This is a genomic window from Gordonia caeni, from assembly GCF_039537105.1.
GTDB lineage: Bacteria > Actinomycetota > Actinomycetes > Mycobacteriales > Mycobacteriaceae > Gordonia > Gordonia caeni.
The window spans coordinates 172,328-229,548 of sequence record NZ_BAAAZW010000007.1 but is presented as its reverse complement, the minus strand read 5'-3'; the positions used below and the strand labels follow the sequence as shown (position 1 = coordinate 229,548).

Here is a 57,221-nt window from a genome sequence, read left to right as displayed (position 1 = left end):
GCGCAGTCGGCCACCGACAGCGCCGTGACCTCGGCGATCGAGTAGTCCCCGCGCTCGGGGTTGTGCAGGGTCACCGCGAGGATCTCCGGGCGCAGGCGGGTGCCGCCGCAAGCCGGGCAGGGCACGTCCCGCATGTACCCCTCGTAGCGCTCCTTCATCTGTTCGGACTCGGTGGCGTCGGCACGGCGACTCAGGAACGCCATCACGCCCTCGAACTCGGTGTAGTACGAGCGGGTGCGGCCGTACCGGTTGCGGAACTTCACGTGCACCTGATGGTCGGAGCCGTCGAGCAGTGCCTTGCGCGCATTGCGCGGCAGCTTGTTCCACGGGGTGTCCAGGTCGAAACCCATCTGGTCGGCGAGGCCGCCGATGAGCCGCTGGAAGTAGTCGGCGTTGTGTCCGGTCGACCACGGTGCGATGGCGCCCTCGCGCAGCGTGGTCTCCGGATCGGGCACCACCAGGGACTCGTCGACCTCCTTGCGGACGCCGAGGCCGTCGCACTCGGGGCAGGCGCCGTACGGCGAGTTGAACGAGAAGCTCCGCGGCTCCAGATCGTCGATGGCGATCGGGTGGTGATTCGGGCAGGCCATCTTCTCGGAGAAGCGGCGCTGGCGGGCCGGGTCGTCCTCGTCGACGTCGACGAAGTCGAGCACGACGATGCCGTCTGCCAGGCGCAGCGCCGTCTCCACCGAATCGGTGAGCCGCTGCCGGGCGGTCGGCTTGACCACCAGCCGGTCGACCACGACGTCGATGTCGTGCTTCTCCTGCTTCTTGAGCGTCGGCGGGTCGGACAGTTGATGCACGACGCCGTCGACGCGGGCCCGCGCGAAACCCTGGGTCTGCAGGTCGGCGAACAGGTCCACGAACTCGCCCTTGCGGGTGCGGACCACCGGGGCGAGGACCTGGAACCGGGTGCCGTCGTCCATGTCCAGGACCTGGTCGACGATCTGCTGCGGCGTCTGCCGCTCGATCTTCTCCCCACAGGTCGGGCAGTGCGGGGTGCCGGCGCGCGCGTAGAGCAGACGCAGGTAGTCGTAGACCTCGGTGATGGTGCCGACCGTGGACCGCGGGTTGCGGTTGGTGGACTTCTGGTCGATGGACACCGCGGGCGAGAGCCCCTCGATGAAGTCGACGTCGGGCTTGTCCATCTGCCCCAGGAACTGGCGCGCATAGGCCGACAGCGACTCGACGTAGCGGCGCTGCCCCTCGGCGAAGATCGTGTCGAAGGCCAGCGACGACTTCCCGGACCCGGACAGCCCGGTGAACACGATCAGCGAGTCACGCGGCAGGTCGACGTCGATGCCGCGCAGATTGTGCTCACGCGCACCCCGAACGATCAGGCGATCAACCACTGCACACTCCCATCATGGACTGGCCGAGGGGCTGACCAGCCCGTGTCCGCCGCGGCCTGCGGCAAACAGATTCCCCACCGATTCAGGGTACGCGGGGGTACCGACAAGAACGCGCCGAGAACCTTCGCTGTGAGCGGACAGCGGCCGTGCGCCCGTGAGCTGGGCCACTAAGCTGGCGACCATGAGCATTCAGGTGACCATCTCCGACGACTACACCGGCGACACCACCCCCGCGGCCGATCATCACGGCGCCGCCGCACAGCGCCGCAGCACGGGCGGCGCCGCCATCGTGAAGATGTCCGTGGGACCGATGGACAACAACGTGTACGTGGTGACCGACACCGCGTCCGGGGACAGTCTGCTGATCGACGCCGCCAACGACCCCGAATCGATCCTCGCCCTGCTCGACGCGCTGGACGGGAAGCTCACCCAGATCGTCACCACCCACGGTCACTTCGATCACTGGCAGGGGCTCGAAGAGGTCGTCCGGGTGACGCAGGTGCCCACCGCCGCCGGGGCCGCGGATGCGCCCGAGCTGCCGCTGGCACCGGACCGCCTGCTGCACGACGGCGACACGCTGACCGTCGGCGGCCTCACGTTCTCGGTGATCCATCTGGTCGGACACACCCCCGGCTCGGTGGCACTGGCGCTGACCGAACCGGAGGGCCGCGTGCACCTGTTCACCGGCGACTCGCTGTTCCCCGGCGGTGTCGGGAAGACTTGGCAGCCCGGGGATTTCGAGATTCTGCTGGGCGATGTGGAGACCAAGCTGTTCGACCGCTTCGGCGACGACACCGTCGTCTACCCCGGACACGGCAAGGACACCACCCTCGGTACCGAGCGGCCGCACCTGAGCGAGTGGCGCGAACGCGGCTGGTGAAGCGCCTGCCGGCACCGGAAAGCCCGCCGGCGCGGGACCTGCCGCATCGGGTGTTCGCACGCACTGCCGTTCCCTATTGCATAGCCTGGGAGGTGGAGACGTCGTCTCGCCGTCCGCGGCGCGGGTCGTCCCACGCACTCGTCCGCCGAACCGGAAGGTCTGACCACCCGTGATTCTCCGCAAGATCGCCCGTCCCCTGCTCGCCTCCGCGTTCATCGCCGCCGGCGTCGACGCCCTGCGCGCGCCCCGCTCCACCGCACGCTCGGCGCAGCCGCTGGTCGACGCCGGACGGGACGCGCTGCCCGTGGAAGTGGCCGACAAGCTCCCCGAGAACGCCGCCACGGTCCTGCGGATCAACGGTGCCGCCCAGATCGGCGGCGGTCTGCTGCTGGCCACCGGCCGCGCACCCCGCTTCGCCGCGGCCGCCCTCGCCGGCACCCTGGTCCCGACCACCGTCTACGACAGCGCCTTCTGGACCGAGACCGATCCCGCGCTGCGCGATGCCCGGCGGATCTCGTTCATCAAGAACGTGGGCCTGCTCGGCGGCGTGCTGATCGCCAGCGCCGACACCGAGGGCAAGCCCTCCCTCGCCTGGCGCGGCCGCCAGAAGGCGCACGACACCCGGCTGGCTGTGGCCGCCGCGCTCCCGATCGGCGCGCAGGCCGGTGGTTCGGCGTGGTCGCACCTGGTCGACCGCGCCTCCGACGACGCACACGACCTGGGCGAGCGCACCGCAGAACTGACCGAGAAGGGCCGCGAGCGCGCCGGCGAACTGGCCGAGAAGGTGGCCGAGCGGGCGCCCATCGTGGCCGATCAGGCACGCAACCGCGCCGAGGAGCTGGCCCATAAGGTGGCCGACCGCGCCCCCGTGGTGGCCGAGGAGGCGCGTGAGCGCGCCACCGGGCTCGCCGAGAAGATCGCCGACCGGGCTCCCGTCGTCGCCGAGGAGGCCCGCGACCGCGCCACCGGATTCGCCGAGAAGATCGCCGACCGCGCCCCCGGCCTCGCCGAGGACGCCCGTGCGCGCGCCGAAGAAGCCCGCGACCGCGCCGAGCAGGCGGGCCGACGGGCCGAGAAGGCCGGCCGCCGCGCCGCGCGCCGCGCGCGCCGGCACAGCGCCTGACCCGCGTCCGGCACAGCCGGCACCGACGGCCGGTGAGATCCGCAACGCGGGTCTCACCGGCCGTCGTCGTCCGTCGCGATCGCGCCGCGATCGGTACACTGGATCGACTGTGACCCCCGATCCCCGCCTCGCCGAAGAACAGGTACATCTGGACGCCGTCTACCGGCGGCTCGACCGGATGCGCGCCACCGCGAACAGGCGGCTGTCGGAGACCCTGCTCGAGTCGGCCGGCACGCCGCAGGCACTGTCCGAACGCGAGTCCTACGAGCGGCATTACACGCAGATGCTCAGCCGTATCGACGCCGCTGAACACAACCTGTACTTCGGCCGTCTGGACATGTCCGACGCCGATTCCGAGGACGGCAGTGTCCAGCGCATCGGCCGCATGGGCATTCTCGACGACGACCAGGTGACCACCCTCCTGCTGGACTGGCGCGCACCGCTGTCGCGGCCGTTCTATCTGGCGACGCCGGCGTCTCCCGAGGGCGTCGAGCGGCGCAGGCACCTGCGCACCCGCACCCGTGCGGTGCGCAGCGTCTCCGACGAACTGCTGCTGTCCGGGGAGATCGACGCCGCCGACCCCCACGATGTGAGCGTGGTCAACGAGACCGCCCTGGTCGCCGCGCTGAACGCCGCCCGGACCGGCGAGATGACCGACATCGTCGAGACCATCCAGCGCGAGCAGGACGAGATCATCCGGTACCCGCATCGGGGGGTGCTGGTGGTGCAGGGCGGTCCGGGCACCGGCAAGACCGCCGTCGCGCTGCACCGCGCGGCCTACCTGCTGTACACCCACCGCGAGATCCTCTCGCGCAGCGGCGTTCTCATCATCGGGCCGAACGAGACCTTCCTCGACTACATCGCCCAGGTGCTGCCCTCCCTGGGCGAAACCGGGGTGCTGCTGTCCACCATCGGCGGCTTGTTCCCCGGTATCAGCGCGCACGGCCGGGACAGCCGGGCGGCGGCCGAGATCAAGGGCGACGCCGAACGGATGCTCCCGGTCCTGCGCGCCGCCGTCCGGGCCCGCGAACCGCTGCCGCCGCGCGGACTCACCGTCGACTTCGACGGATACCGGCTGCCGCTCGACGCGGAGACCGTCAAGAAGGCCCGCACCGCGGCGCGCTCGACCCGACGCCCGCACAACCTGGCCCAGCGCACCTTTCTGCGTGCGGCACTGGACGAGTTGGCCGCTCACCACGCGGCGCATCTGGGATCGTCGCCGCTGGACGGTTCCCAGCTGCTGACGGCGGGCGACCTGGCCGACATCCGCACCGAATTGGAATCCGACGACGCGGTGGTGCGGTCGGTACTGGAGTTCTGGCCCAGCCTGACCCCGCAGGACCTGCTGCGGGACTTGTACTCCGACAGCACTTTCCGCCGGAAGGTGACGCGCGGCTGGACCGATGAGGACCGAGCGCGACTGCAGCGGGAGGCCCGCCCGCTGCACGAGGACGCGGACATGTCCCCGGCCGACGTGCCGCTGCTCGACGAGCTGGCCGAGCTGATCGGTTACCGGACGGACGAGGCGCAACGCGAGCAGCAGGTGCAGTGGCGGCGCCGGATCGCCGAGGCACAGGACGCCCTCGACATCCTCACCGGCTCGGCACCGCAGGACCTCGAGGACGAGATGGATCCCGAGCTGCTCATGGCCTACGACCTGATCGACGCCGAGCAGCTGGCCGAGCGCCAAGAAGTGACCGAGTATCGGACCACGGCCGAACGGGCGTACTCCGACCGCAGCTGGACCTTCGGACACGTGATCGTCGACGAGGCCCAGGAGCTGTCGACCATGGCGTGGCGGATGATCATGCGGCGCATCCCCAATCGGTGGATGACCATCATCGGGGACACCGCGCAGACCGGCGACCCGGCCGGCACCACGTCGTGGGAGCGCGTCCTCGCCCCGCACGTGGCCGACCGCTGGCGCCTGCGCGAGTTGACGGTCAATTATCGCACCCCGGCCGAGATCACCCAATACGCCAATCGTCTGCTGACACAGATCGATCCGCAGCAGACCCCGCCGGAGTCATTGCGCAGCAACGGAATCGAGCCCATCGCGGTGCACGCACCGGCCGGCGAGGCTCTGGCGACCGCACTGGCGGTGGCCGGCGACGGCCACTGGCCCGGGCTCACCGCGGTACTGGTGGCCGATACCGCGGCGGAAGAGGCACGGGCGGCCGACGACCCGGAGGGCATCCGGGTACTGCCGCTGACCGCGGCGAAGGGGCTGGAGTTCGACAACGTGGTGGTGGTGGAACCGGCGGAGCTGATCGACAGCTCATCGCGCGGAGTCAGCGACTTGTACGTCGCGATGACCCGCGCGACCCAGCGGCTGGCCGTGGTGCATGCAGAAGCGCTGCCGGCCGATCTGGAAGATCTGCCGACAGCGCACTGAGGCGCGGCGTCCCCGCACGGGGACGCCGCCGGGAGACTACGTGGTGTGAACGATCAGGACGTCGCACGCGGCCTTGCGGGCGACGTCGGCCGGGACCGAGCCGAGGAGGCGGCCGGCGATCGAGTTGAGACCCTTGTTGCCGACCACCAGCAGGTCGGCCTGGACGTCGTTGACCAACTGCAGCAGCGCATCCACCGGCGCCCCCTTGACCGAGCGGGTCTGGACCGAGGTGGCACCGGCGGCGGTGGCGCGTTCCTTGGCGGTCCGGAGGATCTCCTCGGTGGGCGAGCTGCCCATCACCTGGTAGGCCTCGTCGCCCAGCACGTCGCTCGCGGCGCTGGCCGAGCGGCCGTCGTTCGGGAAGTAGGCACAGGCGATCACCAGAGTGGCGTTGGCGCCGGCGATCGCACCGGCACGTGCGACGGCGTGGAGCGAGGACTCGGAGCCGTCGGTTCCGACGACGACGGTCTTGTATTCGGCCATACTTGCTTCTACCTCCGGCGTGTGCCCGTTCGGCGGCTCCGAACCGGGTCCGTATCTGAGAACATACCCTGCGGCGGGTCGCTGAACGCCTACTTGATACCGGCGGCGTCCATCCCGCGCAGTTCCTTCTTCAGGTCGGCGATCTCGTCGCGCAGGCGCGCGGCCAACTCGAACTGCAGATCACGGGCCGCGTTCATCATCTGATCGGTCAGCTCCTGCACCAGATCCGCCAGTTCGGCCCGCGGCATCGACGACGTGTCCCGCTGCTCGATGACGCCCGCGCTCACCGACGTGGAAACCTCGCCCTGGGCGCGGCGGCCGCGGCTGGCGTTGCGTCCCGAGCCTCCGATCTCCACCGTGTCCTCGGCTTCGGCGTAGACCTGATCGAGGATGTCGGCGATCTTCTTCCGCAGCGGCTGCGGGTCCACCCCCTTCTCGGTGTTGTAGGCGACCTGTTTGGCGCGCCGCCGGTCGGTCTCGTCGATCGCGTTCTGCATCGAGTCGGTGATCTTGTCGGCGTACATGTGCACTTCGCCCGAGACGTTGCGGGCGGCACGCCCGATGGTCTGGATGAGCGAGGTGGTGCTGCGCAGGAAGCCCTCCTTGTCGGCGTCGAGGATCGCCACCAGCGAGACCTCGGGCAGGTCGAGGCCCTCGCGGAGCAGGTTGATGCCCACCAGGACGTCGTATTCGCCGCTGCGGAGCTGCCGCAGCAGTTCCACGCGGCGCAGGGTGTCGACCTCCGAATGCAGATAGCGCACCCGCACCCCCAGCTCCAGGAGGTAGTCGGTCAGATCCTCGGACATCTTCTTGGTCAGCGTGGTCACCAGCACGCGCTCGTCGCGGGCGGTACGTTCGCGGATCTCGTGGACCAGGTCGTCGATCTGTCCCTTGGTGGGTTTGACGACGATCTTCGGGTCCAGCAGGCCGGTCGGACGGATCACCTGCTCCACGAACTCGCCGCCGGACTGTCCCAGCTCGTACGGGCCTGGGGTGGCCGACAGGTACACCGTCTGACCGGTCCGGCCGACGAACTCGTCCCAGGTCAGCGGACGGTTGTCGACGGCCGACGGCAACCGGAAACCGAACTCGACCAGGTTGCGTTTGCGCGACATGTCGCCCTCGTACATGGCGCCGATCTGCGGCACTGTCACGTGCGACTCGTCGATCACCAGCAGGAAGTCCTCCGGGAAATAGTCGATCAGCGTCGCCGGCGCGCTGCCCGACCCGCGGCCGTCGATGTGTCGCGAGTAGTTCTCGATCCCCGAGCAGAAGCCGACCTGGCGCATCATCTCGATGTCGTAGTTGGTGCGCATGCGCAGGCGCTGCGCCTCCAGGTGTTTGCCCTGCCTCTCGAACTCGGCGAGCCGCTCCTCCAGTTCGCGCTCGATCCCGTCGATCGCCTTGGCCATGCGCTCGGGACCGGCCACGTAGTGGGTGGCCGGGAAGATCCGTAGGCTGTCGACCTGGCGGATCACGTCGCCGGTGAGCGGGTGCAGGTAGTAGAGCGCCTCCACCTCGTCACCGAAGAACTCGATGCGGATGGCCAGTTCCTCGTAGGACGGGATGATCTCGACGGTGTCGCCACGCACCCGGAATCCGCCTCGGGTGAAAGCCACGTCGTTGCGGTTGTACTGGATGTCCACCAGCAGCCGCAGCAGCGCGTCGCGGTCGATGTTCTCACCCACCGAGAGCTCCACCGAACGGTCCAGGTACGACTGCGGGGTGCCCAGACCGTAGATGCACGACACCGAGGCCACCACCACCACGTCCCGACGCGACAGCAGGCTCGACGTGGCCGAGTGCCGCAGCCGCTCGACGTCGTCGTTGATCGAGCTGTCCTTCTCGATGTAGGTGTCGGTCTGCGCGATGTACGCCTCGGGCTGGTAGTAGTCGTAGTACGAGACGAAGTACTCGACCGCGTTGTTCGGCAGCATCTCCCGCAGCTCGTTGGCCAGCTGCGCGGCCAGCGTCTTGTTCGGCGCCATCACCAGGGTGGGGCGCTGCATCTTCTCGATCAGCCACGCCGTGGTGGCCGACTTGCCGGTACCGGTGGCACCCAGCAGCACCACGTCCCGCTCCCCCTCGGTGAGCCGCTGCTCCAGATCGGCGATGGCGGTGGGCTGATCCCCGGCCGGCTCGAGATCGCTGATCACCTCGAAAGACGCGGCCGACCGCTCGACCTCACCGATCGGCCGGTATTCGGAGTGGGCGACCACCGGCTGTTCTGCTGCGAATGCCATGGCATCCAGAGTAATCACAGGTACCGACAGACTCGGCCCCGCACAATGGGAGGTGGCCCGTCCCTCCGACCGGAAGGATCACGATCATGGACCAGCCCTCCACCGTGACCCCGCCCGCCCCCGAGATCCCGCCGTCGTCAAGCCCCGGCCGGCGCACAGTGCTCGCCGGCGCCGGCCTCGCGGCCGCCGCGCTGGCGGCCACCGCGTGCAGCAGCACCTCGCCGACGCCTGCGCCGGCCGAGACCACCGTCGACGACGGCGCCGCCGGCGACTCGCCCGACGGCGCCGAAGTGCTGACCACCACGAGCGAAGTGCCCGTCGACGGCGGCGTGGTGGTCGGCGATGTGGTGGTGACCCAGCCCGAAGCCGGCACCTACCTGGCTTTCTCCACCACCTGCCCGCACCAGGGGTGCGCGGTCGCCGTGCAGACCGACACGCTGGACTGCCCCTGCCACGGAAGCGAGTTCAGCCTGGACGGCGCCGTCCGGCAGGGCCCCGCGACCACCGGCCTGACGCCGGTGGCCGTCGAGGTCCGCGGCTCGGACATCGTCCGGGCCTGACCACCCGCCGACTCAGCCGTCGACGCCGGTCATCTCCAGGTTGGGATGGCCGGTCGGCGCCTCGGCGAGCACCTTGCCGTCGTGCAGGCTCACCGCCAGCACGCGCGAGGTGGCCGGATCGGTCACGTAGGCGGTCGAGCCGATCACGTGCAGGTCGGGCATGGCGTCCTGCCACTCGTCCGGTTCGGTCCAGGCGCCGATCACCGGGTAGTGCGCCTTACGCTCCCCGGTCTCCGGGTCGAACACGTGCAGCGCTCCATCGGCCCCGAGAATGATGGCCTCGCCCGCGGGGCCGCGGCCCAGTGAGCGGAAGCTGTAGGTGGTGTCGATGTCGACCACCTTGATGGTGCCGCTGCGGGTGTCGGTCAGCGAGAAGCGCCGGGGCCGCTCGAGGTCGGCGCCCTTGTCGGTCTTGTAATCGCCCAGCACCACCGGCGACTGGTCGCTGCCGGCCTGATTGCCGATCCGGGCGTACGGCTCGGCCGCGGCGACCTTGGTGATCTCGTCGCCGCGCACCGCGAGTACGCCGTCCTCACAGCCGAAGGTCACCGCACCGCCCTGGGCCGCGGCCTCCCCGTGCAGGCCGGGGCACTCGTCGTTGGAGGCCACCGTCTTCCCCTGCGCATCCCGGATGACGACGCCGCTGCGGGTCTCGGTGTCGCCCTGCGAGACGATCACCGAGCCGTCCGACCGCGGCACGGCGACCCCGTGGTGGGCCGGCACCGTGAACTCCTCGAGCAGCGGGTCCCCGGTTCCCAGCTTCGCCGGGTCGAGGATCTCCACCTGGCCGGTGCCGTCGCTGAACAGTGCGGTGCGATCGTCGTGGACCACCACGTGGCCGGGCTTGTTCCCACCGAAGCGCTGGTCGGTCAGTTCCGGCTCGGCGGTGTAGTGGTGCGAATGATCGCCGTGCGGCTCGCTCCAGGTGCCGGTGTCGAGCAGCTGGAAGCCGTCGGAGGTGGAGACGAAGACATAACGACCGTCCCCGGCGGAATTGACGCGGGTGAAGCCGTCGACGGGCAGGTCGGCGACCTTCTCCAAGTTCAGGGCGTCGAGGACGGTCACTCCGCCGTCGTAGGTGAGGACCAGGCGCGGCTGCGCACTCCGCTGTTCGGTCGGCTGCGACGGGGATTCGCTTGCGGCGGCGTCGTTCTCACCGTCGCCGGAGGGGTCGCCGTCGCCGGAGGAACAGCCGGCCAGTCCCAGCACGGCCGCAGACGACAGGATCAGAAGTTTCGGGGTTTTTCGCATGCGGCACAGTGAACACTCTAATGAAAATTATTGTCAACAGTGCATGAGTCACTCCGCTGACGCCGCGACGGTGCGCGGTTACAGTCGACCCATGGCCGGCAACACCGTTCCGCACGTCACCGCGATCACCCTCGGCGTCCGGAACGTCGAGGTCGCCGCCCGCTTCTACAACATCGGACTGGGCTTCACTCCGATCAGCCGAGTGGGCGACGAGATCGCCTTTGTACAGGCAGGCCCCGGCCTGATGCTCGCGCTGTGGAATGTGGCGTCGATGCCCGGCGAGTACGGCGACGTCGGCCACGGCCCGCTGGCACCGCCGATGTCCCTGGGGCACAACGTTTCCGAGGCCGGGCAGGTAGAAGAGCTCTACGACCGGGCCCTGGCGTCCGGGGCGACGTCGATCAGCGCACCGGTCGCGCGGGACTGGGGCGGCGTGAGCGCATGTGTGGCCGACCCGGACGGGTTCCGGTGGGATTTCGTCTTCAACCCCGCCTTCGACGTGGCCGCCGACGGGACGGTCACCGGTGTCTGACCTGCTGCACCCGCCCAAACGCGAGGTCTTCGACGTCCGCGCCATGACCAACACCGACAACAAGGGCTTCGTCCGGACCGTCGCCGAGTACCGCCCGACGCCGTACGGGCTCTACATGTCGCGTCCGGCCGTCGACCATCCCCGGTTCGACTGGTTGGAGACCTGGTTGCTGCCGTCACTCGGACTGCGCGCCAACATCTTTCACTTCACCGAAGGCTACCGCTCGGGGCAGCGCCTGTACCTCGACGTGGGCCGCTTCTCCGGACCGGACCACGACGGCTGCTGGCACGCCGTCGACTGGTACCTGGACCTGGTCGACGTCCCCGGGCGGCCACTCGACCTGATCGACGTCGACGAACTCTTCGAGGCGCATGCAGCGGGCCTGGTGACCACCGCCGAAGCGACCGAAGCCACCGAGATCGCCGTCCGCGCACTGACCGGAGCGGCCGCCGCCGGCGACGTCCAGACGTGGCTGGACTCGCAGGTCGGCGACCGCCTGACGTGGAGCGACCGCTCCTGAGCGGTCACTCCACGGTTTTACGTCAGGGCATTTCCTCGGCGATCAGCGCGTCGACCGGGGCCTCGTCCTTCATCACCTTGTCTTTGGTCTCCACGATCAGGTAGGTGCACAGCACGCTGACCGAGGACAGGACGGCGAGCATGACGCCCACCCAGATCGACCCCGGTCCGGCGATCAGCGGCGCGGCGATCAGCGGCGGGATCGCACCACCGAGGATGCCGCCGAGGTTGTAGCCCATTCCGGCGCCGGTGTAGCGGTACCGCGACTGGAACAGCTCGGGCAGCAGCGCACCGGCCGGGCCGTAGGCGATACCGAAGATCAGCAGCGTCCCGATCAGGCCGACCAGGAAGGCCAGTTCACCGCCGGTCTCCAGGATCGGGAACAGCACGAGGACCCACGGCACGGCGGCGATCACCGACACCATGATCACCCGCCGACGCCCGATCCGGTCGGAATAGACGGCCGAGACCGCCGTGGAAAGACCGAAGAAGATCGCCGCGATCATTCCCGAGGTGAGCACGAAGTTCCGCGACAGCCCCATGTGATCGGCGTTGGTGGCGTAGCTGGTCAGGAACGCCGTGCCCATGTAGAAGAGGGAGAACAGGCTGGCCAGCGCACCGCCGGCGATCAGGATCTCCTTCCACTGGTACTTCACGGCGTCGAGGAAGGGCAGCTTGGCGGTACTGGCGACCGGTGCAGCGGCCCGCTTCGCCTGCGCCTCACGGAAGACCGGGGTCTCGGCGACCGCCAGGCGGACCCAGAGACCGACGAGCACCAGGACCATCGACAGGATGAACGGGATCCGCCATCCGTAGTTGATGAAGGCATCGCTGGCCGTGCCGACGGTGACGCTGGCTATCAGGAAGGTGAGGCTCGACAGGAAGAAGGCGAAGGCCGGTCCCAACTGCGGGAACATGGCGTACATACCGCGTTTGCCCGGCGGCGCGTACTCCGCGGTGAGCAGAGTGGCGCCGGCCCATTCACCGCCCACGGCGAACCCCTGCAAGAAGCGCAGGATCACCAGGAGGATCGGGGCCCAGATGCCGATACCCCCGTCGAACATCCCGAAGGCTCCCGATTCGTATCCGGGCAGCAATCCGATGAGCACGGTGGCGACGCCCATGATGAGCAGGGTCCACACCAGGGTGCGCTTGCGGCCGATGACGTCACCGAAGTGCCCGAAGAGGATCGCACCGACGGGCCGGGCGAAGAATGCCACGGCGAAGGTGGCGAAGGAGGCGATGGTCCCGGTGACCTCGTCCACGTCGGGGAAGAACACGGTCGGGAAGACCAGTGCTGCGGCCGTTCCGTAGATGAAGAAGTCGTAGAACTCGATGGTGGTGCCGATCGAGCTGGCCGCCGCGACCCTTCGCATGCTGGTTTGCTTGGCGGCGGGTTCGTCGGGTGGGCTGGTGGGCGGGATTGCGGGCGGGGCCGTTGTCACGTTCGGGTCCTCGTCTCGGACTTGATGGATGTGCGTGCCGCCGAGGATGACGAGTGTCTGGTGACACATCGATGATCCTTCGTAAGCTAGCTCACAGTAAGTGCGAGTCGGACAAAGGTGACACCCCCCGAAGGGGGGTGCACCGGACAAACGCCTCAGCCGGGCAAGACTCCCGCACGGCGCGCCAACACCACAGCCTCCAGCCGGGTGCCGGCCCCGAGTTTGCGCATCGCCGCCTTCATGTAGCCCTTGGCGGTCTCCACCGTGACCCCGAGCTCACCGGCGATCCGGGCGTTCGGATATCCGAGCGCCGCCAGCGACAGCACGTCCTGCTCGCGGCCGGTGAAGCTGATCAGCGGTTCGCGCCCGCGACCGGGCTGCTCGAGCAGCCCCTCGGTGATGCGGGCTATCTCGTCGGAGAGCTGATCGTCGTCGACGGTGCGGGCCAGCAGCCGGAGCCTGGTGTAGGCCAGCGCCATCGCATCGCGCATCCCGTCGACGTCTGGGGAGACGCAGGCCTCGGATTCCAGAACCGCGCGGGAGGCCGCGATCTCCTGCTCCAGCACCCGCGCCTCCGTCGTCAACGTGTCGAGTGCGCGCCCGCCGAGGGGGTTGTCCGAGTGCAGGGCGCCGTAGAGAACCGCCACCACCCGACGCTCGACGATCACCGGTGCCGCAGCGACGGCCCGCAACCCCTCGGTCGCGATGGCCTCGTTGTATCGGTGCGTGATCTGTGGAGTCTCCAGGTAGTCGTTGACCACCATCGGGCGGGTGACGGTCAGGACCTTGCCGCCCAGGCCGTGGCCGGTATCGACCGACAGCCCGCTCAGCGCCCCTTTGGTGGTGCCGACGAAATGCTTCAGCAGCAGGCGCGCCTGTCCCGTGACGACCCCGCCGAAGGCGAGCGAGACGCCGCTGGACCGCCTGATCCGTCGCAGCGCATCGGTCACCGGCACCTCGAGTGGAGTCTCGCTCATGTGCCACCTCCCTGTCCGCCACTGGCTCGCCCGAATTGTGACCTATCGTACCGAACACTCCGCAATGTCATCCCCGGCACAGCACGTCCGTGGCGCGAATAGGGGTTCACCGTGTCCGACCACCTCGACACACCTCTTCGTACGGCGTACGATAATACCGTGGTCGCCGAGTCTCAGCCCCCTGGAACGCAGGTCACCTATCTGCCCGACCGGCACGCCTTCGCGGTGTGGAATCCCGACCGGCCGGCGACGGCCGGGGAGCCGTCCGTGCGTGTCCCGCACCTCGTCGGGTATGGACGAGATGCGCATCTCGAGCCCGGCCGGTTCGCCTGCCGGGTGGTCGCGGCCGACCGGCTGCCCGACGGCCCGACACCGTCGATCCGGGCGTGGCGTGCACTACGCGACGCCTCCGGCTCCGACGGCTCCGACGTCGAGGACTTCCCCGCCACCGCCCACGCCCTGTGCAACAACATCGGGGATGCCGTGGTCTCGGCCCAATACGCACGACAGACCTTCACCGCCACCCGGGCGGCCGGTGAGAGGCTGCGCGGTCTGGTGACCGCGGACCTGCGCGACTACCAACTGCGGGGCGTCACTTGGCTCGACGAGGTCACCGCGGACGGCGGCGGGATCCTGGCAGACGAGATGGGCCTGGGCAAGACCCTGCAGACCATCGCCCACCTGGCACACAGCGGCCACGGCCCCGCCCTCGTCGTGTGCCCCACCGGATTGCTGAGCAACTGGCTCCGGGAACTGCACCGCTGGGCCCCGGCCGCGCTGACCGGCATCGACTATCGCGGCGGGTCGATGCCGGAGGTCGGGGACACGACGGTGGTCGTCACCGGCTATCCGACGTTGCGCCGGCACGGCGCGGCTCTCGCGGCGCAGCCGTGGGCGACCGTCGTCTTCGACGAGGCGCAAGCGCTGAAGAACTCCCGGACCCAGGTGGCGCGCGCCGCCCGGACCCTCGACGCCCGGGCCCGGATCGCCCTCACCGGCACCCCGGTCGAGAACGATCTCGACGAACTGTGGGCGCTGCTGAACCTGGTGGCACCGACGTCGTTCGGCAACCGTGCACTGTTCCGGCGCCGCTACACCCTCCCGATCGCCGGGGGCTCGGCCGCTGCCAAACTCCGCATGCGCGACGCCGTCTCCGGGCATCTGCTGCGCCGCACCAAGGCCGAGGTCGCCGCGAGCTTGGGGCCCAAGATCGGCGTAGACGTCGAATGCGACCTCACCGACGAACAGGCTCGCCTCTACGACGCCGTCCTCGACGCGGCCGAGACCGGCGGATTCGGCACCGGGATCGCGCGCCGGGGCGCCATCCTCGCCGCCCTCACCCGACTGAAGCAGGTCTGTAATCATCCGGACCTGGCAGGTGCCGCCGTCGGGCGCGCGCCGTTCGAGGGCCGCTCGGGCAAACTCGACGTCTGCACCGACATCGTCGCGGCGAACCTGGCCAACGGCTCCCCCACCGTCGTCTTCACCCAGTACCGGCAGACAGGCGAACTGCTGGCCGCGCACTTCGCCGAGGTCCTCGGCGCGCCCATTCCGTTTCTGCACGGTGGGCTCTCCCGATCCGAGCGAGACCGGATCGTCGACGACTATCAATCCGGCCGCGGCCACGGAGTGCTGGTGGCGAGCCTGAAGGCGGCGGGCACCGGCCTGAACCTGACCCGCGCCGCCGATGTGGTGCACTTCGATCGCTGGTGGAATCCCGCGGTCGAGGCGCAGGCCACCGACCGCGTCCACCGCATCGGGCAGGACCGCATCGTCACCGTCACCACCCTGACCACCGCAGGCACCCTGGAGGAGCACATCGCCGCCATGCATCACCGCAAGTCCGCGCTCGACCTGGACTCCGACGCCGGCGCCCTCGCCGTGCTGACCGGGCTCTCCGACGAGCGCCTCATCGAGGTGCTGCGCCGCCGGCGAGAGGAGTCGGCGTGACCACCGCGGAATTCGGCTACACCCGCTGGGGCCGCGACTTCCTCCGGCTGGCCGAACCCACCCGTATCTCCCGGCCCGAGCCGCTGCTCCCGCGGGCCCGGAGTCTGGCGCGCCATGCGGTCACCGACGTGCAGGTCGAAGACCGGCTGCTCCGCGGGACGCTGGTGCGCGGCGGCGAGGCGTCGGTGGCCTACCTCGAGTTCGCTCCGCTGCCCCGGGAGATCGCGTGTGGCGTCGCCGAGCGTACCGGGGTCCACCCCGCTCCGGCCGCGCTGACCGACGCCGTACACGACACGCTCGCCGCGCATCCCCCCGAGCTCGCCGTCGCCGACTGCTCGTGCCGCGCCCGGACCGAGCGGTGCGTGCACGTCCTGGCGTTGCTGTACGAGACCGCGCGCCGGGTCGACGAGGACCCACGCCTCGCGCTGAGTCTGCGCGGATTCGCCGCGGCCGTCGACCAGGACGCGCCCTCCACCGAGGTGCCCCGGTGGATCCCCCTGACGGCACTGGATCCGGCGGCCTTCCGTGCGTTTCCGGGCGCTCCGCCGCAGAGCACCGGCGGATGAACGTAGACCCGCGCTCGGTCAGCTGGCGGCGGCCTCCTGCGCCTCTTCCCGCTCGGCGACCAGGGTGAGGGCGATGTCGACGATCATGTCCTCCTGACCACCGACCAGGCGGCGTTCACCGCAGACGGTGAGGATGTCGCGGACGTCGAGGTCGTAGCGGGCGGCCGCGGCCTCGGCGTGACGAAGGAAGGACGAGTACACGCCGGCGTAACCGAGGGTCAGTGTCTCCCGGTCCACGCGGACCGGGCGGTCCTGCAGCGGGCGCACGATGTCGTCGGCGGCGTCTTCGAGGGCGTTCAGGTCGCAGCGATGATTGAACCCGAGCAGGTTCGCCACCGCGATGAACGGCTCGATCGGGCAGTTGCCCGCCCCGGCGCCGTGGCCGGCGAGCGAGGCGTCGACGCGGTAGACGCCGTTCTCCACGGCCACCACCGAATTGGCCACCGACAGCGACAGGTTCTCGTGCGCGTGGATACCGATCTCGGTCCCCTCGTCGAGGACGTCCCGGTAGGCACGGACGCGTTCGGCGACGTCGTTCATGGTGAGCCGGCCGCCCGAGTCGGTGATGTAGACGCAGTTCGCCCCGTAGGACTCCATCATCTTGGCCTGCTGTGCGAGCGACGCCGGGTCGCTCATGTGCGAGAGCATCAGGAAGCCGGAGACGTCCATGCCGATCTCGCGGGCCGCCCCGATGTGCTGCGCCGCCACATCGGCTTCGGTGCAGTGGGTGGCGATGCGCACCGAGCGCACGCCCAGGTCGTAGGCGCGCTTGAGTTCGGTGACGGTGCCGACGCCGGGCAGCATCAGGGTGGTCAGCCTGGCGTTGTGCATCACGTCGGCCGCCGCCTCGATCCACTCCCAGTCGGTGTGCGACCCGGGACCGTAGTTGACGGTGCCACCGGAGATGCCGTCGCCGTGCGCCACCTCGATGGCATCGACGCCTGCCGCATCCAGGGCGGAGACGATGCGCTGGACGTCGTCGGTGGAGATCTGGTGCCGGATGGCGTGCATGCCGTCTCGCAGGGTCACGTCCTGCACGAAGATGTCGATGCCGCCGTCGCTGGTCTGTCGCGAGGTCATGCGATTTCCTCCTGGTCGGCGGCGCGTGCCGCGATACGCTCGGCGACCTGCAGGCCGGCCGAGGTCATGATGTCGAGATTGCCCGCGTAGGCGGGAAGGTAATGGGCGGCGCCCTCCACTTCGAGGAAGACCGAGACCTGGTGGGTGGGCCGCCCCTCCTCACCGTCGGCGAGCAGGGTCTCCACGGGGCTCGAGTCCGGGATCTCGGTGATCTGCACCTTCTGCTTCAGCCGGTAGCCGGGCACGTAGGCCGAGACGTCGTCGACCATCTTCTCCACCGACAGCCGGATCTGTTCCTGCGTGTCCTCGTCGGGGGCTTCGACCAGCGTGTACACGGTGTCGCGCATCATCAGCGGCGGCTCGGCCGGGTTGAGGATGATCACCGCCTTGCCGCGCCGCGCGCCACCGACCTGCTCGATGGCGCCGGAGGTGGTCTCGGTGAACTCGTCGATGTTGGCACGGGTGCCCGGGCCCGCCGACTTGGAGGCGATGGAGGCGACGATCTCGGCGTAGGCCACCGGGACCACGCGGGAGACAGCGGCGACCACCGGGATGGTGGCCTGACCGCCGCAGGTCACCATGTTCACGTTGGGCGCATCGAGGTGGTCCTCGAGGTTCACCGACGGCACCACGTACGGGCCCACCGCGGCGGGTGTCAGGTCGATGAGCCGCTTGCCCAGCGGTTCCAGTATCGAGGCGTTGTGCTCGTGCGCCTTGGCCGAGGTCGCATCGAAGACGATGTCGATCTCGTCGAAGTTCGGCAGCTTCAGCAGGCCGTCGACCCCCTCGTGGGTGGTCGGGACGCCCAGCCGCGCAGCGCGCGCCAGGCCGTCGGAATCGGGATCGATGCCGACCATGGCACCCATCTCCAGGTACTTGGCGTTGCGCATCACCTTGATCATCAGGTCGGTGCCGATGTTGCCCGATCCGATGATGGCGACCTTGGACTTCTTACTCACGGGAGCCTTCTCACTCATTGGGGTTTCCTTCACTGAATCGGGCGCGGACGGTGCCGAGTCCGCTGATCTCGACGGTCACGTCGTCGCCGGAGGCGAGCGGACGCATCGGTCCGAGGGCCCCGGACAGGATCACCTGCCCGGCGCGCAGCGGCTCGCCGAAGTCGCGGGCGGCGCGGGCGAGCCAGGCGACGGCGTTGAGCGGGTCGCCCAGGCACGCCGCGCCGTCACCGGTGGACACCTCTTCGCCGTTGATCAGCATCCGCATGCCGACCTCGACCGGCGTGAACTCGTCGAGGGTCTTGCGGTCGTCGCCGAGGACGTAGACGCCGGACGAGGCGTTGTCGGCGACGGTGTCGGCGAAGGCGATGTCCCAGCCGGCGATCCGGCTGTCGCAGACCTCCAGCGCGGCGACGCCGTAGTCGATGGCCTCGCGGATCTGTTCGATGTCCAGGGGGCCGTCGGCGAGGTCTGCCTTGAGCACGAAGGCCACCTCGGCCTCGGCCTTGGGCTGCAGCAGCCGGTCGGTGGGGACCTGGTCGCCGTCGCTGTAGGCCATGTCGTCGAACAGCACCCCGAAGTCGGGCTGGTCGACACCCATCTGCTCCTGAACGGCTTTACTGGTCAGGCCGATCTTGCGGCCGACGATCCGGGCGCCGGCGGCCGTCCGGCCGGCGGTGAGCCGCTCCTGGACGCGGTACGCGGCGGCGAGGTCGGTGGGCCCGATCAGGTCGCGGACGGGGGTACAGGCGGCACGACTGTGCAAGGCATCGAGCAGCCGCTGGGCCGCGCGGGTCTCCGCGGCATCGCGGTCGAGTGACGTGGTCATGACTCGATCGTCGTCGGCGGCCGGGCGATCGGGAAGCACTTCGTCTCACTCAGCGATACGCCGCGGCCTAGACTGGCGTCGTGAGCGAATCCGGACACGGCGCACCGCCGGCTCAAGACACCGTTCTGGGCAAGGTGATGACGATCCTGCACGCCTTCGGCGTGGACGATCACGAGCTGTCCCTGGCCGAGCTCGTCCGCCGCACCGGGCTGCACAAGGCGACGACGCACCGTCTCTGCGGCGAGATGGTCGCCGCCCATCTTCTCGACCGCACCGCCGGCGGCTACCGGCTCTCCGGCGGATTGTTCGAACTCGGAATGCGCGCCTCGGTGGAACGGAGCCTGCTGGAGATCGCGATGCCCTTCCTGCAGGACCTGTACGAGCGGACCCGGGAGACCGTCCACCTCGGCGTGCTCGACGGCAACGAGGTGCTGTACGTGGCGAAGATCGGCGGCCATCGCCAGGCGAATGCGCCGTCACGCACCGGGGGGCGAATGCCGCTGTACTGCACGGGAATCGGCAAATCACTCCTGGCGCATGCGGATCCGACACTGCAGCAACGGATCCTGTCCGGCCCCCTGCCGCGGCGGACTCCGCGCACCGTGGTGGCGCCGGGCTTGCTGGCCCGGCAACTCGAGGCCATCCGCGAGACGGGAGTGGCCTTCGAGATCGAGGAGTCCGCGCCCGGGATCGCCTGCGTGGCCGCGCCCGTGCTCGACGTGGGCAGCAACGCCCCCATCGCCGCGATCAGCTCCACCGGGCCGGTGCACCGTTTCCGCCCCGAACAGCACGCCGATGCAGTGCGCGCCGCGGCCGGCGGCATCGCCGCGACCCTGCATCGCCGTCGGGCACAGCGCACCTGAGCAGGATCGGCCTGTCACACTGGATGCCGTGATCAGAGTGGGACTGACCGGCGGTATCGGAGCCGGCAAATCGACCGTGGCCAAGACGTTCATCGCGCAGGGGGCCCATCACGTGGACGCGGACGCGATCGCGCGCGAAGTGGTGGAGCCCGGCTCCCCCGGTCTGGCGGCGCTGGTCGACGCTTTCGGCCCGGAGATTCTGGACGCCGACGGCGCCCTCGACCGTCCCGCTCTGGCCGCCCGCGCTTTCGCCGACGAAGAGAGCACCGCCCGACTCAACGCGATCACCCATCCGCTGATCGGCCGGCGAACTCAGGAGCTCATCGCCGCCGTGCCCGCCGATGCCGTGCTCCTGCACGATGTTCCGCTACTCGTGGAGGGCAACATGGCGCCGTTCTACGACGCCGTGATCGTGGTGCACACCGACGCCGACATCCGTCTGGACCGGCTGGTGAATCTGCGCGGGATGGATCGAGAAGATGCCCGGCGGCGCATCGACGCCCAGGCCACCGATGAGCAGCGCCGCGCAGTCGCCGACATCTGGCTGGACAACTCAGGAGCCCCGGAGGAACTGGCCGAGCAGGCCCTGCGCGTATGGAACGAGCGGCTGATCCCCTTGCGGGACAACCACACCGCACGAACACCCGCCCCGCTGCCCACCGAGCCGGTGGAGGCCGATCCCGCCTGGAGCGTGCTCGGCCCCCGTCTGGTCAACCGGCTCTGGGCGCTGCTGGGCGACAAGGCCGTCCGCATCGCGCACGTCGGTCCCACCGCCGACCCGGGTGGCCCCGCAGTGCCGGTGATCGACCTGGAGGTGACCGTCGCCGACGACGCCGCGGCGCAGGCGGCGGCGCAGCTCCTGCACGAGGCGGGGTTTCCCAGCCTTTCCGGCGAGACCGGCCGCGTGCACGGCGCCGCCGATCCGGGCCGTCCGGCCCGCGTGTACTTGCGCGTCGACGAGTAGCTCGGCCGGGCCGGCACGGTCCTGGTCGATCAGTGACCCACATCGAAAGAACTCCCCCGCACCGGAATCGGCGTGGGGGAGTTCTTCTGATCGTGCGTGACCGCTAGGTCAGGAGTTGCCTCCGGTCAGCTTCTCGCGCAGGGCGGCGAGCTGCTCGTCGCTGGCCAGCGAACCGCCGGCCGGAGCCGAGCTGCCCGACGAGCCCGCGGACGCCGACGACGGCGCAGACGCCGAATCGGTCGACGAGGAGTACTCGCCGCCGTTCTCGGCCTCGGCGGCCGCCGCAGCGAACTTCTCGATCTGAGCGGTGTGCATCTTGTGGCGACGCTCCGCCTCGGCGTAACGGCCTTCCCACTCCTCGCGCTGGGCGTCGTAGCCCTCGAGCCATTCGTTGGTCTCGGCGTCGAAGCCCTCGGGGAAGATGTAGTTCCCCTGGTCGTCGTAGCTGTCGGCCATGCCGTACTTCGAGGGGTCGAACTCCTCGGTGTAATCCTCGTTGGCCTGCTTCAGCGACAGCGAGATACGGCGGCGGTCCAGGTCGATGTCGATGACCTTGACCATCGCATCGTCGCCCACGGACACGACCTGGTCGGGCACCTCGACGTGGCGCTCGGCCAGCTCCGAGATGTGCACCAGGCCCTCGATGCCCTCTTCGACGCGGACGAAGGCACCGAACGGCACCAGCTTGGTGACCTTGCCCGGCACGATCTGCCCGATCGCGTGGGTACGGGCGAACTGACGCCACGGGTCTTCCTGCGTCGCCTTGAGCGACAGCGAGACGCGCTCGCGGTCCATGTCGACGTCGAGGACCTCCACGGTGACCTCGTCGCCCACGGCCACGACCTCGGACGGGTGGTCGATGTGCTTCCAGGACAGCTCGGAGACGTGCACCAGGCCGTCGACGCCGCCGAGATCGACGAAGGCGCCGAAGTTGACGATCGAGGACACGACGCCCTTGCGGACCTGGCCCTTGGCGAGCTTGTTGAGGAACTCGCTGCGGACCTCGGACTGGGTCTGCTCCAGCCATGCGCGGCGCGACAGGACCACGTTGTTGCGGTTCTTGTCGAGCTCGATGATCTTGGCCTCGACCTCCTTGCCGATGTACGGCTGCAGGTCGCGGACGCGACGCATCTCCACCAGCGACGCCGGGAGGAAGCCACGCAGGCCGATGTCGAGGATCAGGCCGCCCTTGACGACCTCGATGACGGTGCCCTTGACGGCCTCGTCCTTCTCCTTGAGCTCCTCGATCGTGCCCCAGGCGCGCTCGTACTGAGCGCGCTTCTTCGACAGGATCAGACGGCCTTCCTTGTCCTCCTTGGTGAGAACGAGGGCTTCGACCTCGTCACCGACGGTGACGACTTCACTGGGGTCGACGTCGTGCTTGATCGACAGCTCACGCGAAGGGATGACACCTTCGGTCTTGTAGCCGATGTCAAGCAGAACCTCGTCGCGATCGACCTTGACGATGGTGCCTTCGACGATGTCGCCATCGTTGAAGTACTTGATCGTGGAGTCGATGGCAGCGAGGAAGTCCTCAGCCGAGCCGATGTCATTGACGGCTACTTGCGGCGAGGTGATCGTGGGGGACGACATATGTTGAGTTGCTCCGGACAGGTAGGTTGTAGTTGACGGATCGGCAGGCACATCCGTGCTGGTGAGCCCGCTTCTCCGAGGATTTCCCGGCCCCGGTTGACGCTCCGGTGTGGATCACGTCGTCGGCGCCGTTCGCGTGCGTGCGAAGACACGCACAGAACAGGCTACTCCACCGTGTCTGTGCTGCACAAATGGCCCCGCACCCGGCCCGGGACAACCGGCGCGCGGGCCTAGACTCGGCCGTATGACCCAGCACCCTCCACGGGCGCCGCGAGTGCTCGGCGACATCGACTCGGTGACGAGCGAATCGGCCAGCCGTTCCTGGTGGGACACCGAGGCCGACGCCTACCAGGCAGAACACGGCGCCTTCCTCGGCAACGCGATTCCCGGCGGCGACTTCGTGTGGGGGCCCGAGCGGTTGCGCGAGGAGGACGCCGGTCTGCTGGGCGACGTCGCCAGCCGCGACGTCCTGGAGATCGGCTGCGGCGCCGCGCCGTGCGCACGTTGGCTCCTCGCCCGCGGCGCCCGCCCAGTGGGGCTGGACGTGTCCGTGGGCATGCTGGCCCACGCGGTGTCGGCGATGGCCGCCGACGAGCGGCCGGTGCCCTTGATCCTGGCCGGCGCCGAGCACCTCCCCTTCGCCGACGCCTCGTTCGATCTGGCTTGCTCGGCCTTCGGCGCGGTCCCGTTCGTCGCCGATTCGGCCCGCCTGATGGCCGAGGTGTCCCGGGTCCTCCGCCCGGGCGGCCGCTGGGTGTTCGCCACCAACCACCCGATGCGCTGGATGTTCCTCGACGACCCGGGCCCCGAGGGGCTGCAGGTGGCGTTGTCGTACTTCGATCGCACGCCCTACTCCGAGGCCGATGCCGACGGCAACGTCACCTACGTCGAGCACCACCGCACGATGGGCGATCGCGTCCGCGAGATCGTCGCGGCCGGCCTGGTACTCGAAGACGTGGTGGAACCCGAATGGCCCGACGACCTCGACGCCGAATGGGGACAGTGGTCTCCCCTGCGCGGCGCCTTCTTCCCCGGCACTGCGATCTTCGTCTGCCGCAAGCCGGAATGACGCCGCCCGACCCGGCCGCCCCTCTGATCGTTCAGAACGGTGGCGGGTCTTCGCGGGCATCGCGCTCGCGTCGGCGGCGAAGGCGGTCGCGTTCGGCCCGGCGCCAAGCGTGTTTATGAGCGGTGGCGGCTTTGAGGCCGCCGCCGGCAGAGCTGGTGCTCTGAGGGGTGTGTGACTCCGGTGGCGGTTGGGGCCGGTGGAGGCAGGTGACGCCGTCGAGTTGCGGGAACACCCACTGTCCGGGTGCGGCGGTTTCCGCAGTGAATCCGTGCGGGGTGGTGATCGAGGTCCAGAGGGTGCCCTCGTCGTCGATCCACAGATCGTCGACGAAACCGGCGGCCGGGTCGGTGGCCCCGACCTGCGTTTTCTGAATGTGATGAAGCTTGCACTTGGGAGCGATATTGCACAGACAGGTGGGGCCGCCGGAAGCGGGCTGGAACTGGTCGTACTCTTCGACGTGATCGAGTTCGCAGTTCCAGGCGGGGCGTTCGCAGCCGGTGACGGTGCACATCGGAAACAGGCCCCGCACGACGGTGTCGAGGGCGGCTGTGGGCCGGTAGGGATCAGCCGGCTGAGCGGTGTTCTCCACCAGAATCGGCGACTCGCCGATCTCCTCGGCTGCGCCGAACTGATCGAGATCGAGTCCGCGGACGGTGGTGTCGGGACGCAGCGCCAGACCCCGGACGTGGTCGGCGCCGATCACGCCGTGCCCGTCGAGGAACGCCGGTTCCTCGTCGTCCCCGTCGAGGGTGGACTTCTGACATACCGCGTGGATCACGATGCGGGCCTGGCGGTCGCTGACGGCGTCCTCATCGAGGGAGGCGGTGCAGGTGACCTCGTCGTCGCAGCCGCACTCGAACGGCATGCGGCGCAGCCGCGCGGTCGCGGCCGCTGAGCGCCGCACCCGCAGGGGGCGCGGATCGTTGGGACAGCATCCTTCGACCAGGGCGTTGATCGCCGCCCACGCCAGCCGGGCTTCTTCGGCGTCGGTGGTGATGGTGAGCCCGGCCAGGCCGTCGTCGTAGTCGCGGGTGGTGACGTTCTTGCGCGCTTGCGCTTTGGCACGCCGACGGCGCACGGCGTCGGGGTCGTGCTTGGCCACGACACGGTCGGCGATGTGGGTGGTGATCTTCTCGGAGATGTGGCCGGCGTTCCCCAGCGATTCGGCGAGATCGGCGTCGACGGCCGCGATGACGGCCGCTTCGTCGACCACGGCCGTGCGGGACACGGAGACGGCGAACATCTCCGAGGTGATCGTGCCGTCGCGCAGCAGCTCACCGACGCGCGGCACGCGTTCGACGATCGCGACGGCCTGGTTCACCAGCGTGCGCGCCTGTGTCGCCCGGACACCGAAGACCACCTGGATCTCGGTCTGGGCGACCACATAGGCGTCGACCGGGTCATAGGCGGCACCGTCGTCGATCACGGCGTCGTGCAGGTTGGCCAGGGCGATGTCGAGGAACTGCCCGATGCCCCGCAGCTGCTCCCAATGCAGATACGACTGGCCGCGCCGGGCGTTGGAGGCGTACACCAGCCAGTCGCGACATTGAGTGCGGTCGGAGTCGCCGGCGTCGGGTTCGATCATCCCCACCGGAGCCAGATCGACCTTGGTCCAGGGCGAGCTGCGATCGACGTGGACCATGCCACTCACCCCCCTGGTGTTCGACTGTTCTGTAGTTTAGATTACACACACATTTTGGTGTGCGCAAGTGTTCGAACAAAGTTCTTCAGAAACAAGATAACACCAGGCTAAAGCAGGTTTTGAACCGAACCTTCCACCGGTTCGAGGCGAGCGTTCGCACTCCCCCGATCGCTCAGGAGCCCCGATCTCGCAGACGAGTGTTCGAATGAGACGGAGCCTCCGGACTGCCGCTCGTCAGAGGAGCTTGGAGAGGAATGCCTGCGTCCGCTCGTGCTGCGGACGTTCCAGCATCTCCCGCGGGTTCCCGCGCTCGACCACCTTGCCGTCGGCCATGAACACCAGTTGGTCGGCGACCTCCCGGGCGAAACCCATCTCGTGGGTGACGACCAGCATCGTCATGCCGGCCTGCGCGAGGTCCCGCATCACCGCGAGCACATCGCCGACCAGCTCCGGGTCCAGCGCCGAGGTGGGCTCGTCGAACAGCATGAGCTTGGGTTCCATGGCGAGCGCGCGGGCGATGGCCACCCGCTGCTGCTGCCCGCCGGACAGCTGCGCCGGATAGGCATCGGCCTTGCTCGCCAGCCCCACCTTCGACAGCAGGTCCTCGGCGCGCGCGACGGCCTCGTCGCGCGACTGCCCCTTCACCAGCATCGGCGCCTCGATGACGTTCGCGATGACCGTGCGGTGCGGAAACAGGTTGAAGTGCTGAAAGACCATGCCGATGTCCCGGCGCTGCTTGGCGGCATCCCGCGGACTCATCTCGTAGAGCTTGCCCCCGCGCTCGCGGTAGCCGATCAGCTCGCCGTCGACGCGCAGGCGGCCGGCGTTGACCTTCTCCAGGTGGTTGACGCACCGGAGGAACGTGGATTTGCCCGAGCCGCTCGGGCCGATCAGGCAGGCGACCGAGCCGTGCTGCACCTGGAGCGATATGCCTTTGAGGACCTGCAGCGCACCGAAGCTCTTGCAGACGTTCTCGGCCTGCACCATCGGTGAGCGCGGCGCATCGACGCTCATCTGCCGCCCTCCAGGGTCTCGGCCTGCGCGAGTTCGGCCAGCTGATCATCGCTCAGCATCCGGCTGGCCCCCTTCGAATAGTGCTTCTCCAGATAGTGCTGGCCGATCATCAGGATGCTGGTGACCGCCAGATACCAGGTGGACGCGACCAGCAGCATCGGGATGGGCTGGAAGTTGAGGCTGGAGATGTCGCGTTGTCGACCGTACAGCTCCAGAGAGAACGGTATCGCCGTCACCAGGCTGGTGGTCTTCAGCATGCTGATCAGCTCGTTGCCGGTGGGCGGGATGATCACCCGCATCGCCTGCGGGAGCACCACCCGGCGCATGGTCTGGATCCAGGTCATCCCCAGCGCCACCGACGCCTCCATCTGCCCCTCGTTGACCGACGAGATGCCCGCGCGCACGATCTCGGCCATGTAAGCGGCCTCGTTGAGACCCAGACCGATGATGGCGAACAGGAACGCCGCGTTGATCGTCTGCACGTCGATGTGGAAGAACTGCGGACCGAACGGGACACCGACGTCGATCCGGGAGTAGATGGAGCCGAACAGCCCCCACAGCACCAGCTGCACATACACCGGGGTCCCGCGGAAGATCCACAGGTAGACCCACGCCACCGTCCGGAGCACCGGGTTCGGCGAGAGCCGCATCACCGCCAGCAGCACACCCAGCACCACCCCGAGGATCATCGCGCAGACGGTCAGCGCCAGCGTCCAGCCGGCGGCCTCGATGATCCGGGTGTCGAAGAGGTAGTCGGCATAGGTGCGCCACTTGTAGGCGTCGTTGGTGGCCGCGCCGTAGACGAACAGACCGACCAGCACCAGGATGATCGCCGCGGCGATCCACTGCCCCGGGTGCCGCAGCGGCACCGCCTTGATGGCCTCGGGCGCGGTCCCGTCCGGGCCGGCCTCGTCCGGGGGCTTCGGGGCCGGGGGCGTCTGGGTCATGGGCTCGCTCCGTTGATCTGCGCGGTCTCGATCATTCCTGCTTCCACTCCCCAATGCTCGGCGATCGTCCGGTAGTAGCCGTTGTCGATCAGATACTGCATCGCCTGCTGCACCGCAGGCCCCAGGGCCGAGCCCTTCGGCAACGGAATCCCGTACGGCGCAGCGTCGTACATCGGTCCGACGAGCTCGAGGTCTTCGCCGATCTTGGCGGTCTTGGTGACGGCGTAGGCGCTCACCGGCGAGTCGGCGGAGAAGGCGTCGATCTTGCCCAGCAACAGCGCGGTGACCGCCTGGTCCTGGGCGTCGAACTTCTGCTTGTCGATCGGCGGCTTGCCGGCGGCGACGCATGCGGCACTCTTGGCCGGGATCTCTTCGGTGTCCTCGACCGTGGTCGACTGCACCCCGACGCGCTTGCCGCAGGCGTTGTCGGGATCGATCTCGTCGCCGGTCCGCTGCACCCACTGCACGCCTGCGCGATAGTAGGTGACGAAGTCGACCTGCTTCTCGCGCTCGGCGGTGTCGGTGAACGACGAGATCCCGGCGTCGTAGGTCCCGGCCTGGATGGACGGGATGATCTTGTCGAAGTCGGATTCGAAGAACTCCGGGCGTAGACCCAGCACCTGCGAGATCGCCTTCATGATGTCGATGTCGAAGCCGACGATCCGGCCGTCGCGGTCCTTGAACTCGTTCGGCTGATAGGGCGGATTGGTGCCGACCCGCAGGACCCCGCTCTGCGCGATCCTCGGCGGCACCAGCGCCGCGATCTCCGGCTGCTCGCTCACCTGCAGGGTGATGGGGGCGACGTCGAGCTCGGATTCGTCATTGGTGCAGGCCGTCGCCGCCAGCATCGTGACGGCAAGCAGGATCGCACCGAACCGCCTGAGTCGTTCGCCCCGCACCGTCACCATCCTCTTGTTCACCGGTGACCGGCGGTCACTCGCGTTCGTCAGATGAACCTACACCGACGGCGCGGGCGTGATCGGCGAACTCCGCGGTGGTGGCGGTGCCACCCAGGTCCGGTGTGCGCACCCCGGCGGCCACCGTCGCGGCGACCCGGACGCGCATGTCCTCGGCTGCGGCCAGGACCCCGGGATCGGAGTGCCGGGTGCCGTACCACTGCAGCGCCTGCGCCACCGAACCGATCATCGCGATGGGGTCGGCGATCCCGCGCCCGGCGATGTCCGGTGCCGCGCCGTGCACCGCCTGTGCCATCACCCGAGTGTCCGAGCAGTTGATCGACGCGGCCAGGCCCAACGAGCCCGACAGCTCTGCGGCCAGGTCGGAGAGGATGTCGCCGAACAGGTTCTCGGTCACCACGACGTCGAAGTCTGCGGGCCGACGCACCAGGAGGGCGGCCATCGCGTCGACGTGCTGCTGGTCCACCCGCACGTCCGGGAACCGTTCGGCCACCTCGAGGCACACGTCACGGAACAGCCCCGTGGTGAGACGCAGGACATTGGCCTTGTGCACCACGGTGACGTGGCCCCGCCGGGCGCGAGCGGCCTCGAAGGCGCGCTCGGCGATGCGTTCGGTGGCCTGCCTGGTGACCAGCCCGACGGACAGCGCGACGTCGGGCGTCGGCATGAACTCGCCGCTGCCCACCGTCATGTTGCGGTCGGCGTACAGGCCTTCGCTGTTCTCCCGCACGATCAGCAGATCGATGTCCGGCGCGGTGGCGCGAACGCCCGGAATCGCTTGTGCCGGACGAAGATTCGCATAGAGGCCGAAATGCTTGCGTAACAACGCTCCGGGTGGGGGCGCGTCCCGGTGCGGCGGCGGGTAGGCGGCCGAGTCGTGCGGCCCGACGATCATCAGCTCACGGTGTTCGAGCGCGTTCAGGGTGCTCTCGGGCAGCGCCGACCCGTGGCTGTCGATGGCGGATTCGCCGTAGGGCAACCGCTCCAGGACCATCCGCACCCCGTGGGCGGCGAGAGCCTGCTCGGCGAGCGCGACCGCGACCGGCACCACCTCGGGGCCGATCCCGTCGCCGTCGAGCACCGCCGCGCGCAGTACCTGGTGGTCGTTCATCGTCGTCGCGCTCAGTGTGCGGCGTCGTCCCACGAACGGCCGAACCCGACCGACACGTCGAGGGGAACCTTGAGCTCGATCGCCGACCCCATCTCCTCGCGTACCAGCGCCTCGATCGCCTCGCGTTCACCGTCGGCCACCTCGACGACGAGCTCGTCGTGCACCTGCAGCAGCATGCGTGAGCGCAGTCCTTCGGCGGCGATGCGCCGGGCGACGTTGATCATCGCCACCTTGATGATGTCGGCCGCCGTCCCCTGGATCGGCGCGTTCAGCGCCATGCGCTCGGCGCCCTGCCGCCGCTGGAAGTTGTCGGAGTTCAGGTCCGGCAGGTAGCGGCGGCGGCCGAACAGCGTCTCGGTGTACTCCTTGCGGCGCGCCTCGACGACCACCTCGTGCAGGTAGTCGCGTACGCCGCCGAAGCGCGCGAAGTACTGGTCCATCTGGTCGCGGGCCTCGTCGCGGCTGATCCCCAGCTGCGCGGCGAGCCCGTACGCGGACAGGCCGTACGCCAAGCCGTAACTCATCGCCTTGACCCGGGACCGCATCTGGGCGTCGACCTGGTCGACCGGCACCCCGAAGGCTCGGGAGCCGACGAAGTTGTGCAGGTCCTCGCCCGTGTTGAAGGCCTCGATCAGGCCTTCGTCGCCGGACAGGTGAGCCATGATCCGCATCTCGATCTGTGAGTAGTCGGCGGTCATCAGACACTCGTAGCCCTCGCCGACCACGAAACCGCCGCGGATCTGCCGGCCGGCGTCCGTGCGGACCGGGATGTTCTGCAGGTTGGGCTCGGTGGAGCTGAGCCGGCCGGTGGCGGCCACCGTCTGATTGAAGGTGGTGTGGATCCGGCGATCGTCCGCGACGGTCTTGAGCAGGCCGTCGACGGTCACCTTGAGGCGGGTCGCGTCCCGGTGCTCCAGCAGGAACTTGAGGAACGGGTGTTCGGTCTTCTCGTAGAGCGAGGCCAGCGCATCCGCATCGGTGGTGTAGCCGGTCTTGGTCTTCTTGGTCTTGGGCATGCCGAGCTTGTCGAACAGGACCACCTGCAGCTGTTTGGGCGAGCCGAGGTTCACCTGCTCGCCGATCACCTCGTAGGCGGACTCGGCGGCGTCCCGAACCCGTTGGGCGAAGCTGCGCTCGAGATCCTCCAGCTGTGCCACGTCGACGGCGATGCCTGCCGACTCCAGGTCGGCCAGGACGAAGGCCAGCGGCAGTTCCATGTCGCGCAGCAGCGGCACCGATTCGATCCGCTCCAGCTCGGTGTCGAGGGTGTCGGCCAGCTCGGCGACGGCCTGCGCCGACAGCATCAGCTGATTCGACACCGCCGACTCGTCGGTGTCGCCGTCGAGCAGCGACAGCTGTCCGTCGTCGGCGGCGCCGTCGGCGCGCAGCTCGCGCCGCAGATAGCGCAGCGCGAGATCGTCCAGGTTGAAGGTGCGCTGCCCGGGGCGGACCAGGTAGGCGGCCAGCGCGGTGTCGGAGGTGACCCCGGTCAGCGTCCAGCCGCGGCCGCGCAGTGCGTGGATCGCCCACTTGACCTCGTGCACGGCCTTGGGCCTGTCCGGGTCAGCGAGCCAGACGCCGAGAGCGGCCTCGTCGTCCGGGCTCATCGTCACCGGGTCCACGAAAGCCGCTTCGCCGTCGGCGGCGGCGATCGCGATGCCGGTGGCCTCGGAGCCGACCACTCGCCCGGCACCGGTCACGGCCAGACCGCTGCGTCCGGTCTGCGCGTGCGCCTCGAGCCATGCGGCCACCTCGCCGGTCTCCAGCCGGGTGCCCGACACCTCGAAGCCGGCGTCGGCCTCCGGCTCGGTCGAGGTGAGGGTGGAGAACAGCCGATCCCGCAGGACCTTGAACTCCAGGTCGTCGAAGAGACGGTGGATGCGGTCGCGATCCCAGCCGTGCAGCGCCAGATCGTCGGGCTCTGAGGGCAGGTCCATGTCGCGCACCAGCTCGGTGAGTCGGCGGTTCATGATGACCGCGGCCAGGTTCTCGCGCAGCGAATCGCCGACCTTGCCGCGCACCTCGTCGGCTCGGTTCACCAGTTCTTCGAACGAGCCGTACTCGCGGATCCACTTGGCCGCGGTCTTCTCCCCGACGCCCGGGATGCCGGGCAGATTGTCACTCGGGTCGCCGCGCAGCGCCGCATAGTCCGGGTACTGCTCGGGGGTGAGACCGTACTTGCGCTCCACCTCGTCCGGGGTGAACCGGGTCAGCTCGGAGACCCCCCGTTTCGGGTAGAGGACGGTGATGTTGTCGTTCACCAGTTGCAGAGCGTCCCGGTCCCCGGTGACCACCAGAACGCGGTAGCCCTGCTGGTCGGCGCGGGTCGCGAGGGTGCCGATGATGTCGTCGGCCTCGTAGTTCTCGATCGCCATAACCGGGATGCCCATCGCGTCGAGGACGTCCTTGGTCAGATCCACCTGCCCGCGGAACTCGTCCGGCGAGGACGAACGCTGCGCCTTGTAGTCGGGGAACATCTCCGACCGGAAGGTCTGGCGCGAGACGTCGAAGGCCGCCGCGATATGCGTGGGCTCTTCGTCGCGCAGCAGATTGATCAGCATCGCGGTGAAGCCGTACACGGCGTTGGTCGACTGACCGGTGTTGGTCTTGAAGTTCTCCGCCGGCAGCGCGAAGAAGGCCCGATAGGCCAGCGAATGACCGTCGAGCAGCATCAGCGTCGGTCGTGCGGCCTGTTTGCTGCGGGCTTGGGTACGGGACGGTGTCTGCGCGGGGCTCACGCTGTCCGAGTGTAGTGAGCCCCTCCGACGCGCCGACTCCGGATCAGGCGGGAGCGTCGTCGCCGAGGCTTTCCACGACCACCTGCGCGACGGCCTTCATGGTCACGCGACGATCCATCGCATTGGTCTGGATCCACCGGAACGCCTCCGGCTCGGTCAGCGCCTGCTTCTCCATCAGCAGTCCCTTGGCCCGCTCGATGAGCTTGCGGGCCTCGAAGCGCTCGTTCATGCCCGAGATCTCGTCCTCGAGCGCCTTGAGTTCGCGGAAGCGGCTGAGCGCCACCTCGATGGCGGGCACCAGGTCGGACTGGCTGAACGGTTTGACCAGGTAAGCCATCGCGCCGGCGTCGCGGGCGCGTTCGACGAAGTCGCGCTGACTGAACGCGGTGAGCATCACGACCGGCGCCAGTCGTTTGCGGGCGATCTCGCTGGCCGCGTCGATGCCGTCGCGGACGGGCATCTTGATGTCCATGATCACCAGATCGGGGTGCAGGGACTCGGTGAGATCGACGGCCACCTGACCGTTCGGCGCCTCACCGACCACGTCGTAGCCCTCGTCGCGCAGCATCTCGCACAGATCCATGCGGATCAGCGAGTCGTCTTCGGCGACCACCACGCGGCGGGCGCGCGGCTGTTCGGGCGCAGACCCGGTTAGGCTCATCGACTCCGTCTTCCGTTGGTTTCGGCGATTCCAGTGTCCCCGATGCTGCGTGCCCCGGGCCGGAATCGAACCGGCACCTCCGGAGAGACCGCATTTTGAGTGCGGCGCGTCTGCCAATTTCGCCACCGGGGCCGATGGTGTGCGTTGACGAGTGTACGTTTCGCTCTCCCCGGCCATTGCGGCAACCCGCCGTTTTCGCCCGCGCCGCCCCCGGGTGGACGACGATGGCAGCCATGGCACGCCTCACCACCCGGCCCCGCCTCGAGATCGCCGTCCAGGACGGCGCCGGCGCGGCCGTCGCCGCCGGGAACGGCGCCGACAGAGTGGAGTTGTGCACGGCGTTGGGGGCGACGGGCGGTCTGACGCCGTCGCCGGGCACGCTGGCGCAGGTGTGCGCCACCGGGATCGACGTGCACGTCCTGATCCGCAACCGGCCGGGCGGTTTCGTCTACGACGACGCCGAGCTCGACGCCCTTGCCGCCGACATCGCCCTGGCGGCCGATCGCGGAGCCGCCGGCGTGGTGATCGGCGCCCTCGACGCCGGCGGGAACGTGGACGTGCGCGCCTGCCGGCGCCTGATCGCGGCGGCCCGCACCGCCGGCCGGCCGCTGGAGATCACCTTCCACCGGGCCCTGGACACTCTCGAAGACCCGGTGACCGCGCTGAGGCTGCTCGCCGACCTTGGGGTGGATCGCGTCCTCACCTCGGGTGGGGCCGCCCGTGCCGGCGACGGGCTGGGCCGGCTGGCCCGCCTGGTCGGCGCGGGCACGGGCGTCGAGATCATGGCCGGCGGCGGCGTGCGCCTGGACGACCTGGCCGCCCTGGCCGCGCTGGGCGTCGATGCGATCCATCTGTCGGCGAAACGCCTGGTCCCCGACCCGGGCGTCACCGGCCCCGGCGGCGGCACCGGCGGCGAACTGGAGATGACCGACCCGACACTGGTCGCCGCCGCGCGCCGCGAACTGGACCGCATCTGTGACGGACCGTCATAGACATCACTCCCAGCGTCCGCTAAGTTACGTCTCAGTAACATCACATCTGCATCACATAGCGACTTCGGGGAGTTGTTCATCACATGCTGTCGACCACGCGTGCCCGGTTGCACCGGACACTGATTCTCTTACTGGTTCCGATCCTGGTGGCCGCCGGTTCGGCGCTGCTGCCGATGACGGCGGCACCATCGGATGCGGCCGTCTCCGGCGCACTGGGCGCCAAGTGGACCCGGACCGCGGAAGGACCGCAGAAGTATCCCGGATACTCGGTGACCCCGGATGTGCCGATCAAGATGAGCGACGGCACCGTCCTGCGCGGCAATCTGATCCGGCCCGCGGACAAATCCGGCCGGCCCGTCAGCGAGAAGATGCCGACCATCGTCAATCTGACGCCGTACACCAAGATGGTGAGCGCGCTCGCGGCCGAGGTGGTGAACTTCCCCGTCCTGGTGCCGCAGCTGATCGAGCTGCTGAACGCGATCAATCTGCAGGGCACCGTGCTCTCCGGCTACAACGACCTGGTCGGCTCACTGCGGAGCGGGTTCGCCGATTCGTTCTCCTACGACCCGAAGCTCGTCCGCTCCGGCTACAACATGCTGGTGGTGGACGTGCGCGGCACCGGCTTCTCCCAGGGCACCTGGCAGGTGTTCGGCGACCGCGAGCGCCGCGACACCGGCGAGGTGATCGACTGGGCCGCCGAGCAGCGCTGGTCCAACGGCAAGATCGGCATGGCCGGCGCCTCCTACTCGGCCATCAACCAGCTGCAGGCCGCCGCCGATCGGCCCGGCAAGCTCGACGCCATCTTCCCGGTGGTGCCCGGCGCCGACATCGTGCGCGACGTGGTCGCCCCCGGCGGCGGCGTCGGCACCGGCTTCCTGTCGATGTGGCTGGCGCTGGTCAACACCTCCAAGATGATCCCGAACGTCGCCTCCATGCTCAACGGCACCTTCGACTGGAAGTGGCTGGGCGACCGGGCGAAGGACCCGCTCACCTACATCGACGTGATGCTGCAGGCACTGACCCTGCAGCGTCCCGATCAGGCGACCGGCGAGACCCGCAAACTGCTCACCGAAGGCACCGATCGCCGCAAGTCGCTGTTCACCGACGTCGGCCGGATCACCACTCCGACGTTCAGCATCGGCGGGTGGAACGACCTGTTCACCAACAGCGAGGCGCGGATGCTGTCGGGCCTGAAGCAGCTTCCGGACAGCAAGAAGAAGCTGATCATGGACGACGGTTATCACATCACCGTCGGCGCCCAGTTCGGCACGCCCGGCAACCCGCCCAAGATGACGGCACTCTCGCGCGCCTGGTACGACAAGTGGCTCAAGGGCATCGACAACGGAATCGACCGGTACTCCCCCGCCACCCTCGCGTCGATGCCGCGCGACAACTATCTGCAGGGACCGAGTTTCCCGCTGCCCGGCTACACCCATCAGCGGCAGTACCTGAGCGGCAAGCCGTCGCCGTCCATCCACACCCCGGTGGCCGGTAACGGTTCCCTTTCCTCGGCGAAGCCGTCGGCGCGGGCGACCCGCGTGGTCCAGCCGGGACTGTCGAACGTGTGCGGCAAGGACGGCGCGCAGGGCGCTGCGGGTGTGACGGCGCTGTTCGACTTCTGCGGGCGCGACAACCGCCTGGCCGAGGTCGCCGCCCAGACCTTCACCACCGCGCCGGTCACCAAGACGACGCGGCTGTCGGGCTGGCCGGCGATCCACCTCAATCAGCGACTGCAGGCCACCGACGGCTACTGGCACGCGACGGTGAACGTGGTGTCCCCCGACGGTCGCTCACAGGTGGTGTCGATGGGCCAGCTGATGGTGTCACTGCGCGAGGTGGACCGCTCCCGCAGCCAGTTCGCCGCCAACGGCGACGTGATCGACCCGTTCCTGTATCTGTCGCTGGACCATTACAAGCCGGTGCGTCCCGGGCAGACCCTCGCGATCGACATCCCGATGACCCCGACTCAGGCCGCGCTGCGGCCCGGAGACCGGATCCGGATCGACGTCTACTCGCTGAACGCCCCGAAGGCGCTGCCCCTGGGACCGGCGATGTGGGCGTCGAAGTTCGGTCCGCAGTTCATCGAGATCGACCCGAAGGCACCGAGCTGGGTGAACCTTCCGGTCGACCGGCCGCTGCGTTGATCCCCACCGTCTGATCCCCACCGTCTGATCCACGCCGTCTGATCCACGCCGTCTGATCGTCCCGGCCCCGCGCCGGGACGGTCAGCGGCCGACCCACGCGCCGCGTTCGAGTTCGGTGCGGGACACGTATTCGTCCGGCGCGGAACCGATCCGCAGAAGGTAGATGTGGCCGTCGGCGTTCACCCCGTCGACACGGAAGGACAGGAAGCACACGCCACCGTCTTCGGCTCCGGTGAATCGATCGAGGCGGGTGTCGGCCACTCGCCGGCCGGACTCGGTGGAGAAGATCTGCACCCGCGCCCCCTGACCGATGGACTGGTCGGCGAGCGCGGTGCGCGTCGCGCAGTCGGTCGGTACCTTGCCCGACGCGGTGAATCGATACTGGTTCAACGCCCCCAGGATCAGCGCCGCCGCGGTCGCCGCCGCGATGATCAGCGCCGCAAGCACACTCACCGCCCAGACCCAGCCGTAGTCGTGCCGCCGCCACCGATTGGGCGGAAGGAATCGGCCCGGCGGCAGGAAGTACTGGACCTGCGGGGTACCCGGAGCCCCGGAGACCACCTCGGTCTCCACGATCTCGATCTGTTCGCCCGCCCCCGGGAAGGCGATGTCGGGGCCGCCGCTCTCGGTGGGCGGGCGGTCGTGCGCCGGCCCGGCCCGTCCCGGCACCCCGTCGGAGAATTCGTTCACCGTCGTACCACTTCCACTCCCCCGGCCGTGCTCAGTTCCGGGGCGGGAAGTACTTGATCAGCGCTTCCTGAACCACCGACGTCGCGAGGGTGCCGTCCCGGGTGAAGAATCGGCCCGAGCCGATGCCGCGGGAACCGGCGGCCACCGGCGACTCGGTGGCGTACAGCAGCCAGTCGTCGAACCGGAACTCCCGGTGGAACCACATGGAGTGGTTGACCGTCGCCGCGAACAGGCGGTCCATCCCCCACGACAGCCCGTGGGTGGTGATGATCGAATCGAGCACGGTGGTGTCCGAGGCGTAGGCCATGGCCGCGACGTGCAGCAGCGGATCGTCGGGCAGCACACCGTCGGTCTTCATCCAGACCCGGTTGTGCGTGAGGGTCTCCCCGGCGTCCTTGACCTTCCAGGTGGGGTCGTTGGCGAACCGGATGTCGATCGGATGCAGCGCGTTGACGAACAGCGCGATCTGCTCCTCGTAGCCCTTGAAATGCTCACCCAGCGGCGGCAGTTCCTCCGGATACGGCACCAAGGGGATCTCGACGGCGTGTTCGAGGCCCGCGTTGTTGTCTTGGAAGGCGACCAGCATGGTGAAGATCTCGTCGCCGTCCTGGATCGCCGTGACCTGTCGATTGGCGAAGGCCTTGCCGTCCCGGAATCGCTGGACGTGATACTCCATCGGCTTGTTCACGTCGCCGCCGCGGATGAAGTGGGCGTGCAGCGCGTGCACCGGTGGGGCGCCGCGCACCAGCGTGCGGCCGGCCGCGACCACTCCCTGACCGAGCAGCTGGCCGCCGAAGGTGCGCGCCGTCTTCTGTTCCGGGTGCTGACCGATGAACAGATCGTCACCTGCCTGCTCGAGATCGAGCAGGGCGATCAGCTTCTCCAGATCCCCGCCGTCGGAGACCGCCTTCATCTGATGGTTCGGGTCGTTCAGATTGCGGGTCATCCCCCAACCTTAAGCGACGGCCCCCGGCACACCGGAGACCGTCGCCGCCACGGACCGATCAGTGGTCTTGTTCGCCGATGCGGTGCAGGTGCAGCAGGTTCGTGGAGCCCGGCACCTGCGGGGGCGCCCCGGCGACCACCACGACCACCGAGCCGTGCTTCACCGCGCCGCTGCTCTCACAGAACTCGTCGAGCTGGTCGATCATCAGGTCGGTGCTCGCCGCCTTGGCCACCAGGAACGGCTCCACTCCCCAGCTCAGCGTCAGCTGATTGCGAGTCTGTTCCTCGGTGGTGAAGGCCATCAGCCGCAGCCGCGAGTGCAGGCGGGCGATTCGGCGTGCGGTGTCACCGGTCTCGGTGAAGACGGTGATCGCGGCGGCGTTGAGCCGTTCGCCGATGTCGCGGGCCGCATAGGTCAGGACCCCGCGCTGGGTGCGCGGCACATGCTTGAGCGGCGGTACTTCGCGCCGGCTCTCTTCGGCGGCGACCACGATCGAGCTCATGGTGCGAACGGTCTCGAACGGGAAGTTGCCCACCGAGGTCTCGCCGGACAGCATCACCGCGTCGGCGCCGTCGAGCACCGCGTTCGCCACGTCCGAGGCCTCCGCCCGAGTCGGGCGCGAGTTCTCGATCATCGAGTCGAGCATCTGCGTCGCCACGATCACCGGCCGGGCGTTCTCCCGGGCGATCTGGATCGCCCGCTTCTGCACCAGCGGCACCTGCTCGAGCGGCATCTCCACGCCCAGATCACCGCGCGCGACCATGATCGCGTCGAAGGCGAGCACGATCGCCTCCAGGTTGTCGATCGCCTCCGGCTTCTCCAGCTTGGCGACGACCATCACCCGGCGACCCACCCGGTCCATGATCTCGTGGACCAGTTCGATGTCGCCGGGGCTGCGCACGAAGGACAGGGCCACCAGGTCCACACCCAGACTGAGCGCGAATTCGAGATCGGCGATGTCCTTCTCGCTGAGCGCCGGGACCGAGATGTTCATACCGGGCATGGAGAGGCCCTTGTGGTTGCTCACGGGGCCGCCCTCGGTGACCCGGCACACCACGTCGTTGCCGTCCACCGACTCGACCACCAGGCCCACTTTGCCGTCGTCGACCAGCAGCCGATCGCCCGGCTGCGCGTCGTCGGCGAGGCGCTTGTACGTGGTGGAGACGCGGTCGTGGTTGCCGACGATGTCGTCGACGGTGATCCGCACCTGCTCACCGGTTCTCCAGTCGACCATCCCGTTGGGACGGCCGTTGTCCTCGAACCAGCCGAGGCGGATCTTGGGGCCCTGGAGATCGGCCAGAATGCCCACCGGACGGCCGGTGGCCTCAGCGGCCCCGCGCACGGCCTCGTAGACCGCCTTGTGGTCTTCATGGGTGCCGTGGCTGAAGTTCATGCGGGCGACGTTCATCCCGCTCTCGACGAGCTCTGTGATGCGCTCCAGAGAGTTGGTAGCAGGGCCGAGGGTGCAGACGATCTTGGTTCGACGGGTCACGCGAACCAGGCTAGTCCTTTCCGCCGGAACCGTCCCGATCCACCTCTCCGGACACCTCCGAGTCGGCGTCCGGGACCTCGTCGACCACGGGGATCTCGTCGTCGGCGAACATCTCGTCGTCGACCAGGACCTCGTCGCCGGCAGCCGCGTCGTCAGCGGTGTCGTCAGCGGCGTCGTCAGTAGACTCCTCGTCGGAGTCGTCCACGACCTCGTCGACGCCCTGGTCCACCGCCCCGGCGTCGGCCTCATCCGCGGACTCGTCGCCGGACTCTTCGTCGCCGGACTCTTCGTCATCGGCCGGTTCGTCATCGGCCGGTTCGTCAGCGCGGCCGATGATCACCATCGAACTGTCCGCTCCGCTCGAGATCACCTCGCGCACCTCGATCCCGCCGCCCCCGGCGCCCGGGTCTGCGGTGACCGTATAGATCGCGCCGGTGTCGGCAGGCGTCTCCCCGCCGGCATCGTCCTGCTCGGCCTGGTCCCCGTCGACCTCGTCGGCATCGGCGTCGTCGTGCTCGGTGTCGCCGTTCTCTCCGGCGTCTCGCGCCCACTGCGCGTCGCCATCGGCTTCGGTCGTCGCAGCATCGGCCGCCGAGCCCGCCCCGCCCATATCCGCCCCGTCTGGATCTGCCTCGTCAGCATCTGTGTCGTCGGTGTCGGCCTGATCCCCGGCGTCGTCGCGGTCGTACTCGACGTCGTCATGGTCGCGGTCGTCGTCATCGTCGCGGTCGTCGTCGAGCGTCGGCGGCACGTAGCCGAGCTCTCCCGCCTCGGCGAGCTCCTCCGCGCGGCGCGGCCAGTACATGGACAGTCCCAGCTCCCGTCCTCTGGGGGCGAACACGAAGTACAGCGCTGCGCACAGGAAGACGATCGCGGCGGTGAAGACGTTGATGCGCACGCCGAGAACCTCGGTGGCCGCGTCGGTGCGCAGCAACTCGATCCCGAAGCGCCCGATGCAGTAGCCGGCGACGTACAGCGCGAACAGGCGTCCGTGCCCGATCCGGAAACGCCGGTCGATCAGTACCAGCAGGATCACCACGAGCACGTTCCAGAGGAGTTCGTACAGGAAGGTCGGGTGCACCACGCTGTGCACCACACCGGTGGAGACCCCGTCGGGCAGTGCGATCCCGGTCTCGGCGCCGTTGCGCCGGACGAACAGTTCCATGCCCCACGGCAGGTCGGTGGTCCCGCCGTACAGCTCCTGGTTGAAGTAGTTGCCGAGCCGGCCGATGGCCTGTGCCAGCAGGATGGCCGGGGCCAGCGCGTCTCCGAACGGAGGGAGCTTGATGCCCTTCCAGCGGCAGCCGATCCACGCGCCCACCGCACCCAGTGCGACCGCACCCCAGATGCCGAGGCCGCCGTCCCACACGGCGAGGGCACCACTGAGGCCCTTCCCGTTCTCTCCGAAGTACCGGTACCAGTCGGTGCCGACGTGGTAGAGCCGACCGCCGATCAGGCCGAAGGGCACCGCCCACAGGGCCACGTCGAGCACATCACCGGGCTGACCGCCGCGGGCACGCCAGCGCCGATCGCCCCACCACACCGCGACGACGATGCCGACGATGATGCAGAGCGCGTAGGCGCGCAGGGGTACGGGCCCGAGGTACCAGACGCCCTGCGGAGGGCTGGGCAGGTACGCGAGGATACTCGTGTGGCTCACGCGTGCCACCCTAACGGACGCCGATCAGCGCACGTCGCCGCGCACTCCGTCGGCGAGTTCGCCGACCAGTTCGGCGACGGCCCGTTCTCCCTCGCCGCTGGCGGAGACGATGGCCGAGCCGACGATCACGCCGTCGGCGTACCCCGCGATCTCGGCGGCCTGCGCACCGTTGCGCACGCCCAGACCCACGCCGATCGGGATGTCGGAGTACTCGCGGACGCGGGCGCACAACTCGGGCGCCATCGACGAGACATTGTCGCGGGCGCCGGTGACGCCCATCGTAGAGGCCGCATAGACGAAGCCCGAACAGTTGTCGAGGGTCATCGCCAGCCGTTCCGGGGTCGACGACGGAGCCACCAGATAGATACGGTCCAGGTCGTGCGCCTGCGACGCGGCATGCCACTGCGCGCCCTCTTCGGGAATGAGGTTCGGGGTGATGACCCCGACGCCGCCGGCCGCGGCCAGATCCCGCGCGAAGGCGTCCACGCCGTATTTGAGGACCAGGTTCCAGTAGGTCATCACGACCGGCTGCGCGCCGGCGGCGGCCACGGTCTCGGCCGCGGTGAAGACGTCCCGGACCCGGCAGCCGTTGGCGAGTGCCACCTGTGCGGCGGTGGCCACCGTCGGACCGTCCATCACCGGATCCGAGTAGGGGATGCCGATCTCGACGATGTCGCAGCCGGCGGTGACCATCGTGCGCAGTGTGCCCAGCGAGTCCTCGACAGTCGGGTAACCGACCGGCAGGTAGCCGATCAGGGCGGCCCGGTCGTCGGCGCGGCAGGCGGCGAAGGTCTCACCCAGGCGGGAGGCGGGGGCGGGCTTGCGGCTCATGCGCCGTTCTCCTTCTGCTTCAGCTTCTCCGCGTACTCGAACTCCGACAGCGGCTTGTCCAGCAGGCCGAACCATTCCGCGGCGGTGTCGACGTCCTTGTCACCGCGACCGGACAGGTTGACGACGATGATCGCGCCTTCGCCCAGTTCGCGTCCGAGCGCCAGCGAACCGGCGACGGCGTGCGCCGATTCGATCGCCGGGATGATGCCTTCGCGGCGCGACAGCAGCGCCAGCGCCTCCATCGCCTCGGTGTCGGTGACCGGGCGGTACTCGGCGCGACCGATCTCGCGCAGGTGGGCGTGCTCGGGGCCGACGCCCGGGTAGTCCAGGCCGGCGGAGATGGAGTGCGACTCGATGGTCTGGCCGTCTTCGTCCTGCAACAGGTACGAGTAGGCGCCCTGGAAGGCGCCCGGACTGCCCCCGGTGAACGTGGCTGCGTGCCGGCCGGTGTCCACGCCGTCGCCGGCCGCCTCGAAACCGACCAGGCGCACTCCGTCGTCGTCGAGGAAGGGATGGAAGATGCCGATGGCGTTGGAGCCGCCGCCGACGCAGGCGGTGACCGCGTCGGGGAGCCGACCGGCCTGATCCAGGATCTGTGCTCGGGCCTCCATGCCGATGATGCGCTGCAGATCGCGCACCATCATCGGGAACGGATGCGGGCCGGCGGCGGTGCCGAAGCAGTAGTAAGTGTTGTGCGCGTTGGTCACCCAGTCGCGCAGCGCCTCGTTGATGGCGTCCTTGAGGGTGGCCGAGCCGGTCTCCACGGCCACCACCTCGGCGCCGAGGAGCCGCATGCGGGCCACGTTCAGCGCCTGCCGTTCGGTGTCGACGCGGCCCATGTAGATCAGGCACTCCAGTCCCAGCAGCGCGCAGGCCGTCGCGGTGGCAACCCCGTGCTGGCCGGCACCGGTCTCGGCGATCACCCGCGTCTTGCCCATCCGTTTGGCGAGCAGTGCCTGGCCCAGCACATTGTTGATCTTGTGCGAGCCGGTGTGGTTCAGGTCTTCGCGCTTGAGGAAGATCCGGGCCCCGCCGGCCTCCCCGGACAAGCGCTTGGCCTCGTAGAGCGGCGACGGCCGGCCGGTGTAGTCGCGCGCGAGGGCGTCGAGCTCGGCGAAGAAGTCCTTGTCGCTGCGCAGCTTCTCGTAGGTGGTGGTGGCCTCTTCGATCACGGCCATCAGCGCCTCGGGCACGTGACGGCCGCCGAACTCGCCCCAGTGGCCGTGCTCGTCGGGGCCGATCTCCGAGCGCTGCGCGACGCCGTCGCTGGCCAGCGGAAAACGGCCGGAGTTCTCACCGGAGAATTGATCGGTCACGATTCCTCAATATCCTCGTCGTCTCGGTCGGATCGCCGGTCGGCTCCGCGCCGCAGCGACGTGCTCAGTGCGACGGCTTGGGGCACGACGGATGCGTGCCCGCGGCCACCAGATCCGACACCATCTGGCGCGGGGCGCCACTGGTCACCAGGCCTTCACCCACCAGCACCGCATCGGCACCGGCGCCGGCGTAGGCCAGCAGGTCGGCGGTGCCGCGGACGCCGGACTCGGCCACCTTGATCACCTTCGACGGCAGGCCGGGCGCGATCCGGGAGAAGCTGTCGCGGTCCACCTCGAGGGTCTTCAGGTTGCGGGCGTTCACGCCGACCACTCGGGCGCCGGCTTCCAGGGCCCGGTCCGCCTCGGCTTCGGTGTGCACCTCCACCAGGGCGGTCATGCCGAGCGATTCGGTGCGGTCGAGCAGCGAGGCCAGCGCGTCCTGCTCCAGCGCGGCCACGATCAGCAGGATCACGTCCGCGCCGTGGGCACGGGCCTCGTGGATCTGGTACGGCCCGACGATGAAGTCCTTGCGCAGCACGGGGATGTCCACCGCGGCACGCACCGCGTCGAGGTCGGCGAGGCTGCCGTTGAAGCGGCGCTCCTCGGTCAGCACACTGATGATGCGTGCGCCGCCGGCCTCGTATTCGCGCGCCAGATCCGCGGGATCGGCGATGTTCGCCAGGGCGCCCTTGGACGGGCTGGACCGCTTCACCTCGGCGATGACGCCGATGCCCGGCTGCAGCAGTGCCGCGGTGGCATCGCGGGGCTCGGGCGCGCGCCGTGCCGCCTTCTTCACTGCGGCCAGATCGAGCACCGCTTCGCGGGCGGCGACGTCAGCCCTGACCCCCTCGATGATCGAGTCGAGTACCGTGCCGCCAGCCACCGAGCCGTCCCCTTTCCCGCCGTGAGATCCCGACTGTTTGCTCCAGCCTAGATACCTCGCGAATCGCGCTGGACCTCGGGTCCGGTTACCCGCGGGTCGGTCCCGGATCGCTCTGTCCGCCACCGGTCTCCGGGAGGTCGTCGGTGGGGTCGACACCGTGGTCGAGCGCCTCCCACAACTCCCGCTCACTGGCCGCGCCGGAATCCTGTCCGGCCTGCCGCGCTTCCCGCTCGGCGAAGACGCGCCGCTCGAGTTCCTCCCGCCGGGCGGCCGGCGAGGTGTACTTGGAGGACATCTTCGATGCGCTGGACGCGGACCGGAGCATCGCGATCGCGCCGAGCACCGCACAGGCCGCCGCCACCAGCACCAGGATCCCCGCACCCGTGCGCGAGGTGATGGCCACCACGTCGTAGCGGGCCGGCAGGTCGATCACCTCGGCGGCGTACATGCTGTCGGCACCGCTGTTGATCAGCGTGACAGCCGGGATGGCGACGGCGATGCCGGCGAGCGCGACGACCACCGCGACGATCCGCAGCGCGATCCCGTGCAGCACGAACTGCACGACGAGCGCCGCCAGGAAGAACAGCGCGATGGCCACCAGCCACGGACTCCAGTCCGAGCCGGTGACGGCGAAGATGCGAGGTTCGCTGAGCCCGTCTTCGACGTACACCTCAGCCCACGTCATCCGCGAGGCCCCCCACAGCACGCCGGCGGCGGCGATCAGCAGGAGGGAGGCGATCGCCTTCGCCCTGCGGTTGGGGCCCGGTGCCCCGGTCTCGGCGGACGTCTCAGTCATCGTCTTCCCCTTCGCCGACCCGGGCGGCCGTGGCGGTCACCGGGGTCATGGTGGCGGCCGCGGCGATGGCGTTCAGGACGGCCGTCGCCTTGTTCCGGGCCTCATTGAACTCGTACTCGGCGTCGCTGTCGGCCACCACGCCGCCGCCGGCCTGCACGAAGGCGCGGCCGTCGGTCATCAGCGCGGTGCGGATCGCGATCGCGGTGTCGGCGTCGCCGGCGAAGTCGAGGTAGCCGACGATGCCGCCGTACAGGCCGCGGCGGGTGATCTCGTTCTGGTCGATCAACTCCATCGCCCGGACCTTCGGCGCTCCGGTGAGCGTGCCCGCCGGGAAGCACGCGGTGACGGCGTCGAGCGCCTGGTTGTTCTCCCGCAGCCGTCCCGACACGGTCGACACCAGGTGCATCACGTGGCTGTAGCGCTCCACGCGCCGGTAGTCGGTGACGCGCACCGTGCCCGGCTCGCAGACCCGGCCGAGGTCGTTGCGGCCCAGGTCCACCAGCATCAGGTGCTCGGAGTTCTCCTTCTCGTCCTCCAAGAGTCCCTTGGCCAGCAGGTGGTCCTCCTCGTCGGTGGCCCCGCGCCAGCGGGTGCCCGCGATCGGATGGGTGGTCGCCACCTGATCGGACACGGTCACCAGCGCCTCCGGCGAGGAACCGACGATGCTGAACGGGCGGGCACCCACGCCGGATGCGCCGACACCTGGCAGGCGCAGCAGGTACATGTACGGGCTCGGGTTGGACGCCCGCAGCACGCGGTAGACGTCCACCGGGTCGGCGTCGGTGGCCATCTCGAAACGCATCGACGGCACCACCTGGAACGCTTCCCCGGCTTCGATGGCCTCGACCAGACCGTCCACTATCTCCCGGTAGTCGTCCAGGGACCGCTGGCTGGTGTAGTCCGGTGCGGGCCGAGAGAACGTCGACACGGTCGACGGGGCGGGGGCCGCCAGCGCCGCGGTCATCGCGTCCAGCCGGGAGACGGCGTCGTGGTAGGCCTGTTCGGCCCGTTCGTCACTGCCGTCGAAGTTGATGGCGTTGGCGATCAGGGTGATGGTGCCCTCGTGGTGATCGAAGGCGGCCAGGTCGGCCACGAGCAACCAGCACATGTCGGGCAGGCCGAGGTCGTCGACCGTGGTCTCCGGGAGCCGTTCCAGGCGCCGGACGAAGTCGTAGGCCATGAAACCGACGAAGCCGCCGGTGAGCGGAGGCATGCCGGGCAGATGGTCGGTCTGCAGCAGCCGCAGCGACGCGGCCAGCGCCTCGAGGGGATCGCCGCCGGTGGGCGCGCCTGCCGGGACGGTGCCCCACCAGTGGGCCTGGCCGTCGGCGACGGTCAGTGCCGACGGGGAGCCGGCGCCGATGAACGACCAGCGCGACCAGGACTGTCCGTTCTGCGCGGACTCGAGCAGGAAGGTGCCCTCTTTGTCGCCGGCGAGCTTGCGGTACGCCGACAACGGTGTCTCCGAGTCGGCCAGGAGTTTGCGGGTCACCGGCACCACCCGGTGGTCGACCGCCAGGTCCAGGAAGGTCGCCAGCGTGGTGGTGTGGGATTCGGCGGTGCCCGTCATCCCAGCGGAACTCCGCCGACACCCCACTGGGTGCGCGGGATCTCGTTGATGGTCACCCAGACCGAGTCCGGGTTCTTGCCGGTGGCGCGGGCGTAGGCCTCGGTCACCGCCGCGATGGTCTCGTTCTTGACCCGATCGGACAGGCCGGGGGTCTGGGAGATCTGGATGAGCGGCATGGCGTCGATCCTTCCTGCTTCGATGGTGCTGGGCTCGTTGATGCGGGGCTCGAGTGATCAGTCCGCGGTCGGCTCGACCGGCACCGCGAACTCCAGCGGCGGCGCGAAGAAGCAGCTGTGGTTCCCGGTGTGGCATGCGGCCCCGGTCTGATCGACCGTCAACAGCAGCGTATCGCCGTCGCAGTCGAGGCGGATGTCGTGCACGAACTGGACGTGCCCGCTGGTCTCCCCCTTCACCCAGTACTGCTGCCGGGAGCGGGAGTAGTAGGTGGCGCGGCGGGTGGCCAGGGTGCGTTCGAGTGCCACGTCGTCCATCCACGCCATCATCAGCACCTCGCCGGTACCGCGTTCCTGAGCGATGGCGGCGACGAGGCCGTCGTCGGTGCGCTTGAGTCGGGCTGCGAGGTCGGCGGGCAGAGCCATGGCACTTCCTGAGGGTCGCGGGTGGTCGGATTTCGGTGCGGGTCGGGCGGGTCGGGACTCGGGTCAGTCGTGGGCGGTGCGGACGACGATGTCCTCGGCGGCCATGGCGTCCTTGACGTCCCCGATGGTCAGTTCCCCGAAGTGGAAGACCGAGGCGGCCAGCACCGCGTCGGCCCCGGCGAGCACGGCGGGCGGGAAGTCCGCGGCCCGGCCGGCGCCGCCGCTGGCGATCACCGGCACGGAGACCACGTCGCGGACGGCGGCGATCATCGCGAGGTCGAAGCCCTCCTTGGTGCCGTCGGCGTCCATCGAGTTCAGCAGGATCTCCCCCACCCCGAGTTCCTCGCCGCGGCGGGCCCACTCGACGGCGTCGATCCCGGTGCCGCGGCGGCCGCCGTGGGTGGTGACCTCCCAGCCCGACGGTGTGGTGGTTCCGTCGCGGGCGGTGCGCGCGTCCACCGACAGCACGATGCACTGCGACCCGAATCGGCGGCTCATCTCCTCGAGCACCTCCGGGCGGGCGATGGCGGCGGTGTTGACGCTCACCTTGTCGGCGCCGGCCCGGAGCATGGCGTCGACGTCGTCGACGGTCCGGATCCCGCCGCCGACGGTCAGCGGGATGAAGATCTGGTCGGCAGCCGCGCGGACCACGTCGATCATGGTGCCGCGGCCGGCGCTCGAGGCGGTGACGTCGAGGAAGGTCAGCTCGTCGGCGCCCTCTGCGTCGTAGCGCGCGGCCAGTTCCACCGGATCGCCGGCGTCGCGCAGATTCTCGAAGTTGACGCCCTTGACCACCCGCCCGCCGTCGACGTCCAGGCACGGGATCACGCGTACGGCCAGGCTCACTTGTCTTCACCTCTCGGTCGGATCGGAACGATCATCGGCTGCTGTGGGGGTCTGCGGGTCGAAGTCTCGGGACCCGGTCAGAAGGTCAGGGTCTGCGGTTCGGGCCACTCGCCCGCGGCAATCACCTCGAGCAGTTCGGCGTGCACCCCGGGTGCGGCGGCCACCAGGGACGGGGTGGCCACCGTCCAGGGCCGGCCGAAGATGTCGGTGGCGATGCCGCCGGCCGCGCGCACCAGCGCCACCCCGGCCGCGTGGTCCCACGGGTGACGCCCGTACGACACCGCACCGGCCAAGTGACCGGCCGCCACGTAGGCCATGTCGGTGCCGGTGGAACCCTGCATGCGGATCCGGGCGTGCCGCCGGGTGATCTCGCCCTGCACGCGGGCCCGCTGCGCGCCGGGGAACAGGCCGTGCTGGTCGAAGTAATACGAGACGTAACCGATCGCGGTGCTGTGCAGCGAATCCTGCGGCTGCAGCGGCGCCGCCGGCTCGCCGTTGATCAGCAGCGGCCCCCCGCGGTATCCGGCGAAACGCTGCCCCTGCGGCGGCACCCAGGTGAGGCCGAGCACCGGTTCGCCGTCGACTACCAGTGCCAGCAGCATCGCGGTGGTCGGCAGTCCCGTCGAGTAGTTGAAGGTCCCGTCGATGGGGTCGAGGAGCCACACGATGCCGTTCGCCGGGTCGGGCCCGCCGAACTCCTCGCCGTGCACGCCGATCGCGGTGCGCCGCTCCAGTTCGGCGGTCAGCCGGCGTTCGAGGGCCAGGTCCATCTCGGTGGCGAAGTCGGTGCCGCCCTTGGCGACCGCGCTCGGCGCCCCGGCGCCGCCCAGGAAGTCCGGGACCACCGCATCGAGGATCTGGCTCGCGACGGCTTGCAGTCGCGGCAGGTCCAGATCGTGTGCGGTGATGCTCATCGTCGGGTCCGTGCTCCTTCGGTCCGGGTCGGCGCGTTCAGCCGGCCGCCGCGGCGACCGCCGCCAGCGCCTCGGGCAGCGTGAAGCGTCCAGCGTAGAGGGCTTTGCCGATGATCGCCCCTTCCACCCCGAGCGGAGCCAGTGCGGCGATCGCGACCAGGTCGTCGAGCGCGGAGATCCCCCCGGAGGCGACGACCGGCGAATCGGTGCGGCGCGCAACGGCCTCCAGTAGTTCCAGGTTCGGTCCGGTCAGGGTGCCGTCCTTGCTGACGTCGGTCACCACGTAGCGGGCACAGCCGTCGTCGTTCAGCCGGTCGAGCACCTCCCACACCTCGCCGCCCTCGGTGACCCAGCCGCGGCCGCGGACACGGTACACGCCGTGCTCGTCACGCAGCACGTCCAGGCCCACGGCGATCTTGTCGCCGTGTTCGGCGATGGCCCGCGCACACCACTGCGGGTCCTCGATGGCCGCGGTCCCGAGATTGACGCGGGTGCAGCCGGTGTCGAGGGCGGCCTGCAGCGAGGCGTCGTCGCGGATGCCGCCGGACAGTTCCAATTTCGGTGTCAGCTCGGCGGCCACCTCGCTGATGACGGCGCGGTTGTCGCCGCGGCCGAAGGCGGCGTCGAGATCCACCATGTGGATCCACTCGGCGCCGTCGCGCTCGAACGCCAGGGCCGCGTCCCGCGGCGAACCGTAGGGGGTCTCCGAGCCGGCGGCGCCCTGCACCAGGCGGACGGCCTGGCCGTCGACGATGTCCACGGCGGGAAGGAGTTCCAGGATCTGAGCCATCTCGTTCGGTCTTCTCTCGAATGTGTCGGGGTGTGGGACGGGCGGGTCCGGCGGTGCGCCGGCGTCAGTCGTCGCTGGGGTTCTCGTCGTGCTTGAGATGGTCGATCTCGGCCTGCACGTGGCGCAGTTCGCGACGTCCCACCAGGGCCATCACCACCACCATGACCAGCACCGCGGCGATCGCGATCACCAGCGCCAGCATCTCCATGGTCTGCGCCAGCCACCAGATCACCGGGATCGCCAGGATCAGGACCAGTGCGGCCGCACCGAGCGAGCGCGCGACCATCCGCCCGAACGAGAACTCGTCGGCGGCACGACTCTCGCCGCGACTCACAGCGTAGCCACCCAGTTCGCGAGCAACCGGGCACCCACGTCACCGGACTTCTCCGGATGGAACTGGGTGGCCCACAGCGGTCCGTTCTCCACGGCGGCCAGGAACGGGCCGCCGTAGTCGGTCCAGGTGAGCTTCGGCGCGGTCAGCGGCGAACCGTCGCTGTCCATCTCCCATTCCTGCGCGGCATAGGAGTGCACGAAGTAGAAGCGGGCGTCGGAGTCGATCCCGGCGAACATCGCCGAGTCCGCCGGGGCGTCGACGGTGTTCCAGCCCATGTGCGGCAGCACCGGAGCGCCCAGCCGGGTGACCGCGCCGGGCCATTCCGCACAGCCCTGCGACTGCACGCCGAACTCCACCCCTTCGGCGAACAGCACCTGCATGCCCACGCAGATGCCCAGCACGGGCCGACCGCCGGCCAGGCGCCGCCCGATGATCCGGTCCCCACGCACGGCGCGCAGCCCCTCCATGCACGCGGCGAACGCCCCCACGCCGGGGACCAGCAATCCGTCCGCGTCCAGCGCGGTCTGGAAGTCGGTGGTCACCTCCACGTCGGCACCGGCCCGCTCCAAGGCACGCTGGGCCGAGCGGACGTTGCCCGAGCCGTAGTCCAGCAGCACCACGCCGGGCGTGCGGCCCGCGGTGGCCGCCCCTGTCACAGAGCACCCTTCGTCGACGGGATGCCGGTGATCCGCGGGTCGGGTTCGACGGCGGCACGCAGCGCGCGGGCCACGGCCTTGAATTCGGCCTCGGTGATGTGGTGCGGGTCGCGGCCGTACAGCACGCGCACGTGCAGGGCGATCCGGGCGTTGAGCGCCAGCGACTCCCACACGTGCTGGTTGATCACCGTGGCGTACGAGGTGACCGGGCCGGCGTCGGCGCCTCCCGAGTAGCCGCCGATGATCGAGGTCAGCATGTGCTCGGGTTCGCCGGTGAAGACGCAGTACGGCCGGCCGGAGACGTCGACGATCGCCTGGGCGAGGGTCTCGTCCATCGGGATCCAGGCGTCGCCGAAGCGGCGGATGCCGCGCTTGTCGCCCAGGGCCTCCGCGACGGCCTGACCGAGCACGATCATGGTGTCCTCGACCGTGTGGTGGGCCTCGATCTCGATGTCGCCGACCGCGCGCACGGTCAGGTCGAAGCCGCCGTGCGCCCCGAAGGCGGTCAGCATGTGGTCGAAGAACGGCACCCGGGTGGAGATCTCGGTGACGCCGGTGCCGTCGAGGTCGATCTCGACCACGATCGACGACTCGCGGGTGGTGCGTTCGACGCGGGCGATGCGGCTCATGAGGTGGCCTTTCGGTCGGAGTCGGTGTCGGATCCGGCCCGCCTCCCGGCAACCCCGGGGGCGGGGGCCAGTGCGCGGCTGACATCGAGGAAGACGTCGTTCTCTGCGGGCAGACCAATCGTCGCACGCAGGCGTCCGGGGATGCCCACATCGCGGATCAGCACACCGTGGTCGAGATAACGCTGCCAGACGGCGGGCGCATCGGCGAACTCGCCGAACAGGATGAAGTTGGCGTCGGAGGCGACCACGTCGTAGCCCATCGCGGTGAGCGCGGCGGACACCCGTTTGCGTTCGGCGACGATGGCGGCGACGCCGGCCAGGGTCTCCGAGCTGTGCCGCAGTGCCACGCGCGCGGCGGCCTGGGTGAGCACCGACAGGTGGTACGGCAGCCGAACCAGCAGCAGCGCGTCGATCATCGCCGGCGCCGCAGCCAGATAGCCGAGGCGTCCGCCGGCGAAGGCGAAGGCCTTGCTCATGGTGCGGCTGACGATCACCTTGGCCGGGTACTCGTCGATCAGCGCGACCGCGCTCGGCCGGTCGGAGAACTCCCCGTAAGCCTCGTCGACGATCACGATGCCGGGGGCGGCGGCGAGGATGGCGCGCAGATCGTCCAGGGACACCGATCCGCCGGTCGGATTGTTGGGCGAGGTGACGAACACGACGTCGGGCGCCAGCTCGGTGATCTGGGCGACCGCGTCGTCGACGTCCAGGCCGAAGCCGGCGGTGCGTGCGGCTTCGCGCCACGTGGTCTGGGTGCCGTCGGAGATGATCGGGTGCATCGAGTACGACGGAGTGAACCCCAGCGCGGTGCGGCCGGGTCCGCCGAAGGCCTGCAGGATCTGCTGCAGGATCTCGTTGGAACCGTTTGCGGCCCAGAGGTTCTCCGGCGACAGCTGCACGCCGGTCGCCGCCGTCAAGTAGTCCGCGAGATCTGTGCGCAGAGCCGTCGCATCCCGGTCGGGATAGCGGTGCAGCGCCGCCGCGCAGTCCGCCACGGCCGCGGCGATGTCGTCCACCAGCGCCGGGCTCGGCGGGTGCGGGTTCTCGTTGGTGTTGAGCACCACCGAGACCGGCAGTTGCGGGGCCCCGTACGGGCTCTTGCCGCGCAGGCTGTCGCGCAGCGGCAGATCGTCCAGACGCACGCCGCTGCCCGGGACGGTCACCGGCCGGCCTCGAAGCGCACGGTCACGGCGTCGCCGTGGGCGGGCAGGTCTTCGGCGCGGGCGAGCGTCACCACCTTGTCGGCGACACCGGCGAGGGCGTCCCGGTCGTAGTCGATCACGTGCACGCCGCGCAGGAAGGTCTGCACCGACAGACCCGAGGCGTAGCGCGCCGATCCGGAGGTGGGCAGCACGTGGTTGGAGCCGGCGCAGTAGTCGCCGAGACTCACCGGCGAGTAGGTGCCGACGAAGATCGCACCGGCACTGGTCACCCGATCGGCCACCGCCTGCGCGTCACGGGTCTGGATCTCCAGGTGCTCGGCGGCGTAGGCGTCCACCACGCGCAGGCCTTCGTCGATGTCGTCCACCAGGACGATCCCCGACTGCGGGCCGCCCAGCGCGGTCGTGACGCGCTCGGTGTGCTTGGTGGCGGCCGCCTGTTCGGCGACCTCGGCGTCGACCGCGTCGGCCAGCGCCTCGCTGTCGGTCACCAGCACGGAGGCGGCGAGCACGTCGTGCTCGGCCTGGCTGATCAGGTCGGCGGCGATCACCGCTGGATCGGCGGTCTCGTCGGCGAGAACGGCGATCTCGGTGGGGCCGGCTTCGGAGTCGATGCCGACCACGCCGCGCACCAGCCGCTTGGCGGCGGTGACGTAGATGTTGCCGGGCCCGGTGATCAGGTCCACCGGATCCAGGTTCTCCCCCGTCGTGTCCGTGCCGCCGTAGGCGAGCAGGGCTACGCCCTGGGCTCCGCCGACGGCCCACACCTCGTCGACGCCCAGCAGCGCGCACGCGGCGAGGATCGTCGGATGCGGCCAGCCGCCGAAGTCCGCCTGGGCGGGCGAGGCGACCACCAGCGAGGCGACCCCGGCCTCCTGCGCGGGCACCACGTTCATCACCACCGACGACGGGTAGACGGCGTTGCCGCCCGGAACATACAGACCGACGCGGCGCACCGGGATCCACTTCTCGGCGACGGTGCCGCCGGGGACCACCTGGGTCACGGTGGACTGGCGGCGCTGGTCGGCGTGCACCAGGCGCGCGCGGCCGATGGCCTCCTCCAGTGCGTCGGCGACGCCGGGATCCAGGTCGGCCCGGGCCTGCGCGATCACCGCGGCGGGGACACGCACCGAGGCCGGCCGGACCTTGTCGAACTTCTCGGTGTAGTCAAGGGCCGCGGGGGCGCCGTGCTCGGCGATCGCCTCCACCACCGGCGTGACCACCGGCAGGACGGAGTTGATGTCGGTGCCTCCGCGCGGCAGGGCACGACGCAGCTGACTCAGCGTGACGTCGGCACCGCGCAGATCGGTTCTGGCGAGCATGGAGTGAATCCTCAGTTGACTTGGCTTCGAGATGTTCACCATCCAGGATATGCGGTCTCCGCTACTCCTTTACGCCCGCCACCGCCGAGGAGACGTGCATCGCAGGCCCCGCCGGGCGCCGGCCACGGTGTGATCCCGGCCGAGCACGCCCACGTAGGCTGGGTCGGTGGCCACGCGTCTGATCACCCTGCAGGTTCTGCTCGAGGAGATCGATCCGCCGATCACCCGCGAGCTGCAGGTCGAGGACGACCTGACGCTGGCCGATCTGCACGCCGCCCTCCAGATCGTCTTCGGCTGGCGCGAGCAGCATCTGCACCTGTACCGCGACACCGGTCGTCCCGGCCCGGGAACACGCTACTGGGGCGACGCACATCAGCTGGCCGACAGGGATCTCGACGGACTGCGGCCGGAGTCGGCGGTGACGATCGCCGAGGCGCTGGCCGATGGACCGCTCTGGTACGAGTACGACTTCGGCGACGGATGGACCCACCGGATCGACGCCTCCGCCCCGGCGACGGCGATCGGCGACCGGCCGCCGGTCACACTGCTCGGCGGGCGAGGCCGCGGTCCCATCGAGGATTCCGGCGGGCCTCGGGGATACACCGAGAAGCTCGCCGTACTCGCCGATCCCGATCACCCGGACCACGCGAGGCTCATCGAGTGGGCGGCCCGCGTCACCGGCCCCTGGTTTCCGCCCGCCGCCGACTCGTTCGACGTCGAGGCGATCCAGGCCGAGCTGGACGGCTGGTTCGCCTATCGGGCGGACGAGCGCGACCCGTACGACCTCTCCGGGCTGGTGCTGGCCGACGATCTGCGCGGTCCCGGCGATCTGCGGCCGGATGCCCTGCTCGCCGACTTCGCCGCGTACCTGCCCGCCGCCATCCGATCGGAGTTCCGCCAGTACGTCCGGCGCACCGGGCTCCTGCGTCCGGTCCGGGTCGACGACCGGGTCCGCGAGCAACTCGTCGCGCCGTTCGCCTGGCTGCTCGACGCGGTCGGTCCCGACGGTCTCGAACTGTCGCCGGCCGGCCGGCTCCCTCCCGCCGTCGTGGACGAGGGCATGACCGTCCTGAACTGGCACGACACCCGGACGGGAAACGGCGACCGGGAGGAGCGAACGCTTCCGATCCGCACCCTGCGAGAGGCGGCGACACGGCTCGGCCTGATCCGGAAGCTGCACGGCACGCTGGTCCGGACGGCATACGGGAAGCGCGCCGCGACCGGCACCGGGGAGCTGTGGGACGCCCTGACCGGGCGGATCCTCGAGAAGCTCTCCCCCGGCGCACAGCTCGCCGCGACGGCTCTGCTGATCACCTATGCCGACGGCCGCGAGCAGCCGGAGACGTTCGACGACGAGCGCTGGCGGGAGGTGGCGTTCGCCCTCGACGTGTGCGGCTGGGTTCCCGGCGACAAGTCGGCGAGCTTCGACTCCTGGCGGATCAACGACATCGTCGCTCCGGTCCAGGGCGTGGTGAACTCGCTCGGCTCGACCCGGGGGTCGACCGGGTGGCCGCCGCACCGGCCGGATCCGCATCTCGCCGACTTCGCCTGCGCCGTGTTGCACGGCCCCGCCGCGATCCGTATCGGCGAGGCCGGCCGCCGGCGCTGACCGGTCATCGCTCAGGAGTGTCTTTTCGCCGCTTTCGCCTGCATCGGCGTACCGGACCGGCCAAGCTGAAACAGTCAGATTCACACCGCTGATCAGCAAGGGGGGACCATCGTGTCCGATTCCACTTTCACCGCCGCCGTCGTCACCCAGTTCGGGGAGCCGCTCGAAGTTCAGGAGCTGGAGCTGCCCGAACCCGGTCCCGGACAGGTATTGGTCAAACTCCTGACTTCCGGCGTCTGCCACACCGATCTGCACGCCGCCCACGGCGACTGGCCGGTCAAGCCGGCGCCGCCCTTCGTTCCCGGACACGAGGGCTGCGGCACCGTCGTCGCCGTCGGCCCCGGCGTCACGGACATCGAGGTGGGCGAACTGGTCGGCAATGCCTGGCTGTGGTCGGCGTGCGGTGTCTGCGAGTACTGCCGCAGCGGCTGGGAGACCCTGTGCGAGGGCCAGCAGAACGGCGGCTACTCCATCGACGGCTCGTTCGGCACGTACATGCTGGTCGACGCCCGGTTCGCGGCCCGTATCCCGGACGGCGTCGACCTGGTGGAAGTGGCCCCGATCCTGTGTGCGGGCGTCACCGTCTACAAGGGCCTCAAGGTCTCCGAGACCCGGCCCGGGCAGTGGATGGTGATCTCCGGAATCGGCGGACTCGGGCACGTCGCCGTCCAGTACGCCAAGGCGATGGGCATGCGCGTGGTGGCCGTGGACGTGGCCCCGGACAAGCTGGAACTCGCCCTGAAGCTGGGCGCGGAGGCCGCGGTCAACGCCGCCGAGGTCGACGACGTGGCCGCCGCAGTGGTCGAGGCCACCGGCGGGGGTGCGCACGGGATCCTGGTGACCGCGGTGCACCCGCAGGCCTTCGGTCAGGCGATCGGCATGGCCCGCCGCGGCGGCACCATCGTCTTCGTCGGCCTGCCGCCCGGCGACTTCCCCGCCCCGATCTTCGAGGTGGTCCTCAAGGGCCTGACCATCCGCGGTTCCATCGTCGGTACCCGGCAGGACATGGCCGAGGCGCTGGACTTCTTCGCGCGCGGCCTGATCAAGCCGACCGTCAGCACCGCGAACCTGGACGAGATCAACGACGTCTTCGCTCGCATGGAGGCCGGCGAGATCGACGGCCGCGTGGTGATCGACTACCGCTGACGGATCACTCGTCCCCAGCAGCCCGGCGGCACGTCATCGTCGCATCGGCGTGTGCGCGATCCCGTCTTCCAAGAACTCGGGGCCGCTGACCCGGTAACCGAAGCGTTCGTACATATCGACCAGATGGGATTGCGCGTCCAGCACACTGGCCCGCGTCCCGATCTCGTCGAGCGCGGCGCGCATGAGTTGCGCGGTCAGGCCTCTGCCACGCGCGGCTTCGGCCGTGCACACCCGGCCGATGCGGTACTCCCAGTCACCGCCGGGCAGATCGTCACGAAGCAATCGCAGAGTGGCGAGCACGTCGCCGTCGTCGTCGGAGATCCAGAAATGCACGGTCTCGCGATCCAGGTCCCGGCCGTCGAGTTCGGGATACGGGCACTGCTGTTCGACCACGAAGACGTCGACGCGCAACGCGAGGATCCGGTAGAGGGTGACCGGGTCGAGTACAGCGGTGGTCGACTTGTGCACGATCGCCGATGTTAGTCGGATGCACGCTGCTCGCAGAGACAGCGACCCGGGCGAACTACCAGTCCAGGCCGAGGTCGAGGACGGTGACCGAGTGGGTCAGTGCGCCCACGGCCAGATAGTCGACGCCGGTGCGGGCGTAGTCCAGCGCCACGTCGAGGGTGAGGCCGCCGGAGGATTCGAGCTTGGTGTCCGGCGAGTGCTTGTCGCGGCGCTGGACGGCCATCTGGGTGGCCCACGGCTCGAAGTTGTCGAGCAGCACCAGCTGTGGCTTGAGCGCGAGCACCTCGTCGAGCTGATTGAGCGAATCGACCTCCACCTCGACCGGAAGGTCCGGCGCCACCGCGCGGACCGCTTCGAGGGCGGCGGCGACCCCGCCGGCGGCGACCACGTGGTTGTCCTTGATCAGCGCGGCATCGCCCAGGCCCATCCTGTGGTTCACGCCGCCGCCGGCCCGGACTGCGTACTTCTGCAGAAAACGCATCCCGGGCAGCGTCTTGCGCGAGTCCCGGATCTGCGCGCCGGTGCCGTCGACCGCCGCGACCCATTCCGCGGTGGTGGTGGCGATGCCGGACAGATGGCACAGCAAGTTGAGCGCGGTGCGCTCGGCGGTCAGCAGGGACGTCGCCGGGGCGCGCAGCGCGAGTACCGTCTGGCCCGGCTGCACGGCCGAGCCGTCGGCCGACTCCTCGCTCACCGTGTAGTTGCCGGAGCCGATCACCAGGTCGAACACGGCCCGCACCACCGGCATCCCGGCGAGCACGCCGGCAG

53 protein-coding genes and 1 tRNA gene (2 of these 54 running past the window's edge) are annotated in these 57,221 nt (G+C 69.5%); 15 read left to right on the top strand and 39 right to left on the bottom strand.

Annotated elements, in window-relative coordinates; translation table 11 throughout:
* Positions 1–1,352 carry the start of an excinuclease ABC subunit UvrA gene (gene uvrA / locus ABD732_RS13415; RefSeq protein WP_344784504.1) on the bottom strand. Its footprint begins 1,522 nt before the window's first position, so the window shows 1,352 of its 2,874 coding nt (coding positions 1–1,352); it begins with the start codon at positions 1,350–1,352; its stop codon lies off the left edge, out of view.
* A 181-nt stretch (positions 1,353–1,533) separates the two neighbouring features.
* Between uvrA and ABD732_RS13410 the strand changes: the two genes are divergently transcribed.
* From ABD732_RS13410 to ABD732_RS13400, 3 genes are all read left to right on the top strand, one after another.
* Positions 1,534–2,232 (top strand): MBL fold metallo-hydrolase, encoded by a 699-nt coding sequence (locus ABD732_RS13410; protein WP_344784502.1) that lies wholly within the window; start codon positions 1,534–1,536, stop codon positions 2,230–2,232.
* A gap of 169 nt (positions 2,233–2,401) precedes the next feature.
* Complete coding sequence (locus ABD732_RS13405) at positions 2,402–3,355, top strand: DoxX family protein (protein ID WP_344784500.1); 954 nt, start codon at positions 2,402–2,404, stop codon at positions 3,353–3,355.
* Between the two features lie 109 nt (positions 3,356–3,464).
* A complete protein-coding gene (locus tag ABD732_RS13400; protein ID WP_344784498.1) occupies positions 3,465–5,750 on the top strand; it encodes a HelD family protein in 2,286 nt (761 codons plus the stop codon).
* Positions 5,751–5,786: 36 nt separating this feature from the next.
* Here ABD732_RS13400 and ABD732_RS13395 read toward each other — a convergent pair whose 3' ends face one another.
* Together ABD732_RS13395 and uvrB are read right to left on the bottom strand one after the other, a co-directional pair.
* On the bottom strand, positions 5,787–6,233 hold the full coding sequence (locus tag ABD732_RS13395) for a universal stress protein (RefSeq protein ID WP_344784496.1): 447 nt from the start codon (positions 6,231–6,233) through the stop codon (positions 5,787–5,789).
* Positions 6,234–6,322: 89 nt separating this feature from the next.
* Positions 6,323–8,476: an excinuclease ABC subunit UvrB gene (gene uvrB / locus ABD732_RS13390; protein ID WP_344784494.1), complete on the bottom strand. Its 2,154-nt coding sequence runs from the start codon at positions 8,474–8,476 to the stop codon at positions 6,323–6,325.
* Between the two features lie 86 nt (positions 8,477–8,562).
* Between uvrB and ABD732_RS13385 the strand changes: the two genes are divergently transcribed.
* Entirely contained in the window at positions 8,563–9,036 is a 474-nt protein-coding gene (locus ABD732_RS13385; RefSeq protein ID WP_344784492.1) for a QcrA and Rieske domain-containing protein, read from the top strand.
* A gap of 12 nt (positions 9,037–9,048) precedes the next feature.
* On the opposite strand, the gene aztD is transcribed toward ABD732_RS13385, so the two are convergent.
* Positions 9,049–10,287, bottom strand: a complete 1,239-nt coding sequence (gene aztD, locus ABD732_RS13380; RefSeq protein WP_344784490.1) for a zinc metallochaperone AztD — start codon at positions 10,285–10,287, stop codon at positions 9,049–9,051.
* Positions 10,288–10,378: 91 nt separating this feature from the next.
* Here aztD and ABD732_RS13375 point away from each other — a divergent pair, with 91 nt between their 5' ends.
* Both ABD732_RS13375 and ABD732_RS13370 read left to right on the top strand, forming a co-directional pair.
* Positions 10,379–10,819, top strand: a complete 441-nt coding sequence (locus tag ABD732_RS13375; protein ID WP_344784488.1) for a VOC family protein — start codon at positions 10,379–10,381, stop codon at positions 10,817–10,819.
* The gene (locus tag ABD732_RS13370) at positions 10,812–11,339 is read left to right on the top strand and encodes a DUF402 domain-containing protein (protein ID WP_344784486.1); all 528 of its coding nucleotides are present in this window, start codon (positions 10,812–10,814) and stop codon (positions 11,337–11,339) included. Before ABD732_RS13375 ends, ABD732_RS13370 begins: the two co-directional genes overlap by 8 nt.
* A gap of 22 nt (positions 11,340–11,361) precedes the next feature.
* On the opposite strand, the gene ABD732_RS13365 is transcribed toward ABD732_RS13370, so the two are convergent.
* A complete protein-coding gene (locus ABD732_RS13365) occupies positions 11,362–12,714 on the bottom strand; it encodes an MFS transporter (protein ID WP_344784484.1) in 1,353 nt (450 codons plus the stop codon).
* A gap of 224 nt (positions 12,715–12,938) precedes the next feature.
* Positions 12,939–13,760, bottom strand: coding sequence for a LuxR C-terminal-related transcriptional regulator (locus ABD732_RS13360; RefSeq protein ID WP_344784482.1), 822 nt, complete (start codon positions 13,758–13,760; stop codon positions 12,939–12,941).
* Between the two features lie 159 nt (positions 13,761–13,919).
* Between ABD732_RS13360 and ABD732_RS13355 the strand changes: the two genes are divergently transcribed.
* Together ABD732_RS13355 and ABD732_RS13350 are read left to right on the top strand one after the other, a co-directional pair.
* Positions 13,920–15,710: a DEAD/DEAH box helicase gene (locus ABD732_RS13355; protein ID WP_344784480.1), complete on the top strand. Its 1,791-nt coding sequence runs from the start codon at positions 13,920–13,922 to the stop codon at positions 15,708–15,710.
* A complete protein-coding gene (locus ABD732_RS13350; protein ID WP_344784478.1) occupies positions 15,707–16,276 on the top strand; it encodes a hypothetical protein in 570 nt (189 codons plus the stop codon). Before ABD732_RS13355 ends, ABD732_RS13350 begins: the two co-directional genes overlap by 4 nt.
* An 18-nt stretch (positions 16,277–16,294) precedes the next feature.
* On the opposite strand, the gene dmpG is transcribed toward ABD732_RS13350, so the two are convergent.
* Genes dmpG through ABD732_RS13335 form a run of 3 tightly spaced genes read right to left on the bottom strand, consistent with a single transcriptional unit; the run spans position 16,295 to position 19,141 of the window.
* The gene (dmpG, locus tag ABD732_RS13345) at positions 16,295–17,356 is read right to left on the bottom strand and encodes a 4-hydroxy-2-oxovalerate aldolase (protein WP_344784476.1); all 1,062 of its coding nucleotides are present in this window, start codon (positions 17,354–17,356) and stop codon (positions 16,295–16,297) included.
* Positions 17,353–18,315, bottom strand: a complete 963-nt coding sequence (locus tag ABD732_RS13340; protein ID WP_425553045.1) for an acetaldehyde dehydrogenase (acetylating) — start codon at positions 18,313–18,315, stop codon at positions 17,353–17,355. The genes dmpG and ABD732_RS13340 overlap by 4 nt, the downstream gene beginning before the upstream one ends.
* A 10-nt stretch (positions 18,316–18,325) precedes the next feature.
* Positions 18,326–19,141: a 2-keto-4-pentenoate hydratase gene (locus ABD732_RS13335; protein WP_344784472.1), complete on the bottom strand. Its 816-nt coding sequence runs from the start codon at positions 19,139–19,141 to the stop codon at positions 18,326–18,328.
* Between the two features lie 137 nt (positions 19,142–19,278).
* On the opposite strand from ABD732_RS13335, the gene ABD732_RS13330 reads away from it, so the two are divergent.
* Both ABD732_RS13330 and coaE read left to right on the top strand, forming a co-directional pair.
* Positions 19,279–20,004, top strand: coding sequence for an IclR family transcriptional regulator (locus ABD732_RS13330; RefSeq protein WP_344784585.1), 726 nt, complete (start codon positions 19,279–19,281; stop codon positions 20,002–20,004).
* A gap of 28 nt (positions 20,005–20,032) precedes the next feature.
* Complete coding sequence (gene coaE / locus ABD732_RS13325) at positions 20,033–20,968, top strand: dephospho-CoA kinase (protein WP_344784470.1); 936 nt, start codon at positions 20,033–20,035, stop codon at positions 20,966–20,968.
* Between the two features lie 108 nt (positions 20,969–21,076).
* Here coaE and rpsA read toward each other — a convergent pair whose 3' ends face one another.
* The gene (gene rpsA / locus ABD732_RS13320; protein ID WP_344784468.1) at positions 21,077–22,561 is read right to left on the bottom strand and encodes a 30S ribosomal protein S1; all 1,485 of its coding nucleotides are present in this window, start codon (positions 22,559–22,561) and stop codon (positions 21,077–21,079) included.
* A 244-nt stretch (positions 22,562–22,805) separates the two neighbouring features.
* Here rpsA and ABD732_RS13315 point away from each other — a divergent pair, with 244 nt between their 5' ends.
* Entirely contained in the window at positions 22,806–23,630 is an 825-nt protein-coding gene (locus tag ABD732_RS13315) for a class I SAM-dependent methyltransferase (protein WP_344784466.1), read from the top strand.
* Positions 23,631–23,661: 31 nt separating this feature from the next.
* Here ABD732_RS13315 and ABD732_RS13310 read toward each other — a convergent pair whose 3' ends face one another.
* The 8 genes from ABD732_RS13310 to ABD732_RS13275 form a co-directional block, all read right to left on the bottom strand.
* A complete protein-coding gene (locus ABD732_RS13310; RefSeq protein WP_344784464.1) occupies positions 23,662–25,272 on the bottom strand; it encodes a DUF222 domain-containing protein in 1,611 nt (536 codons plus the stop codon).
* Between the two features lie 234 nt (positions 25,273–25,506).
* On the bottom strand, positions 25,507–26,259 hold the full coding sequence (locus tag ABD732_RS13305; RefSeq protein WP_344784583.1) for an amino acid ABC transporter ATP-binding protein: 753 nt from the start codon (positions 26,257–26,259) through the stop codon (positions 25,507–25,509).
* A 23-nt stretch (positions 26,260–26,282) separates the two neighbouring features.
* Entirely contained in the window at positions 26,283–27,233 is a 951-nt protein-coding gene (locus tag ABD732_RS13300; RefSeq protein ID WP_344784462.1) for an amino acid ABC transporter permease, read from the bottom strand.
* Complete coding sequence (locus ABD732_RS13295; protein WP_344784460.1) at positions 27,230–28,141, bottom strand: ABC transporter substrate-binding protein; 912 nt, start codon at positions 28,139–28,141, stop codon at positions 27,230–27,232. The genes ABD732_RS13300 and ABD732_RS13295 overlap by 4 nt, the downstream gene beginning before the upstream one ends.
* Before the next feature lie 25 nt (positions 28,142–28,166).
* Positions 28,167–29,261, bottom strand: a complete 1,095-nt coding sequence (locus ABD732_RS13290) for an isocitrate/isopropylmalate dehydrogenase family protein (protein WP_344784458.1) — start codon at positions 29,259–29,261, stop codon at positions 28,167–28,169.
* Between the two features lie 11 nt (positions 29,262–29,272).
* Positions 29,273–31,999, bottom strand: a complete 2,727-nt coding sequence (gene polA, locus ABD732_RS13285; RefSeq protein ID WP_344784456.1) for a DNA polymerase I — start codon at positions 31,997–31,999, stop codon at positions 29,273–29,275.
* A 43-nt stretch (positions 32,000–32,042) separates the two neighbouring features.
* Positions 32,043–32,660, bottom strand: coding sequence for an ANTAR domain-containing response regulator (locus ABD732_RS13280; RefSeq protein ID WP_344784454.1), 618 nt, complete (start codon positions 32,658–32,660; stop codon positions 32,043–32,045).
* A gap of 50 nt (positions 32,661–32,710) precedes the next feature.
* Positions 32,711–32,792 (bottom strand) — tRNA-Leu (locus tag ABD732_RS13275).
* A 101-nt stretch (positions 32,793–32,893) separates the two neighbouring features.
* Between ABD732_RS13275 and ABD732_RS13270 the strand changes: the two genes are divergently transcribed.
* Together ABD732_RS13270 and ABD732_RS13265 are read left to right on the top strand one after the other, a co-directional pair.
* Complete coding sequence (locus ABD732_RS13270; protein ID WP_344784451.1) at positions 32,894–33,652, top strand: copper homeostasis protein CutC; 759 nt, start codon at positions 32,894–32,896, stop codon at positions 33,650–33,652.
* 83 nt (positions 33,653–33,735) lie between these two features.
* Positions 33,736–35,796 (top strand): CocE/NonD family hydrolase, encoded by a 2,061-nt coding sequence (locus ABD732_RS13265; protein WP_344784449.1) that lies wholly within the window; start codon positions 33,736–33,738, stop codon positions 35,794–35,796.
* Between the two features lie 81 nt (positions 35,797–35,877).
* Here ABD732_RS13265 and ABD732_RS13260 read toward each other — a convergent pair whose 3' ends face one another.
* The 19 genes from ABD732_RS13260 to hisD form a co-directional block, all read right to left on the bottom strand.
* Complete coding sequence (locus ABD732_RS13260) at positions 35,878–36,486, bottom strand: hypothetical protein (protein ID WP_344784447.1); 609 nt, start codon at positions 36,484–36,486, stop codon at positions 35,878–35,880.
* Positions 36,487–36,517: 31 nt separating this feature from the next.
* The gene (locus tag ABD732_RS13255) at positions 36,518–37,432 is read right to left on the bottom strand and encodes an acyl-CoA thioesterase (protein WP_344784445.1); all 915 of its coding nucleotides are present in this window, start codon (positions 37,430–37,432) and stop codon (positions 36,518–36,520) included.
* Between the two features lie 58 nt (positions 37,433–37,490).
* Positions 37,491–38,924 (bottom strand): pyruvate kinase, encoded by a 1,434-nt coding sequence (pyk, locus tag ABD732_RS13250; protein ID WP_344784443.1) that lies wholly within the window; start codon positions 38,922–38,924, stop codon positions 37,491–37,493.
* A 10-nt stretch (positions 38,925–38,934) separates the two neighbouring features.
* Positions 38,935–40,584 carry a prolipoprotein diacylglyceryl transferase gene (gene lgt, locus ABD732_RS13245; protein WP_344784441.1) on the bottom strand — a complete coding sequence of 550 codons (1,650 nt, stop codon included), beginning with the start codon at positions 40,582–40,584 and terminating at the stop codon, positions 38,935–38,937.
* Positions 40,585–40,608: 24 nt separating this feature from the next.
* Positions 40,609–41,415, bottom strand: coding sequence for a tryptophan synthase subunit alpha (gene trpA / locus ABD732_RS13240; RefSeq protein ID WP_344784439.1), 807 nt, complete (start codon positions 41,413–41,415; stop codon positions 40,609–40,611).
* Positions 41,412–42,731: a tryptophan synthase subunit beta gene (trpB, locus tag ABD732_RS13235; protein ID WP_344784437.1), complete on the bottom strand. Its 1,320-nt coding sequence runs from the start codon at positions 42,729–42,731 to the stop codon at positions 41,412–41,414. Before trpB ends, trpA begins: the two co-directional genes overlap by 4 nt.
* A gap of 64 nt (positions 42,732–42,795) precedes the next feature.
* A complete protein-coding gene (gene trpC / locus ABD732_RS13230) occupies positions 42,796–43,614 on the bottom strand; it encodes an indole-3-glycerol phosphate synthase TrpC (protein ID WP_344784435.1) in 819 nt (272 codons plus the stop codon).
* 85 nt (positions 43,615–43,699) lie between these two features.
* A complete protein-coding gene (locus ABD732_RS13225) occupies positions 43,700–44,410 on the bottom strand; it encodes a TIGR02234 family membrane protein (protein ID WP_344784433.1) in 711 nt (236 codons plus the stop codon).
* Positions 44,403–45,980: an anthranilate synthase component I gene (locus ABD732_RS13220; protein WP_344784431.1), complete on the bottom strand. Its 1,578-nt coding sequence runs from the start codon at positions 45,978–45,980 to the stop codon at positions 44,403–44,405. The genes ABD732_RS13225 and ABD732_RS13220 overlap by 8 nt, the downstream gene beginning before the upstream one ends.
* The gene (locus tag ABD732_RS13215; RefSeq protein ID WP_344784581.1) at positions 45,977–46,180 is read right to left on the bottom strand and encodes a tautomerase family protein; all 204 of its coding nucleotides are present in this window, start codon (positions 46,178–46,180) and stop codon (positions 45,977–45,979) included. Before ABD732_RS13215 ends, ABD732_RS13220 begins: the two co-directional genes overlap by 4 nt.
* Positions 46,181–46,213: 33 nt before the next feature.
* Entirely contained in the window at positions 46,214–46,579 is a 366-nt protein-coding gene (hisI, locus tag ABD732_RS13210) for a phosphoribosyl-AMP cyclohydrolase (protein WP_344784429.1), read from the bottom strand.
* 63 nt (positions 46,580–46,642) lie between these two features.
* On the bottom strand, positions 46,643–47,425 hold the full coding sequence (gene hisF / locus ABD732_RS13205) for an imidazole glycerol phosphate synthase subunit HisF (protein ID WP_344784427.1): 783 nt from the start codon (positions 47,423–47,425) through the stop codon (positions 46,643–46,645).
* Positions 47,426–47,502: 77 nt separating this feature from the next.
* Positions 47,503–48,339, bottom strand: coding sequence for an inositol monophosphatase family protein (locus tag ABD732_RS13200; RefSeq protein ID WP_344784425.1), 837 nt, complete (start codon positions 48,337–48,339; stop codon positions 47,503–47,505).
* A gap of 37 nt (positions 48,340–48,376) precedes the next feature.
* A complete protein-coding gene (gene priA / locus ABD732_RS13195; RefSeq protein WP_344784423.1) occupies positions 48,377–49,129 on the bottom strand; it encodes a bifunctional 1-(5-phosphoribosyl)-5-((5-phosphoribosylamino)methylideneamino)imidazole-4-carboxamide isomerase/phosphoribosylanthranilate isomerase PriA in 753 nt (250 codons plus the stop codon).
* 64 nt (positions 49,130–49,193) lie between these two features.
* Positions 49,194–49,463 (bottom strand): hypothetical protein, encoded by a 270-nt coding sequence (locus tag ABD732_RS13190; RefSeq protein ID WP_344784421.1) that lies wholly within the window; start codon positions 49,461–49,463, stop codon positions 49,194–49,196.
* Entirely contained in the window at positions 49,460–50,119 is a 660-nt protein-coding gene (gene hisH / locus ABD732_RS13185; RefSeq protein WP_344784419.1) for an imidazole glycerol phosphate synthase subunit HisH, read from the bottom strand. Before hisH ends, ABD732_RS13190 begins: the two co-directional genes overlap by 4 nt.
* Positions 50,116–50,748, bottom strand: coding sequence for an imidazoleglycerol-phosphate dehydratase HisB (gene hisB, locus ABD732_RS13180; RefSeq protein ID WP_344784417.1), 633 nt, complete (start codon positions 50,746–50,748; stop codon positions 50,116–50,118). The genes hisH and hisB overlap by 4 nt, the downstream gene beginning before the upstream one ends.
* Positions 50,745–51,911: a histidinol-phosphate transaminase gene (locus ABD732_RS13175; protein ID WP_344784415.1), complete on the bottom strand. Its 1,167-nt coding sequence runs from the start codon at positions 51,909–51,911 to the stop codon at positions 50,745–50,747. The genes hisB and ABD732_RS13175 overlap by 4 nt, the downstream gene beginning before the upstream one ends.
* A complete protein-coding gene (gene hisD / locus ABD732_RS13170; RefSeq protein WP_344784413.1) occupies positions 51,908–53,230 on the bottom strand; it encodes a histidinol dehydrogenase in 1,323 nt (440 codons plus the stop codon). The genes ABD732_RS13175 and hisD overlap by 4 nt, the downstream gene beginning before the upstream one ends.
* A gap of 166 nt (positions 53,231–53,396) precedes the next feature.
* Between hisD and ABD732_RS13165 the strand changes: the two genes are divergently transcribed.
* Together ABD732_RS13165 and adhP are read left to right on the top strand one after the other, a co-directional pair.
* A complete protein-coding gene (locus tag ABD732_RS13165) occupies positions 53,397–54,839 on the top strand; it encodes a plasmid pRiA4b ORF-3 family protein (protein ID WP_344784411.1) in 1,443 nt (480 codons plus the stop codon).
* A gap of 111 nt (positions 54,840–54,950) precedes the next feature.
* Positions 54,951–55,985, top strand: coding sequence for an alcohol dehydrogenase AdhP (gene adhP / locus ABD732_RS13160; protein ID WP_344784409.1), 1,035 nt, complete (start codon positions 54,951–54,953; stop codon positions 55,983–55,985).
* A 33-nt stretch (positions 55,986–56,018) separates the two neighbouring features.
* Here the strand turns inward: adhP and ABD732_RS13155 are convergent, their stop codons facing one another.
* On the bottom strand, positions 56,019–56,453 hold the full coding sequence (locus ABD732_RS13155) for a GNAT family N-acetyltransferase (protein WP_344784407.1): 435 nt from the start codon (positions 56,451–56,453) through the stop codon (positions 56,019–56,021).
* A gap of 55 nt (positions 56,454–56,508) precedes the next feature.
* A protein-coding gene (gene nadC / locus ABD732_RS13150; protein WP_344784579.1) for a carboxylating nicotinate-nucleotide diphosphorylase crosses the window boundary here: on the bottom strand, positions 56,509–57,221 show its 3' portion. 181 nt of this gene lie beyond the right edge of the window; only the last 713 of its 894 coding nucleotides appear in the window; its start codon lies off the right edge, out of view; the stop codon is at positions 56,509–56,511.

What these genes read in the sequence shown, in the direction of transcription:
- ABD732_RS13410 (WP_344784502.1), top strand. Translation starts at nt 1,534, where the DNA reads ATGAGCATTCAGGTGACCATCTCCGACGACTACACCGGCGACACCACC.
- ABD732_RS13395 (WP_344784496.1), bottom strand. Translation starts at nt 6,233, where the DNA reads ATGGCCGAATACAAGACCGTCGTCGTCGGAACCGACGGCTCCGAGTCC.
- uvrB (WP_344784494.1), bottom strand. Translation starts at nt 8,476, where the DNA reads ATGGCATTCGCAGCAGAACAGCCGGTGGTCGCCCACTCCGAATACCGG.
- ABD732_RS13385 (WP_344784492.1), top strand. Translation starts at nt 8,563, where the DNA reads ATGGACCAGCCCTCCACCGTGACCCCGCCCGCCCCCGAGATCCCGCCG.
- aztD (WP_344784490.1), bottom strand. Translation starts at nt 10,287, where the DNA reads ATGCGAAAAACCCCGAAACTTCTGATCCTGTCGTCTGCGGCCGTGCTG.
- ABD732_RS13375 (WP_344784488.1), top strand. Translation starts at nt 10,379, where the DNA reads ATGGCCGGCAACACCGTTCCGCACGTCACCGCGATCACCCTCGGCGTC.
- ABD732_RS13365 (WP_344784484.1), bottom strand. Translation starts at nt 12,714, where the DNA reads ATGCGAAGGGTCGCGGCGGCCAGCTCGATCGGCACCACCATCGAGTTC.
- ABD732_RS13360 (WP_344784482.1), bottom strand. Translation starts at nt 13,760, where the DNA reads ATGAGCGAGACTCCACTCGAGGTGCCGGTGACCGATGCGCTGCGACGG.
- dmpG (WP_344784476.1), bottom strand. Translation starts at nt 17,356, where the DNA reads ATGACCTCGCGACAGACCAGCGACGGCGGCATCGACATCTTCGTGCAG.
- ABD732_RS13335 (WP_344784472.1), bottom strand. Translation starts at nt 19,141, where the DNA reads ATGACCACGTCACTCGACCGCGATGCCGCGGAGACCCGCGCGGCCCAG.
- ABD732_RS13330 (WP_344784585.1), top strand. Translation starts at nt 19,279, where the DNA reads ATGACGATCCTGCACGCCTTCGGCGTGGACGATCACGAGCTGTCCCTG.
- rpsA (WP_344784468.1), bottom strand. Translation starts at nt 22,561, where the DNA reads ATGTCGTCCCCCACGATCACCTCGCCGCAAGTAGCCGTCAATGACATC.
- ABD732_RS13315 (WP_344784466.1), top strand. Translation starts at nt 22,806, where the DNA reads ATGACCCAGCACCCTCCACGGGCGCCGCGAGTGCTCGGCGACATCGAC.
- ABD732_RS13310 (WP_344784464.1), bottom strand. Translation starts at nt 25,272, where the DNA reads ATGGTCCACGTCGATCGCAGCTCGCCCTGGACCAAGGTCGATCTGGCT.
- ABD732_RS13305 (WP_344784583.1), bottom strand. Translation starts at nt 26,259, where the DNA reads ATGGTGCAGGCCGAGAACGTCTGCAAGAGCTTCGGTGCGCTGCAGGTC.
- ABD732_RS13300 (WP_344784462.1), bottom strand. Translation starts at nt 27,233, where the DNA reads ATGACCCAGACGCCCCCGGCCCCGAAGCCCCCGGACGAGGCCGGCCCG.
- ABD732_RS13295 (WP_344784460.1), bottom strand. Translation starts at nt 28,141, where the DNA reads ATGGTGACGGTGCGGGGCGAACGACTCAGGCGGTTCGGTGCGATCCTG.
- ABD732_RS13290 (WP_344784458.1), bottom strand. Translation starts at nt 29,261, where the DNA reads ATGAACGACCACCAGGTACTGCGCGCGGCGGTGCTCGACGGCGACGGG.
- ABD732_RS13280 (WP_344784454.1), bottom strand. Translation starts at nt 32,660, where the DNA reads ATGAGCCTAACCGGGTCTGCGCCCGAACAGCCGCGCGCCCGCCGCGTG.
- ABD732_RS13270 (WP_344784451.1), top strand. Translation starts at nt 32,894, where the DNA reads ATGGCACGCCTCACCACCCGGCCCCGCCTCGAGATCGCCGTCCAGGAC.
- ABD732_RS13265 (WP_344784449.1), top strand. Translation starts at nt 33,736, where the DNA reads ATGCTGTCGACCACGCGTGCCCGGTTGCACCGGACACTGATTCTCTTA.
- ABD732_RS13255 (WP_344784445.1), bottom strand. Translation starts at nt 37,432, where the DNA reads ATGACCCGCAATCTGAACGACCCGAACCATCAGATGAAGGCGGTCTCC.
- trpA (WP_344784439.1), bottom strand. Translation starts at nt 41,415, where the DNA reads ATGAGCCGCAAGCCCGCCCCCGCCTCCCGCCTGGGTGAGACCTTCGCC.
- ABD732_RS13225 (WP_344784433.1), bottom strand. Translation starts at nt 44,410, where the DNA reads ATGACTGAGACGTCCGCCGAGACCGGGGCACCGGGCCCCAACCGCAGG.
- ABD732_RS13220 (WP_344784431.1), bottom strand. Translation starts at nt 45,980, where the DNA reads ATGACGGGCACCGCCGAATCCCACACCACCACGCTGGCGACCTTCCTG.
- hisI (WP_344784429.1), bottom strand. Translation starts at nt 46,579, where the DNA reads ATGGCTCTGCCCGCCGACCTCGCAGCCCGACTCAAGCGCACCGACGAC.
- ABD732_RS13200 (WP_344784425.1), bottom strand. Translation starts at nt 48,339, where the DNA reads ATGAGCATCACCGCACACGATCTGGACCTGCCGCGACTGCAAGCCGTC.
- priA (WP_344784423.1), bottom strand. Translation starts at nt 49,129, where the DNA reads ATGGCTCAGATCCTGGAACTCCTTCCCGCCGTGGACATCGTCGACGGC.
- hisB (WP_344784417.1), bottom strand. Translation starts at nt 50,748, where the DNA reads ATGAGCCGCATCGCCCGCGTCGAACGCACCACCCGCGAGTCGTCGATC.
- hisD (WP_344784413.1), bottom strand. Translation starts at nt 53,230, where the DNA reads ATGCTCGCCAGAACCGATCTGCGCGGTGCCGACGTCACGCTGAGTCAG.